54 protein-coding genes (1 of these 54 only partly in view) are annotated in these 56,803 nt (G+C 60.3%); 37 read left to right on the forward strand and 17 right to left on the reverse strand.

What is annotated here, in order from left to right:
* The first annotated feature begins 57 nt into the window (after positions 1-57).
* Positions 58-984 carry a LysR family transcriptional regulator gene (locus tag PY649_RS14850; RefSeq protein WP_285869248.1) on the forward strand — a complete coding sequence of 309 codons (927 nt, stop codon included), beginning with the start codon at positions 58-60 and terminating at the stop codon, positions 982-984.
* 36 nt (positions 985-1,020) lie between these two features.
* Here the strand turns inward: PY649_RS14850 and PY649_RS14855 are convergent, their stop codons facing one another.
* Positions 1,021-1,398 (reverse strand): winged helix-turn-helix transcriptional regulator, encoded by a 378-nt coding sequence (locus PY649_RS14855; RefSeq protein ID WP_285869249.1) that lies wholly within the window; start codon positions 1,396-1,398, stop codon positions 1,021-1,023.
* 84 nt (positions 1,399-1,482) lie between these two features.
* Between PY649_RS14855 and PY649_RS14860 the strand changes: the two genes are divergently transcribed.
* Together PY649_RS14860 and PY649_RS14865 are read left to right on the forward strand one after the other, a co-directional pair.
* Complete coding sequence (locus PY649_RS14860; protein ID WP_285869251.1) at positions 1,483-2,640, forward strand: alkene reductase; 1,158 nt, start codon at positions 1,483-1,485, stop codon at positions 2,638-2,640.
* Between the two features lie 354 nt (positions 2,641-2,994).
* Complete coding sequence (locus PY649_RS14865; RefSeq protein ID WP_432761362.1) at positions 2,995-3,930, forward strand: NADP-dependent oxidoreductase; 936 nt, start codon at positions 2,995-2,997, stop codon at positions 3,928-3,930.
* A 49-nt stretch (positions 3,931-3,979) separates the two neighbouring features.
* Here the strand turns inward: PY649_RS14865 and pdxR are convergent, their stop codons facing one another.
* Positions 3,980-5,401 (reverse strand): MocR-like pyridoxine biosynthesis transcription factor PdxR, encoded by a 1,422-nt coding sequence (gene pdxR, locus PY649_RS14870; RefSeq protein WP_285869424.1) that lies wholly within the window; start codon positions 5,399-5,401, stop codon positions 3,980-3,982.
* An 89-nt stretch (positions 5,402-5,490) separates the two neighbouring features.
* On the opposite strand from pdxR, the gene PY649_RS14875 reads away from it, so the two are divergent.
* Genes PY649_RS14875 through PY649_RS14885 form a run of 3 tightly spaced genes read left to right on the forward strand, consistent with a single transcriptional unit; the run spans position 5,491 to position 7,081 of the window.
* Positions 5,491-5,910: a cupin domain-containing protein gene (locus PY649_RS14875; RefSeq protein ID WP_285869254.1), complete on the forward strand. Its 420-nt coding sequence runs from the start codon at positions 5,491-5,493 to the stop codon at positions 5,908-5,910.
* Between the two features lie 19 nt (positions 5,911-5,929).
* On the forward strand, positions 5,930-6,385 hold the full coding sequence (locus PY649_RS14880) for a carboxymuconolactone decarboxylase family protein (protein WP_285869255.1): 456 nt from the start codon (positions 5,930-5,932) through the stop codon (positions 6,383-6,385).
* Between the two features lie 51 nt (positions 6,386-6,436).
* Positions 6,437-7,081 carry an HD domain-containing protein gene (locus PY649_RS14885; RefSeq protein WP_285869257.1) on the forward strand — a complete coding sequence of 215 codons (645 nt, stop codon included), beginning with the start codon at positions 6,437-6,439 and terminating at the stop codon, positions 7,079-7,081.
* Positions 7,082-7,152: 71 nt separating this feature from the next.
* Here PY649_RS14885 and PY649_RS14890 read toward each other — a convergent pair whose 3' ends face one another.
* Together PY649_RS14890 and PY649_RS14895 are read right to left on the reverse strand one after the other, a co-directional pair.
* Complete coding sequence (locus PY649_RS14890; protein WP_285869258.1) at positions 7,153-7,503, reverse strand: ArsR/SmtB family transcription factor; 351 nt, start codon at positions 7,501-7,503, stop codon at positions 7,153-7,155.
* Between the two features lie 9 nt (positions 7,504-7,512).
* Positions 7,513-8,007, reverse strand: coding sequence for an SRPBCC family protein (locus tag PY649_RS14895; RefSeq protein ID WP_285869260.1), 495 nt, complete (start codon positions 8,005-8,007; stop codon positions 7,513-7,515).
* A gap of 450 nt (positions 8,008-8,457) precedes the next feature.
* Between PY649_RS14895 and PY649_RS14900 the strand changes: the two genes are divergently transcribed.
* From PY649_RS14900 to PY649_RS14915, 4 genes are all read left to right on the forward strand, one after another.
* The gene (locus PY649_RS14900; protein WP_285869261.1) at positions 8,458-10,293 is read left to right on the forward strand and encodes a hypothetical protein; all 1,836 of its coding nucleotides are present in this window, start codon (positions 8,458-8,460) and stop codon (positions 10,291-10,293) included.
* Positions 10,294-10,480: 187 nt separating this feature from the next.
* Complete coding sequence (locus PY649_RS14905; RefSeq protein WP_285869262.1) at positions 10,481-11,287, forward strand: alpha/beta fold hydrolase; 807 nt, start codon at positions 10,481-10,483, stop codon at positions 11,285-11,287.
* A gap of 234 nt (positions 11,288-11,521) precedes the next feature.
* On the forward strand, positions 11,522-12,643 hold the full coding sequence (locus PY649_RS14910) for an alkene reductase (protein WP_285869263.1): 1,122 nt from the start codon (positions 11,522-11,524) through the stop codon (positions 12,641-12,643).
* Positions 12,640-13,368, forward strand: a complete 729-nt coding sequence (locus PY649_RS14915) for an SDR family NAD(P)-dependent oxidoreductase (protein WP_285869264.1) — start codon at positions 12,640-12,642, stop codon at positions 13,366-13,368. The genes PY649_RS14910 and PY649_RS14915 overlap by 4 nt, the downstream gene beginning before the upstream one ends.
* A 36-nt stretch (positions 13,369-13,404) precedes the next feature.
* On the opposite strand, the gene PY649_RS14920 is transcribed toward PY649_RS14915, so the two are convergent.
* Positions 13,405-14,433 (reverse strand): aldo/keto reductase, encoded by a 1,029-nt coding sequence (locus tag PY649_RS14920; protein WP_285869266.1) that lies wholly within the window; start codon positions 14,431-14,433, stop codon positions 13,405-13,407.
* Between the two features lie 98 nt (positions 14,434-14,531).
* Positions 14,532-16,697, reverse strand: a complete 2,166-nt coding sequence (locus PY649_RS14925; RefSeq protein ID WP_285869268.1) for a mechanosensitive ion channel family protein — start codon at positions 16,695-16,697, stop codon at positions 14,532-14,534.
* Between the two features lie 183 nt (positions 16,698-16,880).
* Between PY649_RS14925 and PY649_RS14930 the strand changes: the two genes are divergently transcribed.
* Complete coding sequence (locus tag PY649_RS14930; protein ID WP_285869269.1) at positions 16,881-17,855, forward strand: DUF1444 domain-containing protein; 975 nt, start codon at positions 16,881-16,883, stop codon at positions 17,853-17,855.
* A gap of 33 nt (positions 17,856-17,888) precedes the next feature.
* Here the strand turns inward: PY649_RS14930 and PY649_RS14935 are convergent, their stop codons facing one another.
* The 9 genes from PY649_RS14935 to PY649_RS14975 all read right to left on the reverse strand — a co-directional run bounded on the left by PY649_RS14935 (position 17,889) and on the right by PY649_RS14975 (position 28,347).
* Positions 17,889-18,803, reverse strand: coding sequence for a tetratricopeptide repeat protein (locus tag PY649_RS14935; RefSeq protein WP_285869270.1), 915 nt, complete (start codon positions 18,801-18,803; stop codon positions 17,889-17,891).
* An 89-nt stretch (positions 18,804-18,892) separates the two neighbouring features.
* Positions 18,893-20,197: a nicotinate phosphoribosyltransferase gene (gene pncB, locus PY649_RS14940; protein WP_285869271.1), complete on the reverse strand. Its 1,305-nt coding sequence runs from the start codon at positions 20,195-20,197 to the stop codon at positions 18,893-18,895.
* A 192-nt stretch (positions 20,198-20,389) separates the two neighbouring features.
* Entirely contained in the window at positions 20,390-20,665 is a 276-nt protein-coding gene (locus tag PY649_RS14945) for a hypothetical protein (RefSeq protein ID WP_285869272.1), read from the reverse strand.
* Between the two features lie 74 nt (positions 20,666-20,739).
* Positions 20,740-21,699 (reverse strand): 2-hydroxyacid dehydrogenase, encoded by a 960-nt coding sequence (locus PY649_RS14950; protein ID WP_285869273.1) that lies wholly within the window; start codon positions 21,697-21,699, stop codon positions 20,740-20,742.
* Between the two features lie 12 nt (positions 21,700-21,711).
* Positions 21,712-23,349: an ABC transporter ATP-binding protein gene (locus tag PY649_RS14955; protein WP_285869274.1), complete on the reverse strand. Its 1,638-nt coding sequence runs from the start codon at positions 23,347-23,349 to the stop codon at positions 21,712-21,714.
* Positions 23,346-24,494 (reverse strand): ABC transporter permease, encoded by a 1,149-nt coding sequence (locus PY649_RS14960; RefSeq protein ID WP_285869276.1) that lies wholly within the window; start codon positions 24,492-24,494, stop codon positions 23,346-23,348. The genes PY649_RS14955 and PY649_RS14960 overlap by 4 nt, the downstream gene beginning before the upstream one ends.
* Positions 24,494-25,585 (reverse strand): microcin C ABC transporter permease YejB, encoded by a 1,092-nt coding sequence (locus PY649_RS14965; RefSeq protein WP_285869277.1) that lies wholly within the window; start codon positions 25,583-25,585, stop codon positions 24,494-24,496. Before PY649_RS14965 ends, PY649_RS14960 begins: the two co-directional genes overlap by 1 nt.
* 171 nt (positions 25,586-25,756) lie before the next feature.
* Complete coding sequence (locus PY649_RS14970; RefSeq protein WP_285869278.1) at positions 25,757-27,598, reverse strand: extracellular solute-binding protein; 1,842 nt, start codon at positions 27,596-27,598, stop codon at positions 25,757-25,759.
* 110 nt (positions 27,599-27,708) lie between these two features.
* Positions 27,709-28,347 (reverse strand): TetR/AcrR family transcriptional regulator, encoded by a 639-nt coding sequence (locus PY649_RS14975; protein WP_285869279.1) that lies wholly within the window; start codon positions 28,345-28,347, stop codon positions 27,709-27,711.
* Positions 28,348-28,384: 37 nt separating this feature from the next.
* On the opposite strand from PY649_RS14975, the gene PY649_RS14980 reads away from it, so the two are divergent.
* The 8 genes from PY649_RS14980 (at position 28,385) to PY649_RS15015 (ending at position 36,069) form a co-directional block, all read left to right on the forward strand.
* Positions 28,385-28,954 carry a hydrolase gene (locus tag PY649_RS14980; RefSeq protein WP_285869280.1) on the forward strand — a complete coding sequence of 190 codons (570 nt, stop codon included), beginning with the start codon at positions 28,385-28,387 and terminating at the stop codon, positions 28,952-28,954.
* Positions 28,955-29,098: 144 nt separating this feature from the next.
* On the forward strand, positions 29,099-30,145 hold the full coding sequence (mepA, locus tag PY649_RS14985) for a penicillin-insensitive murein endopeptidase (RefSeq protein ID WP_285869281.1): 1,047 nt from the start codon (positions 29,099-29,101) through the stop codon (positions 30,143-30,145).
* 123 nt (positions 30,146-30,268) lie between these two features.
* Positions 30,269-30,649 carry a methylglyoxal synthase gene (locus PY649_RS14990; protein WP_285869282.1) on the forward strand — a complete coding sequence of 127 codons (381 nt, stop codon included), beginning with the start codon at positions 30,269-30,271 and terminating at the stop codon, positions 30,647-30,649.
* A 34-nt stretch (positions 30,650-30,683) separates the two neighbouring features.
* A complete protein-coding gene (locus PY649_RS14995; protein ID WP_285869283.1) occupies positions 30,684-31,709 on the forward strand; it encodes a glucokinase in 1,026 nt (341 codons plus the stop codon).
* 47 nt (positions 31,710-31,756) lie between these two features.
* Positions 31,757-32,560 (forward strand): class D beta-lactamase, encoded by an 804-nt coding sequence (gene blaOXA, locus PY649_RS15000; RefSeq protein ID WP_285869284.1) that lies wholly within the window; start codon positions 31,757-31,759, stop codon positions 32,558-32,560.
* A 116-nt stretch (positions 32,561-32,676) separates the two neighbouring features.
* Positions 32,677-34,470 carry an ABC transporter ATP-binding protein gene (locus PY649_RS15005; protein ID WP_285869285.1) on the forward strand — a complete coding sequence of 598 codons (1,794 nt, stop codon included), beginning with the start codon at positions 32,677-32,679 and terminating at the stop codon, positions 34,468-34,470.
* Positions 34,471-34,485: 15 nt separating this feature from the next.
* A complete protein-coding gene (gene dapB / locus PY649_RS15010; RefSeq protein ID WP_285869286.1) occupies positions 34,486-35,310 on the forward strand; it encodes a 4-hydroxy-tetrahydrodipicolinate reductase in 825 nt (274 codons plus the stop codon).
* A 123-nt stretch (positions 35,311-35,433) separates the two neighbouring features.
* Positions 35,434-36,069: a 2,3-bisphosphoglycerate-dependent phosphoglycerate mutase gene (locus tag PY649_RS15015; RefSeq protein ID WP_285869287.1), complete on the forward strand. Its 636-nt coding sequence runs from the start codon at positions 35,434-35,436 to the stop codon at positions 36,067-36,069.
* A 194-nt stretch (positions 36,070-36,263) separates the two neighbouring features.
* Here the strand turns inward: PY649_RS15015 and phnF are convergent, their stop codons facing one another.
* Complete coding sequence (phnF, locus tag PY649_RS15020; RefSeq protein ID WP_285869427.1) at positions 36,264-36,998, reverse strand: phosphonate metabolism transcriptional regulator PhnF; 735 nt, start codon at positions 36,996-36,998, stop codon at positions 36,264-36,266.
* A gap of 101 nt (positions 36,999-37,099) precedes the next feature.
* Here phnF and phnG point away from each other — a divergent pair, with 101 nt between their 5' ends.
* The 14 genes from phnG to phnN all read left to right on the forward strand — a co-directional run bounded on the left by phnG (position 37,100) and on the right by phnN (position 49,489).
* Positions 37,100-37,576, forward strand: a complete 477-nt coding sequence (gene phnG / locus PY649_RS15025) for a phosphonate C-P lyase system protein PhnG (RefSeq protein WP_285869288.1) — start codon at positions 37,100-37,102, stop codon at positions 37,574-37,576.
* A complete protein-coding gene (phnH, locus tag PY649_RS15030; RefSeq protein ID WP_285869289.1) occupies positions 37,576-38,205 on the forward strand; it encodes a phosphonate C-P lyase system protein PhnH in 630 nt (209 codons plus the stop codon). Before phnG ends, phnH begins: the two co-directional genes overlap by 1 nt.
* 3 nt (positions 38,206-38,208) lie before the next feature.
* The gene (locus PY649_RS15035) at positions 38,209-39,318 is read left to right on the forward strand and encodes a carbon-phosphorus lyase complex subunit (protein WP_285869290.1); all 1,110 of its coding nucleotides are present in this window, start codon (positions 38,209-38,211) and stop codon (positions 39,316-39,318) included.
* On the forward strand, positions 39,315-40,196 hold the full coding sequence (locus tag PY649_RS15040) for an alpha-D-ribose 1-methylphosphonate 5-phosphate C-P-lyase PhnJ (RefSeq protein ID WP_285869291.1): 882 nt from the start codon (positions 39,315-39,317) through the stop codon (positions 40,194-40,196). The genes PY649_RS15035 and PY649_RS15040 overlap by 4 nt, the downstream gene beginning before the upstream one ends.
* Positions 40,193-40,969 (forward strand): phosphonate C-P lyase system protein PhnK, encoded by a 777-nt coding sequence (phnK, locus tag PY649_RS15045; RefSeq protein ID WP_133707952.1) that lies wholly within the window; start codon positions 40,193-40,195, stop codon positions 40,967-40,969. Before PY649_RS15040 ends, phnK begins: the two co-directional genes overlap by 4 nt.
* Positions 40,970-40,973: 4 nt before the next feature.
* Positions 40,974-41,681, forward strand: coding sequence for a phosphonate C-P lyase system protein PhnL (phnL, locus tag PY649_RS15050; protein ID WP_285869293.1), 708 nt, complete (start codon positions 40,974-40,976; stop codon positions 41,679-41,681).
* Positions 41,678-42,295, forward strand: a complete 618-nt coding sequence (locus PY649_RS15055) for a DapH/DapD/GlmU-related protein (protein WP_285869294.1) — start codon at positions 41,678-41,680, stop codon at positions 42,293-42,295. Before phnL ends, PY649_RS15055 begins: the two co-directional genes overlap by 4 nt.
* A gap of 303 nt (positions 42,296-42,598) precedes the next feature.
* A complete protein-coding gene (phnC, locus tag PY649_RS15060; protein ID WP_285869295.1) occupies positions 42,599-43,453 on the forward strand; it encodes a phosphonate ABC transporter ATP-binding protein in 855 nt (284 codons plus the stop codon).
* Between the two features lie 92 nt (positions 43,454-43,545).
* Positions 43,546-44,451, forward strand: a complete 906-nt coding sequence (gene phnD, locus PY649_RS15065; protein ID WP_285869296.1) for a phosphonate ABC transporter substrate-binding protein — start codon at positions 43,546-43,548, stop codon at positions 44,449-44,451.
* 68 nt (positions 44,452-44,519) lie between these two features.
* Entirely contained in the window at positions 44,520-45,500 is a 981-nt protein-coding gene (gene phnE, locus PY649_RS15070; protein WP_285869429.1) for a phosphonate ABC transporter, permease protein PhnE, read from the forward strand.
* Positions 45,501-45,508: 8 nt separating this feature from the next.
* Positions 45,509-46,855 carry a phosphonate ABC transporter, permease protein PhnE gene (phnE, locus tag PY649_RS15075; protein ID WP_285869297.1) on the forward strand — a complete coding sequence of 449 codons (1,347 nt, stop codon included), beginning with the start codon at positions 45,509-45,511 and terminating at the stop codon, positions 46,853-46,855.
* 192 nt (positions 46,856-47,047) lie between these two features.
* Positions 47,048-47,740, forward strand: coding sequence for a DUF1045 domain-containing protein (locus tag PY649_RS15080; protein ID WP_285869298.1), 693 nt, complete (start codon positions 47,048-47,050; stop codon positions 47,738-47,740).
* A gap of 10 nt (positions 47,741-47,750) precedes the next feature.
* Positions 47,751-48,890, forward strand: coding sequence for an alpha-D-ribose 1-methylphosphonate 5-triphosphate diphosphatase (locus PY649_RS15085; RefSeq protein WP_285869300.1), 1,140 nt, complete (start codon positions 47,751-47,753; stop codon positions 48,888-48,890).
* On the forward strand, positions 48,887-49,489 hold the full coding sequence (gene phnN, locus PY649_RS15090) for a phosphonate metabolism protein/1,5-bisphosphokinase (PRPP-forming) PhnN (protein ID WP_285869302.1): 603 nt from the start codon (positions 48,887-48,889) through the stop codon (positions 49,487-49,489). The genes PY649_RS15085 and phnN overlap by 4 nt, the downstream gene beginning before the upstream one ends.
* Before the next feature lie 305 nt (positions 49,490-49,794).
* On the opposite strand, the gene polA is transcribed toward phnN, so the two are convergent.
* Entirely contained in the window at positions 49,795-52,797 is a 3,003-nt protein-coding gene (gene polA / locus PY649_RS15095) for a DNA polymerase I (protein ID WP_285869431.1), read from the reverse strand.
* A 446-nt stretch (positions 52,798-53,243) separates the two neighbouring features.
* Between polA and PY649_RS15100 the strand changes: the two genes are divergently transcribed.
* From PY649_RS15100 to PY649_RS15115, 4 genes are all read left to right on the forward strand, one after another.
* Complete coding sequence (locus PY649_RS15100) at positions 53,244-53,660, forward strand: MarR family winged helix-turn-helix transcriptional regulator (protein ID WP_285869305.1); 417 nt, start codon at positions 53,244-53,246, stop codon at positions 53,658-53,660.
* A gap of 111 nt (positions 53,661-53,771) precedes the next feature.
* Positions 53,772-55,160: a M20/M25/M40 family metallo-hydrolase gene (locus tag PY649_RS15105; RefSeq protein ID WP_285869307.1), complete on the forward strand. Its 1,389-nt coding sequence runs from the start codon at positions 53,772-53,774 to the stop codon at positions 55,158-55,160.
* A gap of 193 nt (positions 55,161-55,353) precedes the next feature.
* Positions 55,354-56,439, forward strand: a complete 1,086-nt coding sequence (locus tag PY649_RS15110; RefSeq protein ID WP_285869308.1) for a LacI family DNA-binding transcriptional regulator — start codon at positions 55,354-55,356, stop codon at positions 56,437-56,439.
* A 1-nt stretch (position 56,440) separates the two neighbouring features.
* On the forward strand, positions 56,441-56,803 hold the beginning of the coding sequence (locus tag PY649_RS15115; protein WP_285869309.1) for a polyamine ABC transporter substrate-binding protein. The gene runs 660 nt beyond the window's last position; 363 of the gene's 1,023 nt are visible here — the first part of the coding sequence; its start codon is at positions 56,441-56,443; its stop codon lies off the right edge, out of view.

Genomic DNA, 56,803 nt, shown 5'->3' on the forward strand with positions numbered 1-56,803 from the left:
GACGTCGCACGCAGTAAAATAAGCGACCGATCCAAACGTCACAATTGGTAGTTTCCGATGGGAAAGTTCGGCAGAAACGAAGGAAAGGCATTGCGCTTCGATTTGACGGATTTGCGGTTGTTCCTGACCGTGGTGGAGCAAGGCAGCCTCACCAGGGGCGCCGAGATCATGAATCTAGCTCTCGCATCCGTGAGCGAGCGCATTTCCGGAATGGAAGCTTCGCTTGGCGCGCAACTTCTGGAGCGAAACAGGCGGGGGGTCACTACGACTGCAGCCGGTGATGCCCTGATGCGCCATGCCCGCTTGATCCTGGGCCAAGTGGAGCAGATGCGTGGAGAACTGCGCGGCTACGGCGCCGGCCTGAAAGGGCGCATCAGGCTCTTGTCCAACACGGCTGGGTTGGCTTCGTTTCTGCCGCATCAACTCGGCCGGTTCTTGCTAGCCTATCCCGATCTTTCTATCGACCTCCACGAACGTCCAAGCACTGAGATTGCGCTGGCCATCGCGGAAGGTCGTGCTGATTTGGGCGTTGTGGCTGACACCGCCGACTTGGCAGCCTTGCAAACTCGTTTTATCGCGCAAGATCAACTCGTCGTGGTGGCAAGCAAAACGCATCGCATCAGCGATCAACGATCGATCGCTTTTGCGGAAGTCGTGGGTGAGCCGTTCATCGGCTCTTCCGATGCGGCGCTGGAAGCTCATTTGGGAGAGCGCGCAGCCCGCCTCGGTCGTCAGATTTACTATCGCATTCAACTCAGGCGCATCGAGAACATTGCGATGATGGTTGAATCAGGTGTGGGCATCGCAATTTTATCGGAGGCACCAGCCAAAGATTTGCGGCATCCCGGCCTGGCTATCGTGCCGCTGCGAGATACCTGGGCGCTTAGGCAGCTTTATCTTTGCGCGCGCGATTTCTCTGCGCTCACGCCGCACGCTGGCTTGCTCGCGCAACAGCTTATGGAGCCGAAGGTGGCTATCCCTTAGGCGCTGGACGTCTCGTCCAGCAATAGCCAATGGGCGTCAGCTGGGGCGGTCTCGAACGACGGCATCGCATGGCAGAAGCCTATGGACCTCGTCCAATTCTTCAGCGTGATGGACTCCCCATTCGATTAGGGACTCCAAGATGGGCCGAACGCTTTCGCCGAGCGGGGTAAGCAAGTATTCGATCCCCTGACTATCCCCGGCGTAAGGCTGTCGGCTCACCATCCCATGTTCTTCGAGCGCCCGCAGTTGATCGATCAGCACCTTCTGGGTGATGCCTGAAATGCGCTTCTCCAGATCGCAGGTGCGTTGCGGGCCATCCAGCAGCGTATAAAGCAGAACCGCCTTCCATCGTCCGGAAAGGACACCCAGCGCACGCTCGGCCGGCAAGCCCGGCAGTCTCTTGATGAGCTTCATTTGCCACCACTGACCAAAGGGTGTGTAGATTGGGATAGCTGCCAAAAAGTAGACCTTCGATCGGCAACAACCGAAGGAGTATCTATGGTGGGCCTGTTCGAATCTCAATGGCTCGGCGGTACTGTTCCGCTGAAGAACCGCATCGTCATGCCGCCCATGACCCGGACGCGGACATCCGATGGCGACGTCCCCAATGCGTTGATGGCAACCTATTATGGGCAAAGAGCCGGTGCCGGCCTGATCGTCGCCGAGGTAGCCGACGTTGCTCCTTCCAGTAATGGCTATGCCATGACGCCCGGCATCTACACGGAGGCCCAACTGCGTGGCTGGCGTTTGGTGACTGATGAAGTTCATCGCAAAGGCGGCACGATGTTTTCGCAGATGTGGCATGTCGGTAGAATGGCGCATCCCTCGCTCATGCCGAATGGCGAGGCCCCTTGGGGCGTGACCGAGCAGCCGGCCGAGAACTCGGATGTATTTGCCCACGATGCGGACGGCAAGTTGGGCTATATGCGCGCAGGTACGCCAAGGCGCCTCGAAACAGAGGAAGTGTCGGCTCTGGTCGGCACCTTTGCCCAGGCCTTTGCCAATGCGCGTCAGGCCGGTTTCGATGGTGTCGAACTCCATGCCGCCAACGGCTATCTGCTTGAGCAGTTCATGAACTCAGTGCTCAATACGCGCACCGATCGCTACGGAGGCGGCAGCGTGGAAGATCGCACCCGGTTCCTGATGGAGGTGGTGGATGCGGCCGTGCGCGAGCTGGGTCCGGGGCGGGTCGGTGTTCGCCTGTCTCCCTTCGGATATTTCAACTCCATGCCGGTGGACACGCTTGCCGAGGAAACATTGCTTTATGTTTCACAGCAACTCGGACAGCGCGGCGTCGCCTATATCCATCTGGTCTATGAGCTCATGCCTGCAGGAAACATGGAGACCGCGGAGTTCAAGAAGCACCACATCGACCATGCCGTGCTTGCCAAGGTTCGGACCGCCTTTCCCGGCGCGATCATCTGGTGCGGCGGCTTCACCAGCCGCGAGGAAGCTGAGAGCGCACTCGACACCCGGTTGGTTGACCTGATCGCCTTCGGCAGACCCTATATCGCAAACCCGGACCTTGCCGAACGTCTCAAGCACGGCTGGCCGCTAGCCGTAGCGGACCGGTCGACCTATTACACCCGGCGCGGAGAAGTGGGTTACACGGACTTCCCTGCCTATTCGACCGGCAGCGCACGCGGCGCAGCCTGACCGCAACAAAACCAGCAGGTGTCGGTGCCTAGAGCGGGATGCCGAAAAGTGTGCGCGGTTTTCGGGCGACATCCCGCTCTAACTTTTTGATTTAGAGACGGATTCAGATTTCAGGTCGATTCGACCTTCTCTGCCTGTCAAAGGGACCTTTGCCGCATGACCGAGACTTGGGCTCAGTGGTTTGCTCGCCTGGCTGGTACACTCCTTATTCGAGTTTTTGGTGCTTTTTTCAGGCCCAGAATGAGCCATATTCGGCCCATGAGAGGACGTCGATCGACACCATCTCGCAAGGAGCCCAAGATGACCACTGAAAACATTGTCCACGACGCCGTTCGGGACCAAAACAATCTATCCATGATGGCGTGGCGCGTGCATGAGTTCGGCCCTCCGCCCGCAATGACATTCGAGTCCATTTCCCGACCCACTCCCGGCCCCGGTGAAGTCCTGATCAAAGTCCATGCCGCTGGGGTAGGCCCATGGGATGGATGGATCAGGGCAGGAAAAAGTGCCTTGCCGCAGCCACTCCCGCTTACGCTCGGCTCCGACCTGTCCGGGGAGATCGAGGCCCTCGGGCCAGATGTCGCAGACCTAGCCGTTGGAGATCAGGTCTATGGCGTCACGAACCCGCGGTTCATCGGGGCATATGCCGAGTATGCACTGGCATCTGCGGCAATGATCGCGCGCAAGCCAACCTCACTCAACTACATCGACGCGGCCTCCGTTCCTGTCATCGCTGTCACGGCTTGGCAGGGGCTGTTCGATGAGGCCCAGCTCAAGGCTGTCCAGACCGTGCTCATTCATGGGGCGGCCGGCAATGTCGGGGCCTACGCGGTGCAACTCGCCCGACGGGCAGGAATTCAAACCATTGTCACAGCCGCCAAGCAAGACTTTGCCTATCTGCGCGAACTCGGGGCAGACACGCTGGTTGATTATCACACCGAGCGTTTCGAGGACGCGGCCCGAGATGTGGATGCCGTTTTCGATCTCGTCGGCGGTGAAACGCAGCAGCGCTCGTTTCAGGTCCTGAGGCGTGGCGGCAAGCTGACCTCCGCTGTGTCCCAACCGGATCAGGAACTTGCGAAGAGGCATGGGGTCGACGCGGCCTTCTTTCTCGTAAACGTCACAACTCGGTACCTGACGGAGATCGCAGGCCTGATCGACAGCGGTGCGTTGAGAACACGGGTCGGTACTGTCCTCCCCCTTACGGATGCATACGAGGCGCATCTGATGCTTGAGGGCCTACGCCCTACGCCGAAAGGGAAAATCGTTCTCGAAGTCGGAACCAGGTAAAGGATTGGGGGGCCCACCCTCCCCCGCACCTAAACTGCGCGGTTCAGCTTTAAGTTGATCGGGTCAATCGCCGAATTACTTCGAAGAGCCGATCACAGGATCGAGCAAGGTTCTTCGTTGGCGCCGTCGCGACACCAAGCAGAAGCCCGGACTCGGCGCCGGCAGGCGACACATACCAAGCCGAAAGCGGTGACGGAGACATGCCGAACGCCGCGGCTTCGCGGGCGATGGCCAGATCCGATGTTCCGTTGGGCAGCTTCAGCAGCACGGCTAGGCCGGGTGCGGCAATACGATCGGCGCCGACAAATGGTTGAAGGCAATCCAACAGCGCCTGGCGTTTGGCGGCATAGGCGCGCTTTGTGCGCCGGAGATGGCGTATATAGTGACCCTCATGCATGAACCCGGCCGTTGCGAGTTGCACCGCCGGGCCCGGCGGCGGCGCTAGACACGCGGCCACCTCCCCGAACCGAGAGAGCAGCTCGACCGGCGCGATCAGAAAGCCAAGCCGAACAGTCGGGCTGATCGTCTTGCTGAACGAGCCGATGTGAATGACACGTCCGTCCCGGTCCAGCGATGCGAGCGCCGGCGCGGCCCGGCCTGTCAGTTGCAGCTCGCTCAGATAGTCGTCCTCGATCACCCAAACCTCGTTCGCGGCTGCCCATTCGAGCAGGCGAAGACGCCGCTCAAGCGACAAGGTGGGACCGAGCGGCGCCTGCTGACCGGGAGTCACGAGGACAAGCTTGGCATCGGGATGGTGGCGCAGCCCATGGTCGACACCGATACCGTCAACATCGACCGGGATCGGAGCAAGGGACAGGCGGGCTAGCTCAAGTCCCTTTCTGGACCAGGGGAATCCCGGATTCTCGACCCATGCGGCGTGCCCGCCCAGGCCAAGAACGCCGAGCGTCAGGCCCAGCCCTGCGTTGAACCCGCCGGTGATGATAACCTGCGACGGCGAACAATTAATGCCACGGGAGACGGCAAGATAGCCGGCGATTTCCCGCCTCAACTCGATCTCGCCGCGGGGATCGGGATAGAGAGGTGGAGCGCTCGCCTCGGCGCGTACCGCGTGCGCGTGAATGCGCGCGAACAATGTCGCCGGGAAGGTCTCGGTTGCAGGCACGCCCATCTGGAAGAACGCGGGCCCCTGTGTCATCTCCCGATAGATTTCCATGAACGAGCCTGCGTCCGACGGCTGCTCGCTCCTTGCGCTGCCGCGAGGACGTTGGGCGACCCGCGTGCCGGCCGCTCTCGAAGCCTCGATCAACTGTGCGGCCGCCAGCTTCTCATAGGCGGTCCGCACGGTACCGCGCGCGACACCGAGTTGAGCCGCGAGGTCTTGCCATGAGGGTAAGCGCGCACCCGGCTCCAGCACGCCACCCTCGATCGCCGTGGTCACTCCTCTTCGGATCTGCTCCGACAAAGATATCTTGGCCGTGCGATCGAGATTCAGGTTCAGCGGCTTGTTCATGCTGTCATGGTACACGACTTCTTCGCGTACTTGGTACTTTTTTCTGGCCCAATATGAGTCATCTTTGGGTAGACAGAAAGAGGAAGCCCATGAACATCCGTAGTATCGTCGCTGCCACCTGCGCAGCCTTCGCCTTCACGATTGCCGGGTCCGGCTTGGCACATGACAGCCGGGCCGAAACAGTCACGCCGAAGTTCAATCAAGCGATTCCGAACATCCCCGGCAAGTCGCTCGTCGCTCTCGAAGTCGACTATGCACCAGGCGCGGCTTCTCCGCCGCACAGACATGCGAAGTCGGCCTTCATCTACGCCTATGTGATCTCGGGTGAGATCGAGTCGAAGGTGAACAATGGCGAAACCCACATCTACAAGGCCGGCGAGAGCTGGTCCGAACCGCCGGATGCCAGCCACCCGATCAGCCGAAATGCAAGCAAGATCAAGCCGGCGAAGCTACTCGCGGTCTTCGTCGTCGACACCGACGAGAAGGCGCTGACCACTCCTGTCAAATGAAATTGAAGAAGCCAGAACAATGACGAAGAGGCTCAACTACAACCAGATCGCTCCCAACGGAGCCAAGGCGCTCGGCAGCGTCTATGGCTATGTCATGCAGAGCGGTCTGCCTGCCGAACTGGTGGAGCTCGTCTATCTGCGGGTCTCGCAGATCAACAACTGCGCCTATTGTCTCGACATGCACACCCGCGACCTCATCAAGAAGGGAGTGAAAATCGAGAAGCTTGCGTTGGTGCAGGCCTGGGAGGAAGTCGACAATCTCTTCAACGAGACCGAACGCGCCGCGCTTGCCTGGGCCGAGAGCGTGACGCGCGTCGCCGAGACCGGTGTGCCTGATAGCGCATACGAAGCCGCGCGAGCCGTTTTTGACGAGAAGCAACTCGTCGACCTCACGCTCGCGATCAGCCTGATGAACAGCTACAATCGCATGGCCATCAGCTTCCGAAACACGCCGCAGGCCGTCCTTGAAGATTAGGCCGGCGCAGTGCGAACTACGATCAAAAGAAGATGTGATGGAGTAAGGAAAATGGTCATCAATGAGATTGCCGGCGTAAAAATACCCGACAGCAACCTCGCGCGCGAAGTGACCGAGCTCATTCGCGACACCGAGAGCGATTTGCTCTTCCATCACTCGGCTCGCGTCTATTTCTGGGGCGCCTTGGCGGGGAATCGGAAATGCCTGAGCTTCGACCCGGAGCTGCTCTACACGGCCTCCATGTTCCACGACATCGGCCTCACATCGCATTATGAACACAGCCATCACCGCTTCGAAGTGGACGGCGCCAACGCTGCGCGCGATTTTCTGCGGCAGCGCGGGATTTCCGAAAGCGATGTTGAAACGGTCTGGAACGCCGTGGCTCTCCACACGACTCCGGGCATACCGGAATTCATGCGTCCGGAAATCGCGCTGGTGCAGGCGGGAGCCGGCATGGATGTGGCCGGCCGCGGCTACGACCAGTTTACCGAGGCGCAGCGCGAGGCCGTCATCGCCGCCTTTCCCCGAGAAGTCCAGTTCAAGCATGGGATCATCGATGCATTCTATGAGGGCATGAAGCACCGCCCCGACAGTACATTCGGGACATTCAACGACGATGTCCTGGCGTTCAAGGACCCACAGTTTCGGCGGATCGATATGTGCAGCATCATTCTCGCTTCAAGCTGGAAGTGCTGAACCTCACGGGAGCATCTCTGCGCAGACGATCAATGCCGACGATGCGTGAGGTTCGGGACAATACTCCTGCCTCAGGCGTCGTCTTCTACAAACGCCCTCAATAATTCCAACCGTTGGTCCCATTGAGCCGAAATCCAGCCGAGGTAGTCACGCACAGCGACGAGCTGTTGGGCCTGCAGTCGCCACTGCCGGTCCCGTCCTGTTCGGTCGCTCTCGACGAGGCCGACCTCTTCGAGCACCTGCAGATGCTTGGTGACGCCCTGACGGGAGACACCATCGGCACATTGCTTCAACTCAATGGTCGGAAGCGGCCCGTCCTTGCATAGTCGCGCGACTATTGCCAGTCGGACCGGATCACCCAAGGCAGAGAAGATCGGTGCGGCACCCGACAAGTTAACGGCGCTGTCGCCACAGTTCAGCATCGCGGCGCCTCAGGATTGCTCATCAAGAGCAAGATATTTTTCGATCAGTTTGGTCTGATGTGCCCAGCCAGCGTCGTTGCCTTCCCTGGCCTTCGCGCGCCGATCAAGCGGAAGCTGTTCGAAACCCGACTCGGTAATGGTGAGCAAGGTGCCGCCATCGACCATAGCAAGCTCAAATGTCACGAGCGTCATAGGCTCGCTGGAATAGTCCGCGTGGGGATCAGCGGCACCTGGATGCCAGCGGAACGAAAACAGCGTCATCGGCTCGATCCGCTCCACCACCACACGCCAGGGATATCCGACATAAGGTTCCTGTAGCCGGGCAACCTCCGGATCAACCTTTGTCGGCACAATGCGCCCAACCGCCTCCTTTCCGGCAACGAACGGGCCGTCGATCTCAGCCCCGAACCAACTGCCGAAGCACGCCGAATCGCTGATGGCGCGCCACACTCGTTCCTGAGTCGCTTTCAGGACGATCTTCTTTTCAATTCGATCGGAATTCATGAGCAACCTCCTAGTTGCTCGTTTTGTACTCCGCCTGGAATTGACGCGCAACCGTCTTGTTGCGTCTAAAGCTCCTTTTAGTAAAGAATGGCCCACGCCGGCCCGAAAGGACGATCTGATCCAGGCTCTCGGAGTTTCGACCATCGATTTTAAGCTGAAATCCCAGTCCACTTGAAACATTGAGGCTTCCCTCCCAGCGGCTAGCTCGGCTTACCGACGTGCATTTCATCGTTGGCACAAACTAAACATTGCAAAAAAGTATTTTAGTTGTATATTACATATTCCTAATGCAACCGACAACACGGTTCCAGAGTGGAAAAGGGAGGAGCAAATGACAAACAGGTTTCTTTTACATGCCGCTCTAATCGCAGCATTAGTCACCGCCGGCTTATTGGTTGCTCAACCAAATAGTGCCATTGCTCAGTGCAACCCACAGATAAGTAGATGCTGATGTGGGCCGAACTTGCACAAATCTATAGCAACCTCGTGCAATTGGCGAGGAATGGCGATAATTTTGTCATATCGTTCGTGGTCGGCGTAGTTATTATTGCGTTCCATGCGCGAAATAGGTTGCAAATGACTGCACCTCGCGCCGAGGAGTTTGATTTTGTCAGACTTTTAACTTTGCCGGCAATTGTCGGTAAAGATCTCTTCCGAAGATCATACTTAATTTACACCATACTCCTTGTAATCTTATTTTTGTTTCTTTGTCTTTCAAAACCTTTCGTACCCAATTTTATCGGAAACATCCCAGAGTATCAGGGCGGGGCATGGCCGCTGGGCTGTGCACTTTTGGTGGTTGGCCTTCTTCCATCCGTGAAAGGAGTTGACCAAATTGAGGAGATGTTGCGGCGGTTTGCTCTGAGCGCTTCAAACATCCCAGATGAGTTCTTTCGCCGGGCAAAGAGCTTATCTCAAAGTGAGCTGAAGGGTTTTTTGGAGAGAGAGCAAAAATATCAGCCGGAACTAAGCAAATACTGGAAAGTCTATAACCTCGTGACGGCTACGGGGGCGATGCATGAAGATGCCCACAATGCTGCTCGACGTACAGTCGGGAACGAGCTTTTCGGACGATGGACGATTGATGGCGGATCGATATGGTCTCCCGGAGAATATGAGAAGCTCAAAGATGTCTTCGATGTATTGCGTCCAAAAGTAAAAGGCTTAAAGCGGGAGGTTGACGAACTGATCGGCGTGACCTCTTCGTCCAAAACTATTATTTACCTTTTGACAAAGGGCGGCATCCGCTCTTCGCAACCAGTTACTCGCGAACAAGCACAAAGGCTGCTCGAGCTGTCGGCAGAAGTAAGCGTGGAAGGCGCCAATGGCGAACTCACGGCAACCGACCTTGAGGGGTATCTCACTCTTGGAGACCGCTGGCGTGAAAAAAGTGACGAGCTATCAATATCAAATAGACGACTTTGTGCGTTGTTCGCCATCCTTGCGCTGAACGACCGAGCTATGGTGAAGGAATATCTTCGATCGTCGTCCGAAGATAGAGATTCGATTCTTCGAGAGATGTTTGCCTTAGTCAACAAGGTGCGACAATACACTGTCCACCCGGTTTACAATGCTACTCTAGTTGCTGGCGCGGGAGCATTCGTCGTCAGCTTTGTGATCTTTTTCTTGTTCAGGATCACGGCTGACTACATATCCCCTCCCGATCCCGCACGTCTGAAAGCTTTTGAATACGCTTTGTACACAACCGTCGCAATAATGGCATGCTTTACAGCAGCCGGGCTCGCCGCTCTTTTCATTAGGGCATCACGTGTTGAGCAAGGCAAATGGATCTTTTTTGATAGCTTTCTACGATTTCCAATGCTGCAGTATCGAGGTATCGTTGTAGCGGCGACCGTATGCGCCTTTGTTCCATTCGTGATCTCGACCATGGCATACGCGTTCCGAGCGGGGGATATCCACGGGTTTGCGGATCTGACACGATACGGTTCAGCAAGCTTTATTATCTTTTGTATTGCTTGGTGCCTGATTCCAATGACTTTCGCCGTTGGTCTCTGCGTAGTCACCGACGTAATCGATCGACAACATAATTCTCGTTTCACTTTTGTGTCGATTGCGAGTGCCCTGCTTGTTCTTGCAACAGCAGCCATAGTTCACCAGACCTATGCATCCATGAACGAAAGTTATCGAGCAATATTTTGGAACGGTTTGGTTTCAACTGGGTCGTTTGCATCAACTGGACTTCTGATTTTTGGCTATGGTTTGTCCGAAGCTTTACATCAGAATAGCAGCGATAAGCCGTCTGAAACTAGCTTCGCATCATCCTAAACCGTTCACGAGGCCCACAAGGGGCTGGAGGCCGGTGCCGCAGTACGCGGGATCGCCATGCGTGAGACATGCCAGGGATGGCGAGCTTGCCCTGCGCTCATTCTTCCAGCCAAATTATGCCCCACATCCGGCCTTCGAGTCCGGAGGACGATGGGCTATAAGGGCGAAATTTGGAGCGGGGAGCAGCATGGAATTTCAGGACGACAATCTCGAAAAATTTGCCGCGAATGGCGCGGCGCCGCTGCCGGAAACAGATGTCAACGGTTATGTCGAGTATGACGGCGCCCGTATCTGGTATGCCGCCTATGGCTCCGGCATGCCTGTAATCCTGTTGCATGGCGGTCTCGGGAACAGCGGCAATTGGGGATATCAGGTTCCGGCCTTGATCGATGCCGGCTACATGGCTGTCGTCGTCGATAGCCGTGGCCATGGACGCAGCACGCGCGATTCGCGGCCTTACAAATATGAGCTGATGGCATCGGACGTGTTGGCCGTAATGGACAGGCTGCTTATTGAGAAAGCTGCCGTCGTGGGGTGGAGCGACGGGGCATGCACGGGTTTGATCCTGGCCAGGACGAATCCCGAGCGCATAGCGGGCGTTTTCTATTTCGCCTGCAACATGGACCCCAGCGGCGCCAAGGAATTCGCGCCCACGCCGATCATCGATCGCTGCTTTTCCCGGCATGTAAAGGACTACGCCGCCCTGTCGGCGACCCCGGATCAGTTTGATGCCTTCGTTCAGGCGGTCGGCCTGATGCAGCGGACGGAGCCGAACTATTCCACCGCCGATCTCGCCGAGATCAAGGAGCCGGTCGCGATCGTGCACAGCGAGCACGACGAGTTCATCAAACGCGATCATGCGGACCATCTCGCCCGCAGCATCCCCGGCGCTGAACTTGTTCTGCTATCCGGCGTCAGCCATTTCGCGCCCCTGCAGCGGCCGGTGCAATTTAACGATGCGATGCTGACTTTCCTTCGCGGGATTACGGTGTAGCGTCGCGAAGCCACGGGATGGTCGGCCTGAGCTACGAGAAACCCGAACTTCGTTGCTCTGGCACGCACAACGCGGAAATCCTCATCATCCATATGCCGGTTGCGCGGGATTTGGTTGCGCGCGTCCGATTGTTGGAATAAATGACGGACATCATATTATCACTCCCGAGACCGAACCGCCGCTGACCGGCCCTTCCGCCCAGGGAGCAAAATTCGCTCCCGGCAGGAGATTTTCATGACAGCTACTTTATTTTCGCCACTGGCCGTCGGTCCTTACGAGCTGGCACATCGCGTCGTCATGGCGCCGTTGACGCGCATGCGGGCAAGCCAGCCGGGCAACGTGCCTTCCGCGATGAACGTCGAATATTATGCGCAGCGCGCGTCGCGGGGTGGGCTGATTATTTCCGAGGGCGCGCAGATTTCGCCGGCCGGACAGGGCATGCCGGCAACACCGGGCATCCATACGCCGGAGCAGATCGCCGGCTGGAAAGCGGTCACCGACGCGGTTCACGCCAAGCGGGGCCGGATCTTCCTCCAGCTCTGGCATGTCGGTCGCATTTCCCATTCCTCCCATCAGCCTGGCGGCGTCCCACCTTTTGCCCCCTCGGCGATAGCGGCTGCCGGAAATGCTTTTACGGCGTCGTTCGAGCGCGTGCCCTTCGAGACGCCGCAGGCGATCGATACCGATCTGATGCCCCTGCTGATCGAAGTCTACGGACAGGCTGCGGCCAATGCGAAGGAGGCCGGTTTCGACGGCGTCGAAATCCACGGCGCCAACGGCTATCTGATCGAACAATTCCTGCAGGCCCGTTCGAACCGGCGCACCGACCAATATGGCGGATCGATCGAGAACCGGGCGCGCCTGTTGCTCGAAGTGGTCGAAGCGGTGTCTGCCGTGTGGGGTTCGAACCGAGTCGGCGTCCGCCTGTCTCCCTTCGGTATTGCCAACGACAGCGGCGAGGACGATCCGTTGCGCCTCTACGGCCACGTCGTCCGCGAGCTCGACCGGCTGCATCTTGCCTATCTGCACCTGATCGAGCCGCGCGCCAGCGGCGCGGGCCAGGCGGAGGTCGATCACAAGAACGTGCCGTCGGCGGTCGAACTCTTCCGCCCCGCCTGGTCGGGAACCTTGATCGCCGCTGGCAATTTCAGGCCCCAAACCGCCGAGGCCGCCCTCGCCGCCGGCCATGCCGATGCCATCGCGTTCGGGCGCCTGTTCATCGCCAATCCCGACCTGCCGGAACGCATTCGCCGCGGCGCAAGCCTCAATCCCTATCATCGCCCGACCTTTTACGGCGGCGGTACAGAGGGCTATACCGATTACCCGACATTGAATGCCAGGGAGGCAGCGGAATGAGCATGCCAAGCGCCATCATCGTTGGAGTGGGAGCAGAACAAGGTCTCGGCGCGGCGCTCTGCCGGCTGCTGGCCGACAAGGGCTACCACGTCTTCATCGCCAGCCGGACGCTGGAAAAGGTCACCAAGATCGCCGACGCCATCAACGCCTCCGGCGGCAGTGGCGAAGCCATTGAAACAGACGCAACCGACGAGGCCGCGGTGAAGCGGCTCTTCGAGCACGCCTTTGCGCCGCGGGACGAGATCGACCCGCCCGACTTCATCGTCTTCAACGCCGGCATCAACCGTCACGTCGGCTTTCGAGACGTCACCGCCGCCGAATTCGAGGAATTCTGGCGCATCTGCTGCTTCGGCGGCTTCCTTGTCGGGCGGGAGGCGGCCAAGCATCTCGTGCCCCTCGGGCGTGGCACGGTGATCTTTACCGGCGCTTCGGCGAGCCTGCGCGGCAAGGCTGGATTTGCGCAGTTCGCCGCCGCCAAGGCAGGCCTAAGAATGGTTAGCCAGAGCATGGCGCGGGAATTCGGGCCGCTCGGCCTGCATGTCGCCCACACCATCATCGATGGCGGCATCGACGGCGAAAGATTGCGGTCGAGGCGGCCGGACGTGCCGGCCGACGGCCTGCTCAATATCGATGCTATCGCCGAGACCTACTGGCATATCCACCGCCAGCATCCCTCCGCCTGGACCCAGGAGATCGATCTGCGTCCCTACAAGGAAACCTTCTGAGACCGGCGCTTCCCGGCGCCGACCCCAGAAAAATCCTTAGCCGGCGGGAAAAGGATTGCGTTCGGTGAAGCCGCGCTGATGCCAATAGGGATAGGCGGGCGTCTGAGCGCTGGCGGCGTCGAGGCGGGCGACCTGTTCCGCGGTCAGGTTCCAGCCGATGGCGCCGAGATTGTCGCGCAGCTGACCTTCGTCGCGGGCACCCACGATGACGCTCGACACCGTCGGCCGCTGCAGCAGCCAGTTCAATGCCACCTGCGGAATGGTCTTGCCGGTTTCCTTGGCAATCTCGTCAAGCGCATCAACCACGGTGTAGAGATATTCATCATCGACCTGCGGACCGAGGTCCCCCGTCTTGTGCAGGCGGCTAACTTCCGGCAACGGCTGGCCTCGGCGGATCTTGCCGGTCAGACGGCCCCAGCCAAGCGGGCTCCAGACGACGGTGCCGACCCTCTGATCGACGGCAAGCGGCATCAGCTCCCATTCGTAATCGCGGCCGACAAGCGAATAATAGGCTTGATGCGCCACGTAACGCGGCAGATTGTGGCGATCGGCCGCAGCCAGCGACTTCATCAAATGCCATCCGGAGAAATTCGAGCAGCCGACATAACGGATCTTGCCGGCTCGCACGAGATCGTCGAGCGACGACAGCGTTTCTTCGACCGGTGTCATGGCGTCGAAGGCATGCAGCTGGAAGAGATCGATATAGTCGGTCTGCAGCCGCTTCAATGAAGCTTCCACCGACTTTATCAAGTGGAAGCGCGAGGAGCCGACATCGTTCGGCCCATCGCCGAAGCGGAAGGTCGCTTTGGTGGAAATCAGCACCTTGTCGCGACGGCCCTTGATGGCCTCGCCTAATACCTGCTCTGCAACGCCGCCGGAATAGACGTCGGCGCTGTCGAAGAAGTTGAGACCGGCATCGAGGCATATGTCGATCAGGCGGCTTGCCTCACTGACGTCAGTAGCGCCCCAGGCGCCGAAAAACTCGCCTTTGCCGCCAAAGGTGCCGGTACCGAAGCTGAGGATCGGCACGCGAAAACCCGATCCGCCGAGATAGCGATAGTCCATAACATAACCCTCCAAATGAGATGGATGTATCAGAAAATTGCGCGCGGAACGAACCGCACTAGGCGGGGCCGCACTCGTACCTGCATGATGTGTGGCCGCTACCCCGTTTGTTCAACACCTTCGACGCTTGCCACCCGCATCTCGACCACCTGGCGGGCTGCCGCGGCGGCGGCGTCCTTGTCGCTTGCGACCTGCACCGTCGGGACAGCAAAATGGATGTCGTTTTCATCGAAAGCCTGCTTGATCATTGCCAAGGCGTTGCGCCGGATGACGGAGAGTTCGCCGGGCTTGGTGGTGATCGCCAGCCTGATTTCGATCGCAAAATCGCTGAACTGCTCGACACCCTTCATCTTCAGCGTCTGGATGATGTTGGGCGCCAATTCCGGATCGTCGAGCAGTCGTTGGCCGATCTCCTTGATGATCCGCTTGGTCTTCACCAGGTCGGTGTCGTAGGTGACCTTCAAGATGATCTTGTCGATCGCCCAGTCGCGGTTCATGTTGTTGACCGCGCCGAGCGAGCCGAAGGGCACGGTTGCAAGCGGACCGCGCTGATGGCGCAGTTTCACCGAGCGCAGGCTGAAGGATTCCACCACGCCCTTGTGGTTGCCGCTTTCGATATATTCGCCGATGCGGAAAGCATCGTCCCAGAGATAGAAGATGCCGCTCATGACATCCTTGACGATGGTCTGCGCGCCGAAACCAACGGCGACGCCAACCACGCCGGCACCGGCGATCAGCGGCCCGATCTGGATGCCGAGACCCGACAGCACCATCATGACGGCGATGAGGCCGATGACGACGGCAAGGATATTGCGGAAGATCGGCAGCAAGGTGTGCAGCCGGGCACGCTGGGACTTCAACTCCTCGCTGTCACTGTCAAGCGGCATCGACGCCGAGAGTTTGGCATTGATGTAGGTCTTCGAAAGATGCCAGAGCAGATCGGCGGCCAGCAGAATGACGATACCCTCGAGAATGCCGCGAGCGACGCGGTCGATCATGGATTCGGGCGGCCTCATCATCATTGCCGCCTCGACGCCAAGCATCCGGCCGAGCCAGAGGGCAGCCAGCGCGATGATGATCGCACGTACGCCGCGATCCAGAAGCACCCTGGCGACGTTGCCAGCGCCGAGAGCGCCACCGGCCGCATCATGCAGCACCTCCACCGCCCGGGACGATATCGAGAGAGCGCGCGGCAGAAGAACGGCAAAAATGCCGAGCCAGAGCAGACCGTTCAAGCCAATCACCCACAGACACCAAAGCGCGGCGAAATAGATCGTCAGCAGCCAGGAGACGACCTTTCTGCCATGCGCGCCGGGTTGGACAGGGCGTGACCAGACAGCCTCCACGGCGATCAGGAATAGGCCGATGCCGAGCGTATAGCCGATGAGATCGCTGGCGCCATCTGAAAAGCCAAGCGGTATCATGGCTTGCGTCACTGCCCAGCCGCAGGCGAAGTAAATGACGAGCAGGGTGCCGCGCTGATACCAATATTTCGCCACAAGCCGCCGCTCGGCAATGCGGGCAGCGCCGCCGTCCTCATCGAGAATGTCGTTCGCCCGACGCATTGCGGTCAGCTCCAACAGCAATCTGCCGAGCGAGATCGCCAATCGTATGGAGACGAGCGCGATGACGCAGGCGATCGCAAAACTCTCGATGATCGGCGGCCAATCGAAGACAAGAAGCGGAATCAGCGTCGCCACGCCATGAACGATGGCGGGCACGACGCCACCCATGAACTCGAACCGAGCAGCCTGAAGTTCCGTCTCGACGCCGGCCGCCCTCTCGGTATGCTGCATGTGTTTGATATTGATCAGGCGCGCGACCACCAATTCAGCCAGGAGGCCAAAGAAAAACAGCACCAGCGCCTGGATGCCGATGCGGAGCCGGCCTGCCGCCGCACCTTCTTGTCCAAGTTTCTGAGAAGCCGTCATCACCTCGGACGGCAAGGTCATCGCGGCGCCCGAGACTGTCTCCAAATGCCGTCGGGTGTGGCCAAGCGTGTCCGACAACTCCGACATCTCGCCGCCGCTCGTGCCGGGACTGCCTGCGGAAACGGGCGGAGTATTCACCTGCGACTGAAGCCATTGCTTGACGTCAGGCTCGTTCATCAGCCGAATGAGTTCCCGGACCTTTTCCGGCGGTGGCGCAGCAACGGCCGATGGTGGCGCAGCACTTTGCGCGAGAGCCGCAGTCGGTACGGCAAATGCAAAAAGACATAGAAGCAGCGCCTGGATCGACCGCCTGCCACCCTTAACGACACCCATATGTCCTGCCCTTCTCGAAATCGGCCGATCAGCCCGCTTTTGCAGACTAGCCCATCAGTCCGCCTTTGCAGATTATACGTCTGTTTAGTGGGAACAAGCAGGTACTTCTGCAACTAGCTCGTCAGCCGGCATCGGCATTGCGCGCAAGCCGGCGCCACGTTAGGCTCCGTAGAATACCGCTTGGTGCTTGGGGACGTTTGGGTGTTCAATTTCCTGAAGAAGCTCTTCGGACGAGCCAAACGGCCGAATGCGCAAATCGAGCTACCAGCCCCGCCGGCGCCACAGCCTCCCAACAGGCCGGCGATCAAGAGCCTCGATCTCAACATTCCCGACGAGGCGCTGGAAAACGAGGCGCGCTTTGCCGCGTACCTTCAAGAGCGCCTGCCCTTTTTCGGCGACGTGATCAAAGTCGACTATGATCCTGGCGCCGGCAGCCTGACGCTGCACAGCCGCAACGGCGACAGGATGACGAAATTCCTGGGCAACGCGCTGCTGGCGCTGCGCGAAAAGAAGGGGCAGGCGCGTGCTCAGGGCCTGCTCAACTATCTCAACCTAACCGAAGCCTTGGAAAGCGGCGGCGAGCTGCACGAGGTGCTACCGGTGCTGAAGTCGCGCAGCTTTCTCGACGTGGCGCGGCAGCAGATGCTGCAAGCGGTCAAGGGTAAATCCGATCCGCCGCAGTTCGTCTATCTCGATGAGGCCGAAAATCTGGTCAGGCTTTTTGTCGTCAACGGCGAAACCACGGTCAGCTATGTGATGACCACCACATTAGACGGCTGGGGCATCGATGTCGGAGAATTGGCGGAGACGGCGCAGAACAACCTCCATAAATTCTTGGCGAAGACCGGCGTGCAGATCGCCAAACGTAGCCAGTTCCAATATCTCGAGATCGACGGCCAATTCGAATCCAGTGTCGCCTTCCTGCCGAATTTCTGGGCGCAGGTGCAGGACCAATCCGGCGGCGCAGCACCAGTCGCGGCCTTCCTGTCACGCGACAAGGTATTCTTCACCCACGAAAACGACACCCAGGGACTGCATTTGCTCGAACTGATCAGCGCCGATCTCAGCGACGTGCCTTATGTGATCTCGCCAGATCAATATCGCTGGGAGGACGGCAAATGGTCGCTGTTCAAGCGGGTGACGCGGAGCGTGCAGTGACGGGTTATATGTATGGACGCCTTCTCGCAAAATTCAATTTTTGGAAGAGGGCGGGACATCCGCAGGCTTGGCCGATTCGGAGGAACTGTCTGTAACTGCGGATGAAGCGGTTGTATCGGCCTCCCTGCGAAGCCAATAAGCAGCCTTTGCCGCATCATTGGGGTGCGCACGTTCCGCATACACAGTACCGAGACGTCGTTGTGCGCCAGGATCACCTCGTTCCGCAGCTTTCGTAAGCCACTTGATCGCCAAGTCGCTATCCCTGCGATTGTATTGCTCATAAGTATAGATATCGCCAAGGGAGAGTTGCGCATCTAAATCGCCTTGTTCGCCGGCCTTTGAGAGCCAGCTTATCGCCTCATCCTCATCTCGGCTCACACCTTGGCCGCCCAGATACATCTCGCCGAGCCAATATTGCGCCGAGGCTGTTCCCCGTTCTGCCTCTTCGCGAAAACTACCCATCGCCTTCTGAAACCAGAAGTTCGCCTTCGCCGCATCTGGCACCATGCCTTCGCCTTGAGAATACATACTTCCAAGCGAGTATTGAGCCATGACATCGCCGCCTTCGGCCGCTTTGATGAAGCCAGTTATCGCCGTCTGATACCAGATATTCGCCTGTTCGAGGTCTGGCGCAACGTTGTCATGACCAAGGGAATAAGCGAGACCTAAACGACGTTCAGCATAAGGGTTGTTCTGATCGGCCGCTTTGCGAAACCAGAAAACGGCTTTCTCAAAGTCCGATTGTACACCTAGTCCAAAGAAATACAGACGCCCCAGACCGTACTGAGCTGTTGCGTCGCCCCGCTCCGCCTGCGGCTGCCAATTCAGCAGTGCAGCCCTATAATCGTGCTTTGAAAAGGCGACTTTTCCTTCGTCCGACTGCGCGTAAGCGGGTAGCGAAAGGGCAAAATACAACAGCAATCCATAGCCATACTGATTCAGAGCCATGCTGATCCTTCAATTGAAATGGTATGGTAGCATCCCGTCTCCGCAACAATAGGCAACGCGGCCAGGCGCTCATTCCAATACAAGATGGGTTAAACCAGCACCGCTTGATCGACGCGATCCTCGGCGCCGAAGAATTTCAGATAGCGCTCGACCTCGGCGGGCTCGCCCGTCGCCTTCTGCGGATTATCCGAAAGCTTGACGGCCGGGCGGCCGTTGGCTTCGATCACCTTGCAGACGATCGAGATCGGGTTGAGGCCATGGATTTCCGTGGGCGCGCAGCCGGCGAAATCATTGGTGAGATTGGTGCCCCAGCCGAAGCCCATGCGTACCCGGCCCTCGAAGTGCTTGTAGGTGGCGATGATGGCGTCGACATCCAGGCCGTCGGAGAAGATCAGAAGCTTCTGGCGCGGGTCGCGGCCCATCTTTTTCCACCAATCGATGATCTTCTCGCCGCCTTCGATCGGGGGCGCGCTGTCCGGCCGGAAGCCGGTCCAGTCGGCCACCCATTCCGGCGCATTGCGCAGGAAGGAGGCCGTGCCGAAGGCATCCGGCAGAACCACGAGCAGATTGCCGCCGTAGAGGCGGTTCCAGTCGCGCAGCACTTTGTAGGGCGCCTTGCCAAGCTCATCGTTCGTCTTGGCCAGTGCCGCCGCCACCATCGGCAGTTCGTGCGCGTTGGTGCCGACAGCCTCGAGATCGGAATCCATGGCGAGAAGGACGTTGCTCGTGCCGGTGAAGGCGTGGCTGACACCTTCCTTCAGCGCTTCCACGCACCAGCGTTGCCAGAGGAAACTATGGCGGCGGCGAGTACCGAAATCGGAAATGCGAAGGTTCGGCAATTCCCTTAGCCGCTCGACCTTTTCCCACATCTTCGCCTTGGCGCGTGCGTAGAGGACGTCGAGCGTAAAGGGACCCAGTGCCTTCAGCGCTGCACGCGAGCGGAGCTCATTGATGATGGCGAGTGCCGGAATCTCCCACATGGTCGTTTCCTTCCACGACCCATGGAAGTCGAGAATATACTGCCCATCGCGCTTCGACAGCTCATACTCCGGAAGCTGGAAATTCGACAACCAGGCCAGGAATTCCGGCTCGAAAATCTGGGCGCGACCGTAGAAACTGTTACCTGCCAGCCAGATCATCTCCTTCTTGGAGAGCCTGATCGTACGGGCATGATCGAGCTGCTCGCGCAATTCCTTCTCGTCGATCACTTCGGCGAGCCGGACGCTCTTCGTGCGGTTGATCAGGGAGAAGGTGGCGTCAACATCCGGATAAAGCTTCCAGATCATCTGCAGCATCAGGAGCTTATAGAAATCGGTATCGATCAGGCTGCGAATGATCGGATCGAGCTTCCAGGTATGGTTATAGACACGGGTGGCGATATCCGTCTTCGTCATGTCGTTCCTGCCCGTCTCCCTGCGCCCCGGACGTCAAGCTTCACACCTCCAGCTCACTGGCGGCGGGTATAATGCTCTTCTTATCAAAAAATGTTGAGCGAAAGTCCAGTCACTGAAAGAAAATTGATACTAAATCAATTCCACCGTCCTGGATACCGGGCGCGGGTGCCCAAGTTTTACTGGTGGCTGCATTCAGTATGACTGGGAATAGCCTTGCACCGGCGGGCTCGGTGCCGGGGTCTGGTCCAGGGCCGCGGTCAAGGGCGCTGTGTGCGCTGCTTCATAACTACTCCATAATTCGGCCAGCGCCCAGACGATCGCCGTCAGGGCAAGTGCGATGATGAGCACCGCCAATACACGGCGTCCCATGTGTCCCTGCTTTGCCTCGGTCGCGGGCAATTCCTTTTCCTCATGCAGACGTTGATCGGAATCCTCCCAATGGGTATGGGTTTCCAACTTCTGTGGCATGATTGCCTCCTTCCAGTGCCTTGTGGCGGCGTTCTGTGGAAACGGAGGCGGCAGTGGAAAGGTTCCGAGGGCGCTCAATAGCCCCGGCTGCGATCCACCAGATATTGAAGCGGCTCGCCGCGTTCGAAGCGGGCGATCTGCTCCTCGACATGGCGCATCAACGAATGCTCCTCGGAGACGGCTGCATCATGCGGGGTGATGACGACATTCTCCATGCCCCAGAGCGGATCCTCCATCGGCAACGGCTCGACATCGAAGACATCCAGCGACGCGCCACCAAGCACACCGGCTTCGATCGCCGAGACGATATCGGCCTGAACCTGGCTTTTGCCGCGTCCGGCATTGATGAACACCGGCTTGCCCAAGGCGCCGCCACGGCGAAGCCTGGAAAAAAGCGAGGCGTTGTAGAGCCCCGTGGTGTCCGGCGTCAACGGCAGCAGGCCAACGAGAATATCGGTCCGCGCCAGAAAGGCGTCGAGCTCGCCGGCGTCGAACGTTTCCATGCCGTCGATCTGCTTTTTTTGCCGCGACCAGCCGATGACATTGAAGCCCATGACCTTGAGCTTGGTGGCGGCATCGAGGCCGAGAATGCCGAGACCCATGACGCCGACCGTCACTTCGCGTGCTTCCGGTGCCGGAAGGTGGCCCCAGACGCGCTTGCGCTGGTGCCTGAAGTGGCCGAAGACGTCACGCAGATGCATGAGACATTGCAGCACGACCCATTCCGTCATGCGCACCGTCAGGCTGCGGTCGACGAACCGGACAATGGGAATGTCGGGCAGACCAGGGATGTTCAACATGGAATCGACGCCGGCGCCGCCGGAAAAGATCACCTTGAGGTTGGACGCGCGCTGAAAGAGATCGGCGTCCGGCTTCCAAAGAAGGGCATAGTCGACCTGGCTCAGATCCGCGCCTTTGCTTGCGGGATCGGCGAGATTGATGCTGCCGCGATCCGCAAAAGCGGTTTTAAGGACTTTGGCGATGGCCTCAGGCGAGAATTTGAGATCGACGAGAACGGGGCTTTTGACCGGCATGGCGATTATCTTTTATTGCTGGACGGCGGCGGTGGGCACCGCCTCGATGTTGAAGGCGGCGGCGAGAAGCGCCTTGGTGTAATCCTCTTTCGGCGCACGGAAAATCTCCGCCGACGAACCCTGCTCCACAACCTTGCCGAAGCGCATGACGATCAGATCGTTGGCAAGCGCCTTCACCACCTTCAGGTCGTGACTGATGAAGAGGTAGGCAAGATCATGGCGCTGCTGCAAGTCGCGCAGGAGATCGACTACCTGGGCCTGCACGCTCATGTCGAGCGCCGAGGTTGGCTCGTCCAGCATGACGAAACGCGGCTTCAGCACCATGGCGCGGGCAATGGCGATGCGCTGCCGTTGGCCGCCGGAGAATTCATGCGGGAAACGCCAGCGTGTCAATGGATCGAGACCCACCTCCTCCAGCGCCCAGCAGACACGCTGATCGCGCTCTTCCGCCGACAGGGATTGCTCATGCACTTTAAGCCCCTCTGCAATGATCTCGCCAACCGACATGCGCGGGCTCAGCGATCCATAGGGGTCCTGGAAAACGACCTGCAGCTGATTGCGCAGCGGCCGCATCTCCTTGAAGGAATAATCGGCAATATCCTTGCCGACAAAGCTTATGTGGCCTTTGGAAGAAATCAGACGGGCAAGCGCCAGGCCGAGCGTCGTCTTGCCGGAGCCGGATTCACCAACGACGCCGAGCGTCTGGCCAGCCCTGAGCCTCAGATCAATACCGTCAACCGCCTTCACATGGTCGACCACCTTGCGCATCAGGCCGGCCTTGATTGGGAACCAGACCTTGATATCGGAGCCTTCCATGACCACGGGCTTGCTGATGTCGCCCCTTGGCGGCTCGCCGCGCGGCTCGGCGGCCAGCAGATGGCGGGTATACTCATGCCGAGGATTGGCAAAGACCTCCTCGACGGTGCCGGTTTCAACGATGCGGCCCTTGGTCATGACACAGACGCGATCGGCGAATTTCCGGACAATACCGAGATCGTGGGTGATGAACAGCATCGACATGCCGTGCGCGCCCTTGAGGTCGCGCAGCAGTTGGAGGATCTGCGCCTGCACCGTCACATCGAGCGCCGTCGTCGGCTCGTCGGCGATCAACAGCTCCGGCCGGTTGGCCAGCGCCATGGCGATCATCACACGCTGGCGCTGACCGCCCGACAGCTCGTGCGGATAGGCCTTGAGGCGCTTCTCCGGTTCGCGAATGCCCACCTGGTTCAGAAGATCGAGCGTGCGGCTGCGGGCCGCCTGGCCGACCACGCCCTGGTGCAGCGCCAGGATTTCGCCGATCTGCTTTTCGATGGTGTGGAGCGGATTGAGCGAAGTCATCGGCTCCTGGAAGATCATGGTGATGTCGTTGCCACGGACGGCACGCAGCTCGCCATCGGACGCCTTCAGCAAGTCCTTGCCTTTGAACAGGATTTCGCCGGAGGGGTGGCTCGCGGACGGATAGGGCAGCAGCTTCAGGATCGAGTTGGCCGACACCGATTTGCCCGATCCGGATTCGCCGACCAGCGCCAGGACTTCGCCCCTGGCGATATCGAAGGAGATGCTATCGACGGCAGTCGACGTTTGGCCGCCCTGGTGAAAGGCAACGGACAGATTGCGGACAGACAGCAATGGGGTTGAGTTTCCGCTCATCGAAACGTCTTCCTCGGATCGAATGCGTCGCGTACGGCCTCACCGATGAAGATCAGCAGCGACAGCATGATCGACATCGTGAAGAAGGCGGAAAGGCCGAGCCAGGGGGCCTGCAGGTTGGATTTGCCCTGCGCGATCATCTCGCCGAGCGAGGGCGAGCCGGGAGGCATGCCGAAGCCCAGGAAATCCAGCGAGGTCAGCGTCGTGATCGAGCCGGAAAGAATGAAGGGCACGAAGGTCAGGGTCGCGACCATCGCGTTCGGCAGCAGGTGGCGATACATGATGGTGAGATTGTTGACGCCGAGCGCGCGGGCAGCGCGTACATATTCGAAATTGCGCGCTCGCAGGAATTCGGCACGCACGACACCCACCAGGCCCACCCAGGAAAACAGAAGCAGGATGCCGAGAAGGATGAAGAAGCCGGGCGGCAGAACCGAGGCGATGATCAGCAGGATGTAGAGCACCGGCATCGACGACCATATCTCGATGAAACGCTGCAGGAGAAGGTCGGTCCAGCCGCCGAAATAGCCTTGGATCGCGCCGGCGGCGACGCCGACGACCGCCGAGCAGATGGTCAGCGCCAGGCCGAACAGCACCGAGATGCGGAAGCCGTAGATCATGCGCGCCAGCACATCGCGCGCCTGGTCGTCCGTCCCAAGCCAGTTGAGATTGCTCAAGGTGCAATTCGGATCGGCGGCACCCTTTTCATAGCCGGAGCAGCGCTGTTCCTTGCTCATCAGCCAGAAAGGCGGGGTCGGGGCTGACATCCCCTTTGGAAGGTTCGAATTGGCGGTCTGATAGGAATAATGGATTGGCGGCCAGATCATCCAGCCATTGGCGTTGATCTCGTCCCTGATATCTTGTGCGCGATAGTCCGTCTGCGCGAGGAAGCCGCCGAACTTTTCCTCGGGGTAATCGATGAAGACCGGCATCAGGATCTCGCCCTTGTAGGAGACGAGAATCGGCCGGTCGTTGGCGATGAATTCCGCTCCGAGACTGAGAACGAACAGGATCAGGAACAGCCAAAGGGACCAATAACCGCGACTGTTCGCCCTGAAATTCTGCCAGCGGCGGACGTTGGTCGGGGAAAAGAGGCCTCGGCGCGGCTTTACGGCTGTCGGGGTCGACTTGGTTGCGGCGTCCATCAGACGTCCCTCCGCTCGAAATCGATGCGCGGGTCGATCCAGGTATAGATCAGGTCCGAAATCAGGCCGACGACAAGGCCGAGCAACGAGAAGATATAGAGGGTCGCAAAAACGATAGGATAATCGCGCTGGACGACGGAGAGGTAGCTGAGGCGACCGAGGCCGTCGAGCGAGAAGATGTTCTCGATCAACAGCGAGCCGGTGAAGAATGCGGAGATGAAAGCGCCGGGAAAACCGGCGATGACGATGAGCATGGCATTGCGGAAGACATGGCCGTAAAGCACCCGCCGCTCGCTCAGCCCCTTGGCGCGGGCGGTGATGACATATTGCTTCTTGATTTCCTCGATGAACGAATTCTTGGTCAGTAGCGTCGTGGTGGCGAACGCAGCGAGCGATAGCGAGATCAGCGGCAGGACGAGGTGCCAGAGATAATCGATGATCTTCTGCCACCAACTGAGATCGGCAAAATTGTCGGAGACAAGGCCGCGCAGCGGAAACCAGTCGAAGAACGAGCCGCCCGCGAAAAGCACGATCAGCATGATGCCGAAGAGGAAGCTTGGAACGGCATAGCCGATGATGATGACGCCTGACGTCCAGACATCGAAGGTCGATCCATCCTGTATCGCCTTGCGAATGCCGAGCGGGATGGAGATGGCGTAGGAGAATATCAGAATCCAGATGCCGAGCGAGATCGACACCGGCAGCTTCTGCCCGATGAGATCGATCACCGTCGTATTGCGGAAGAAGCTCTCACCGAAATCGAAGCGGATATAGTTCCACATCATCTGGCCGAAGCGCTCGAGCGGCGGCTTGTCGAAGCCGAACTGCTTGTCGAGCTTGGCGATCAATTCCGGATCGAGCCCCTGTGCGCCGCGATATTTCGAATTGCTGTCTTCGGCATTCTGCTGGCCGAGCAGATCGGTGCCGCCCGAAAGGCGACCGGTGGCGTTGTCGGCCTGGCCGGTCAACTGCGCGATGACCTGCTCGACGGGACCGCCAGGGGCAAATTGCACGATGGTAAAGGAGATCGCCATGATGCCGATGATGGTCGGGATCATCAGCAGTAGACGTCTGAGGATATAGGCGCCCATCAGCCCGTCACTCCCTCACTGAGGAATATGCCTGCTCCGGCCTCAACCCATCTGTCGTTCAAGTCGCTTGTTCCCTTCCGCCGAATAAAGCCGGCGCGGTCATTTCAGGCTGAACTGCCGAATCGGCATCGCGCATTTGGAGCCCAGCCTGTTCATCATTGCAAGAGCCGCTCACTTGCCGGCGTTCTTCGACCACCAGGTCTCGGGAAAGCCCATCGAATATTCCGGCAGGTTGGCGGGATGTTCGAACTTGTCCCAATAGGCGATGTGGAAGCTGGTGGCATAGAACAACGGAACGACGTAGTGGTGAGCGAGCAGCACGCGGTCGAGCGCCTTTGCCGAGGCATCCTTCTCGGCAACGTCCTTGGCAAGGATGACCTTGGTGATCAGCGCATCGATGCCGGGATCGGCTATGCCGGCATAGTTGCGCGAACCTTGGCGGTTGGCGGAAGACGAACCCCACATGTCGATCTGTTCGTTGCCCGGATTCAGTGTCTGGGCCCAAACGCTCCAAATCATGTCATAGTCGAAGCTGCGGACACGATTGATATATTGCGATGAATCGACCGTTCTCACGCGTGCGTCGATGCCAATTTTCTTCAGGTTCTGCACATAGGGCAGCACCCACTTTTCGACGAAGGGGCTGCCGAGAAGGATCTCGATGGAAAAGGGCTGTCCAGTCTGGGCGTTGACCATCTGGTTGCCCTTGATGACATAACCCGCATCCTTGAGAAGCGCGATTGCCTTACGAAGATTGTCGCGAGACTTCTGCGGATCGCCTCCGACGGGATTGCTGTAGGGGGTCGTAAAGACCTCGGGCGGCACTTTGTCCTTGATCTCGTTCAGAATATTCAGCTCTTCCCCTTGGGGCAGACCGGAGGACGCAAGCTTGGTGCCGAAGAAATAGCTGTCGTCACGCCGATACACACCATAGGCGACCGTGCGGTTGATCTCCTCGAAATCGAAGGCGTAGTTCAGCGCTTCGCGTACCCGCTGGTCCTTGAACTGATCGCGGCGCATGTTCGGAACCAGCGCCTGCATCACGCCGGTCGCGCGCAATGGATTGGGCAGGTCCTCACGCTTGATGCGGCCATCCTTGACGGCCGGGAAGTCATAGCCCGTTACCCAACGGCTCGCCATGTTGTCCTGCCAGAAATCGACGTTGCCGCCGCGAAAGCCTTCGAATTCCACATCGTCGTCGCCGTAATAGGCGTAGGAGATCGCTCCGAAATTGTTCTGGCCGACGTTCACGGGTAGGTTCTTGGCCCAATAGTCGTCGCGCAGCTCATAGCGGATGGTCGAGCCTGGAGAGAAGGCCGCGATCTTGTAGGGGCCAGAGCCCATGACCGGCTCCAGTGTGGTGCGGGAAATATCGCGCGGCTTGCCGTCCGGCCCGGTGCCTTCCCACCAATGTTTCGGCACAATGGGCAGAAGCTGCCCCAGGATGAACGGCAGTTCGCGATTGTTCTTCGCGTCGAACGTGAAGGTCACATCGCGGTCGCCGGTCTTTTCAGCCCGCATCACGTGCGCGTAGTAGCTCGTCATGAAGGGATTGAGTTCTTTACCCTTCTCGAAGCTGAAGATCACATCCTCCGGGGTCACCGGCGTTCCATCGGCCCATTTCGCCTCCGCCCGCAACCGGAACGTCGCCTTTGATATGTCGTCCGGATAGGATACGCCTTCCGCCAGAAGCCCATAGGACGAGGCGACCTCATCGTCGGCCGATTTCAGCAAGGTATCGAAAACCAGTCCTATACCGGTGACGGGATTGCCCTTCAGGAGAATGGGATTGAGCGTGTCGAACGTACCATTGCTCGAAAGCTTCAGCTCGCCACCCTTCGGTGCGTCCGGATTGACATAGTCGAAATGCTTGAAGCCGGGTTGGTATTTCAAGTCACCGAGAATGGCCGTGCCGATCCTGAACTGCGGCTCGTCGGCGTGGGACGGCGCCGGCAAGGCCAGCAGGCAGAAAAGAGACACAACCAAGCCTGCTTTCAAACGCGACAATGCCATCAATGATCCTCTGATGATGTAGTAGAATTCAAGCATAGGCCAAATGAGGGCGAAAAACAGGACGGAATTGCTCATCTCTTCGCAAACCGGCCGATTTCCGCTCCCTGAAATCAGGCTTTTGCCGCCGCCGCTTCTTCGAGGCGCTTGCGCAGCATCAGGCGCAATTCGCGGACAAGGCGCCGGTCTGAGGCGGCTTCCGGCTCGTTGGCGGCGACGACGGCGATGCGCAGCAGTTCCAGAACAATCGCCGACATTAAGACGACGTCGTCCGTAATCGGCGGCTCGGCTCGCCGCAGGATGGCGGAAATCAGCTCCTTGAGCTCCGCCCGCGAACGCATTTTGCGATCCTTCGGCACGTCGCGGCGGGTCGCAAGCACCGGATATTCCGGAAACTCCTTGATAAAGGCGCCAAGCTTGTCGAAGATCGCCTCGCCGCTATCGGCAGCCGAACGGCCGCCGCTCTTTTCCGCGACGTCCTGAAGCACCGCTTTCAGCCTCTCGAGCCGATCGATATGCAGCGCTTCGGCGAGCAACGCTTTGGTCGGAAAAAATTGATAGAGCGAGCCAATCGACGAGTGCGCTTCGGCGGCGATCTCCGTCATCGTCGCGGCGTCATAGCCCTTCTGAACGAAGATTTTCGCGGCCGCTTCCAAAAGCACGGCAACGCGATCGCGGCCGCGGCGACGCTTCGGAATGCGCGTCTGCGGTTCCTCACTTGATTTTTGCGAGGATTCTCTCATATTTGTCATTGTGAGGATACCCTCATATTTCCCCCGGAGCCCCCTGATGCCTCTTTACGATCCCCAAACCACCGCACTCATCTCCATCGATCTGCAGGGCCTTGTTCTCAGCCGCCCGCTCGCACCCCACTCTGCGCAGCAGATCGTCGAGAATACTGCCGCCATCGCCCGGAAACTGAAAGCCGACGGCGGAACCACAGTCTTTGTGACGGTTGGATTTTCCGCAGACTATGCCGACGCTGTCAACCAGCCCGTGGACGAAAGCTTCAGCTTTCCAGAGGGAGGTTTGCCGCCGGCTGCTCTCGCAGCACCCGCCGAGATCGCTGCGCTGACGCCCGACGTCGCCATCGTCAAGCGCCAATGGAGCGCCTTTTATGGCACCGACCTCGACCTGCAGCTGCGCCGTCGCGGCATCAAAACAGTGATCCTCACGGGTGTTGCGACCAATTTCGGTGTCGAATCGACCGTTCGCGACGCCTACGCCGCCAATTATGCTGTCATCGTAGCCGAGGACGCGGTGACAACCTTTTCGCAGGAAATGCAGGATTTCGCCTGCACAAAGGTGTTGCCGCGGCTGTCGCGCATCCGCAAGACGGCGGAAATTCTGGCTAACTGATCATGCGCTTAGCGGTCCGGGCGGGCAATGCGTGGCGGTTCATTAGCATCGAGCGATAAAACACGGATTCACCAAAATCGCTTTTCAAGGTAGATTGGCCCGCAAATCATTTCGGCCACCGCCGACAGCCATGCAAGGAACCACATGATTCCCCTCCTGGTTCGGACCCTCAACAGCCTCAGCAAATTTGCCCTCGCCGTGACGATTGGCGCGGGTCTCGTCAGCGGCGAGGCAGCGGCACAGCAAGCGACCCCGACGCCCGGCAGCGCCAAGGCGATTTTCGGGGCAGTGACACTACCTACCCAGGGACCGCCGAAATCGATCGGCTTTTACGCCAAGGGCTGCCTTTCCGGCGCCGTGGCGCTGCCGACCGATGGGCCGACCTGGCAGGCCATGCGCCTTTCGCGCAACCGCCGCTGGGGCCGGCCGGAGATGATCGCGCTTCTCGAACGCCTGTCGCGCGACGCCGCCAAATATGACGGGTGGCCGGGCATCCTGGTGGGCGACATCTCACAGCCGCGCGGCGGGCCGATGTTCAACGGCCATGCCTCGCATCAGATCGGCCTCGACGCGGATGTCTGGCTGACGCCGATGCCGGCGCGGACGCTGACCACGGCCGAGCGCGAAAGCCTGCCTTTCACCACCATGCTCGATAAGAACAAGTTCCTGACGGTCGACGACAAGGTGTGGACTGCATCGCGCGCCCGGCTTTTGATGCGCGCCGCCAGCTACCCCGAAGTCGAACGCATCTTCGTCAATCCGGCGATCAAAAAGAAAATGTGCGAGACATGGACCGGCGACCGCACCAATCTCGGCAAGCTGCGCCCGGAATACGGCCATGACTCACATTTCCATATCCGCATCCGTTGCCCCGCCGGTTCCATCGGCTGCAAGCCGCAGCCAGCTGTTGCCGCCGGCGACGGCTGCGGCAAGCCGCTCGCCTGGTGGTTTACGCCCGAACCATGGGCCAAGCCGAAGCCCGGCGCAAAACCGCCGGCAAAGCCGCGCGAAGTCATGGTTTCCGACCTGCCGAAGGCCTGCCAGACGGTGCTCGACGAACCTCCCGTCACCTCGGCCGCTGTGGCCACCTTCGGGGCCAAGGCTGCTGCGGGGACGGCCGCGACCAGCACAATGCCGGTTTCCAGCGCCGGCACAGGCAGCACGCCGCCCGGCGACATCCCGCAACAGTGACAGCGGCGGAGCCGGTTCCAACCGGCTCGACCCGTCTTTCAAAGGTGTGCCTCTTGGTATAGAAGGCGGATAAATCGATTAGAGGTCTTTGACTTTAAAGGCCTGGGACGGAGTGGGAGTTTCATGGCCGGCGGCAAATGCATCGCGCTGATCGCGCATGATCAGAAGAAGGATGCAATGGCGGAATTTGCACGCCGCAATCAGGATGCGCTTGCCGATTGGCATATCGTTGCCACGGGCACCACCGGCGGCCGCGTGCTCGATGTCTGCCCCGGCCTCAAGGTCACCCGCATGAAAAGCGGTCCGCTCGGCGGCGATCAGCAGATAGGCGCCATGATCGCGACCGGCGAGATCGATATGCTCGTTTTCTTCATCGACCCGCTTACCCCGATGCCGCACGATGTCGACGTGAAGGCATTGACGCGGCTGGCCGTTCTCTATGACATTCCGATGGCTCTCAATGAAGCCACCGCCGAACGACTGATCAAAACACTGAACCATTAATCCGCCTTACCGGCGGCTGACCACGGACCTCGCCATGCCCAAGCTCAATCACAGCGAAGCCCCCATGCCCTTTCCTATCCTGATCGGCGATATCGGAGGAACCAACGCGCGCTTTTCCGTCCTCGTCGATGCCTATGCCGAGCCAAAGCATTTCCCGAATGTGCATACCGCAGATTTCGAGACGATCGACGAGGCGATTCAACAGGGCGTCCTCGACAAGACCTCAATACAGCCGCGTTCGGCGATCCTTGCCATGGCGGGGCCGGTTCGGGGCGATGAAATTCCGCTGACCAATTGCGACTGGGTGATCCGCCCGAACACGATGATCGCCAATCTCGGCCTCGAGGATGTGCTGATCATCAATGATTTCGAAGCCCAGGCGCTGGCGGTCGCCGGTGTATCCGAGGAGCATCGCGAGACCATCGGCGAAACGTCGGAAGACATGCTCGCCTCTCGCGCCGTACTCGGGCCGGGCACCGGCCTCGGCGTCGCCGGCCTCATCCATGCCCAGCATACCTGGATCCCAGTGCCGGGCGAAGGCGGACATATCGATCTCGGACCGCGCAGCGCGCGTGATTTTCAGATTTGGCCGCACCTGGACCCCATCGAGGGCCGGATCTCCGCCGAGCAGACCCTTAGCGGCCGTGGCCTGCAGAACATCTATCACGCGATCTGCAAGACCGACGGCATAGAGCCTGTGCTCGCGCAACCAGCCGATATCACGACCCATGCGCTCGCCGGCACCAACGCTCAGGCCGAAGAGACCGTGACGCTGTTCGTGACCTATCTCGGCCGTGTCGCCGGCGACATCGCGTTGATCTTCATGGCGCGCGGCGGTGTCTATCTTTCCGGCGGCATCTCGCAGAAAATCCTGCCGGCGCTACAGAAGCCGGAATTCCGCGCCGCCTTCGAAGACAAGGCGCCGCATAGCGCGCTGCTGAAATCGATCCCGACACATGTGGTCACTCATCCGTTGGCCGCGCTCGCCGGCCTCTCGGCCTACGCCCGTATGCCGGCCAATTTCGGCCTGGCGACGGAGGGCCGCCGCTGGCGGCGTTGATCGAGAGTACAGCAACACGTCGCCAGATGCGGCCGCGGGAGAACCGGATGGACTATCGCTTCGTTCCCCTGGCATCGCTGGCGGCCACGCTTTCAATCTCCACCGCCGATGCCAGGATCCTCTGCACGGTGGTGGCAAATGCTGCGGACGGTAAGGTATTGATGCAGCAGGGTGATTGCGCAACCCGCGTCACGCCGGCGTCTACCTTCAAGATCGCGCTCAGCCTGATGGGTTTCGATTCAGGCTTCCTGAAGGACGAACATGCGCCGCTGCTCCCTTATCGCAAGGGCTATGTCGATTGGGGCGGTGCCGAATGGCGCCAGCCGACAGACCCTGCCCGATGGATAAAATATTCGGTGGTCTGGTTCTCGCAGCAGGTGACGCATGCCCTCGGCACGGATCGGCTGCACGACTATGCCGTCAAGTTCCGTTACGGCAATGCCGACGTCTCCGGCGATCCTGGAAAGAACAATGGGCTCGACCGCGCCTGGATCGGCTCCTCCTTGAAGATTTCCCCCCTCGAACAGGCGGCCTTTCTTGCAAAGCTCGTCACCCGGCAACTGCCGGCAAGCCCGCAGGCTTTCGACATGACGGAGCGGATCACCGAAGCTGCACCGCTGAGCGACGGCTGGGACATTCACGGCAAGACCGGCTCAGCGCGTCCAGGAGGAGCCACCGATAAAGCCTATCCCTATGGATGGTTCGTCGGATGGGCGGAAAAGGGCGATCGCCGGATTGTATTCGCGCGGCTTACCCAGGACGAAAAGAAGGAACAGGGACCCCCGGGCGTAAGGGCGCGCGACGCCTTTTTGAAAGAGCTGCCTTCCCTTATAATGCAGTTGGCTCCTTGACCTGCCTCTTAACCAGTGCGGCAAGCCATAACTAGCCAAAGCCGTCCTAACTCTTTATAGACCCGCGGGAGCACGTGCCACTTGCGGCCGCTTGGTCTGAGACAGGAAGCCGATTTTTGAAGTCGCCCGACACCAAAAACAATAGCGTCGACAGCGAAACCGTTACCGGTGTCCTGAAGCGCATCATTGCCGAAAATGGCCGTGACCATGTCTGGGGCTATTTGACCGCCATCGCCTGCCTGGTCTTGGTGGCATTGTCGACGGCCTTTATCGCCTACATCATGAAAACGATCATCAACCAGGCATTCGTCGAGCGCCGGGCCGATGTCGTCTGGATTATCTGCTCGGCAATCTTCGCCGCTTTCGTGGTGCGCGGTTTCGCCGGCTACTTTCAGTCTGTCATCCTCAACAAGATCGGTAACAACATCATCGCGCGTTACCAGCGGCGGCTGTACGGTCATCTGATGACCTTGTCGATCGGCTTCTTCAGCGAGGCGCGGTCTGCGCAGATCGCCGCGCGGGTCAGCCAGAACGTCTCCGGCATCCGCGACGTCATGAACCTGACGATCACCTCGACTGCCCGAGACCTTCTGACCTTCGTCGCCCTGCTTGGCGTCATGGTGGTTCAAGACCCGCTGCTGAGCCTGGCCGTCTTTATCGCGGCCCCGCCGCTGCTTTATGCGCTGCGTTATGTATCCAAGCGCCTGCGCGCTGCGACACGCGAGGCGGTCAACCTGAATAGCCACGTGCTGGGCGCGATGCAGGAGACGATCCAAGGCATTTCCATCGTCAAAGCTTTCACGATGGAAGAGCAGCTGGATCGCAAGATCAACAAGCTGATCACGGCGGCAGAGCATCGGCAAAACCGCATCGCTCGCCTGTCCGAGCGCAACGGGCCGCTGACCGAAAGCTTCGCCGGCTTCGCGGTCGCCAGCGTCCTTGCCTATGCCGCCTATCGTTCGATCTATCACGACGTTCCGCCCGGTGCCTTCTTCTCTTTCGTCACCTCGCTGCTTCTGGCCTACGATCCCGCCCGTCGCCTCGCCAAGCTGCAGGTGCAGATGGAGCGTGCCGTCGTCAATGCGCGCATGATCTACGAACTGCTCGATATGGAGCCACGGCAGCGCGATCTGCCGGACGCCAAGCCGCTCGCCATCAGCGAGGCCCGCATCGAGTTTCGCGACGTTCACTTCGCCTATGGCGACGAAACGGTTCTGTGCGGCGTGAGTTTCGTTGCCGAAGGCGGCGAGACGACGGCATTGGTCGGCCCTTCCGGCGCCGGCAAGTCCACCGTCATCAATCTTATTCCGCGTTTCTACGATCCCAAGGCCGGGAGCATCTTCATCGACGGGCAGGACATCGCCCATGTCACGAAGCAGTCGCTGCGCGAACAGCTCGCCTATGTCTCGCAGCAGCCCTACCTCTTCGAAGGCACGATCCGCGACAACATCCGTTACGGCCGTCCGGAGGCGACGAATGCCGAAGTGGAGGAGGCAGCCCGGCTTGCCTATGCCCATGATTTCATCCAGGCGCAGCCGCAGGGCTACGACACGCCGGTCGGCGAAAACGGCGTGACACTTTCCGGCGGCCAGCGCCAGCGCCTGTCGATCGCCCGTGCGCTGGTGCGCAACGCGCCGATCCTGCTTTTGGACGAAGCGACCTCAGCACTCGATACCGAGTCGGAAGCAGCCGTGCAGAAGGCGCTGGACGAAGCCATGAGCGGCCGTACCGTCGTCGTCATTGCCCATCGCCTGTCGACGGTCGTGAGGGCGGAAAAGATCATTGTGATGCAGAACGGGCGTATCGTCGAAGAGGGCAACCACGAGACGCTTGCGACGGCCGACAATGGCCTTTACGCTCGCCTCAACAACCTTCAGCGACCGGCCGTTTCCGGCACCTCCCGCAAATGAGACGATAGAGAAGACATGAGCGATGATGCGATGAAGCTTGTGGTGGTTGGCGCAGCGGGCCGCATGGGCCAGGCCCTGATCCGCCTCATCCACGCCACCGAGGGCACCACCCTGCATGCGGCCGTCGCACGTCCCGGCTCTGCTTTCATCGGCAAGGATGCCGGCGAGATTGCCGGCCTGGGGCCGATCGGCGTTCCGGTCACCGATGACCCGCTTTCAGCCTTCCTGCATGCCGAAGGCGTGATCGATTTCACCACGCCGGCAACCAGCGTCACCTTTGCGGGCCTCGCCGCGCAGGCGCGCATTGTCCACATCATAGGTACGACCGGCTGCTCGGCGGAAGACGAAACCAGGTTCAAGGCCGCCGCGCGCCACGCCCGCATCGTCAAGTCAGGCAATATGGGCCTCGGCATCAACCTCTTGAGCGTCCTGGTCGAGCAGGCGGCGCGGGCGCTTCAGTCGGCTGATTGGGACATCGAAGTCCTGGAGATGCACCACAAGCACAAAGTCGACGCCCCGTCCGGCACCGCGCTTCTGCTCGGCCAGGCGGCGGCAAAGGGGCGCGGCATCGATTTCGGCGAAAATTCCGTGCGCGTGCGCGATGGCCACACCGGTCCGCGCCCGGCGGGTACGATCGGCTTTGCGACACTGCGCGGCGGCGGGGTCATCGGCGACCACTCGGTCATCTTTGCCGGCGAAAGCGAGCGTCTGACCCTCTCCCACAGCGCCGGCGATCGTTCGCTGTTTGCCCGCGGCGCACTTCAGGCCGCCCTCTGGGCGCGCGACAAGAAACCCGGCCTTTATTCCATGCTCGACGTTCTCGGGCTTTCCACACGTTGATCCCATCATGGAGCGGTTCAGCACGGAATTGCTGAACCGCTCCAGCCTTTCGTTCTTATGCAATTCCGGACGGAAAACCGCTACGCACTTTTCCTGGAATTGCTCTATCAAGGAGGAATATTTATGAGCGGTACTCTCGTCCTCGTTCGCCACGGGCAGAGCGACTGGAATTTGAAGAATCTCTTTACCGGCTGGAAGGACCCCGACCTGACCGAGCTCGGGATTGAAGAAGCCAAGACCGGCGGCAAGGCGCTCGCCGAATACGGCATCAAGTTCGACATCGCCTTTACCTCCGTACTGGTCCGGGCCCAGCATACGCTTGACATCATCCTCGACAGCGTCGGCCAGACCGGCCTGAGGACCATCAAGGATCAGGCGCTGAACGAACGCGACTATGGTGATCTCTCGGGCCTGAACAAGGATGACGCCCGCGCCAAATGGGGCGAGGAACAGGTGCATATCTGGCGCCGCTCCTACGACGTTCCGCCGCCCGGCGGCGAAAGCCTGCGTGATACCGGCGCCCGCGTCTGGCCCTATTATTTGACCGAAATCCTGCCGCGAGTTCTTGCTGGCCAGAAGGTGCTGGTCGCCGCCCACGGCAACTCGCTGCGCTCGCTGGTCATGGTCCTCGACCGCCTCAGCAAGGAACAGATCCTGGCGCTCAACCTCGCGACCGGCGTGCCGATGGTCTACAAGCTCAACGCCGACTCCACCGTCGCTTCCAAGGAAGTACTCGGCGATATGTCGAACGCGCACTGAGCGCATCAAACTAACAATCTTCGGAATAGCCCCTCACCCTAGCCCTCTCCCCGTTTTTGCGGGGAGAGGGGACGACCTTCGTACCCTCATCTCAGCGGGTTAATGGAGGGAAGGCTGTGGGGGCGCCCATCCCCTTCTCCCCGTCAAAACGGAGAGAAGGTGGCCGACAGGCCGGATGAGGGGCTACCCACCCCTCAATTCTCGATGGTAAAGCGCACCCTGTCGGCAGCGAAGCGCGAGACCGAATATTGCACCGGAACATTATCCAGATCGGTGTTCAGCGCCTGCGTGATCAGGACGATAGCACCCGGAGATAATTGCAGATCCGCCAGATCGCCTTCGTCGGCATGCGTGGCGGTGATCTCGGTGACGACGCGCACATAGTCCGGCACGCCAAGCTCACGAAATGCTTTGGTGATCGATCCCGTTGTCCTGTAAACCTCGGCAATGGCGCCGAAGCGATCTGCCGGGAACCAGTTCGTAGCGCGCGAAACCGGACGATTGTCGGCCTGACCGAGCGTTTCCAGACGCACAAGCCGCGTGCCGGTCTTGATCTTGAGCTGCCGGGCCAATTCCGCGCTCGCGGCCTCCTCGGTAGCGGCCAGTAGGACACTGCGGGTCTCGCGGACCTGATCGCCAATGCCCTGCGAGAATCGCGTCCGCTTCGAAATCGGGAAGCTCAGGCGTTCTTTGCGCTCAATCAACGTTCCGCGCCCCTGCACGGCCCTGACGATCCCTTCCTGCGCCAGTGCCGCAAGCGCGCTTCGTATCGTATGCCTGTTGACCCCGAACTGTAGCGCCAGCACCGTTTCCGGTGGCACCATCCCCGTGTCGTCGAAATCGCCGTGATTGATCGATGTGCGAATCCGGTCGGCGATCTGCCGCCAGAGCGCGACGCCCGTCTGTCTTTGTACCTTCTGTCCCGCCATATTGCCCGCTTGCTGTGTCACACGCTTGTCATGTCCTGCCAATAAAGATAAAACTACCTTGTATGGTTGTCTATATCAATAGACATTTTGAGGATAACGCGATGAATTCAGCACAGAGGCAAGAGGCGGAGGCGCAGCAGCGCCGCGAACGCAAGCGCGCTGCCGATCTTTTGGCCCGGGCCGAACGCGACGAGCTCGACGCGGCCTGGGAAGCACTGGTCAACAAGCCGACGGTTCAGCCGGTGCGCGGGCCGGAAACCGGGCTCGTCATGGTGCGCGGGCGCATTGGCGGCGGCGGTTCGCCGTTCAATCTCGGCGAGGTTACTGTGACGCGCGCCACGGTCAAGCTTGCCTCAGGCGCCGTCGGCCACGCGCATGCGCTCGGCACCGACCGCGAAAAGGTGCGGCTCGCGGCGATTTTCGATGCACTCTGGCATCAGCCGGCCACCAAGGAATTCGTCGAGAAGACGATCCTGCTGCCGGTCACCGATCGGATTGCCGAACACGATCGCAAGCGAGCTGAAGAAACGGCGGCCACCCGCGTCGATTTCTTCACCATGGTCCGCGGAGAAGATTGATGAGCCTTCCCACCACCCCCACGATACCCGGTAATGATGCGCTGACCGGCGGTTTTGCCGATCCGGTATTCGACGCACAGAGCGTCTTCAAGATGATGATGGACGCGATGGCGCGGCCCGGAACCATCCAGACGGTCATCTCGGACATCGCCCCGCCCGCCCCGCTCGACATCGCCGCAGGCGCGATCGGCCTCACTCTTTGCGATCATGATACGCCGGTCTGGCTATCGGCTGGTCTCGCCAAGTCGGCCATGCCGGAATGGCTGAGCTTCCACACCGGCGCAACGGTGACATCGGAAAGGATCGAAGCTCGCTTCGCCTTCATCGAAGCCGGCGTGGCGCTCGCTTCGTTCAACCAGTTCGCGGTCGGCACGCAGGAATATCCCGACCGCTCGACGACACTGGTATTGGAAATCGAGGCCCTCAAGGGCGGCAAGGAACTGGCGCTCTCTGGCCCAGGTATTGCCGATATCCGCATGATCGCTCCGGTCGGCCTGCCGGATACATTCTTGCGCATCTGGAACGACAACCGCGCGCTTTTCCCGCGCGGTGTCGATCTCGTTCTGACGGCCGGACGGCAATTCCTTTGCCTGCCGCGCACCACCAAGATTATCGCGACGGAGATGTAACGCATGTATGTTGCCGTTAAAGGCGGCGAAGCCGCCATCGCCAATGCCCACCGGCTGCTCGCCGATCGTCGCCGCGGCGATCGTTCGCTGCCGGCGCTCGGCATCGACCAGATCGTCGCGCAGCTGGCGCTCGCCGTCGACCGCGTCATGGCCGAGGCCTCACTTTATGACCGCACGTTGGCCGCGCTTGCCGTTCGCCAGGCGCGCGGCGACATGATCGAAGCGATTTTCCTGCTGCGCGCCTATCGCACGACACTACCGCGCTTCGGCTATTCCCGGCCGCTGGATACGTCGGCGATGAAAATCGAACGCCGCATCTCCGCCACCTACAAAGACCTGCCGGGTGGCCAGCTTCTCGGCCCCACCTTCGATTATACCCACCGTCTGCTCGATCCAGACCTGCTCACCGATACGCCGGTGGATGAACCGATGCAGCGGCCGGCGGAAGAAGGTCGCGTAATGCGCGTCTCCGAAATTCTGAGCCAGGAAGGGCTGATCGAAGGCGACGGCGAGATGCCGATCGACCACGAGACCGGCGACCTGACGCGCGAGCCGATGGAATTCCCGATGACCCGCGATCTACGCCTGCAGGCACTGGCCCGCGGCGACGAAGGTTTCCTGCTGGCGCTCGGCTATTCGACCCAGCGCGGCTATGGTCGCACGCATCCTTTCACCGGTGAAATCCGCATCGGCGAAGTGGAGGTCGAACTCGATGTGCCCGAACTCGGCTTTGCCGTCTCGCTCGGCTCGATCCAAGTGACCGAATGCCAGATGGTCAACCAGTTCAAGGGCTCCGCCAAAGCGCCACCGCAGTTTACCCGCGGTTACGGCCTCGTCTTCGGCCAGAGCGAACGCAAGGCCATGGCGATGTCGCTGGTCGACCGAGCGCTACGCGCCGAGGAATTCGGCGAGGATGTCGTCGCGCCCGCCCAGGACGAGGAATTCGTCATCTCCCATTCCGACAATGTGCAGGCGACCGGCTTCGTCGAACATCTGAAGCTGCCGCACTATGTCGACTTCCAGGCCGAACTCGACCTGGTTCGCCGCATGCGCCGCGACTTCGAGGCCGCTCGCGACGGCGGCAAGGATCCCATGACGGAGGCAGCCGAATGACCGAACTCGCCACCTACAACTTCGCCTATCTCGACGAACAGACCAAGCGGATGATCCGCCGCGCTATTCTGAAGGCGATCGCCATCCCCGGCTATCAGGTTCCCTTCGCCTCGCGCGAAATGCCGATGCCCTATGGCTGGGGTACCGGCGGCGTGCAGCTGACGGCCGCGATCATCGGGCCTGACGATGTCCTGAAGGTCATCGACCAAGGCGCCGACGACACGACCAACGCCGTATCCATCCGCGCCTTCTTCCAGAAGGTGGCTAACGTCGCAGTCACCACCCGGACTGACGAAGCGACCATCATCCAGACGCGCCACCGCATTCCGGAAGCCAAGCTCGGCCCCAACCAGGTACTGGTCTACCAGGTGCCGATCCCGGAACCTCTGCGCTTCCTGGAGCCGCGCGAGACCGAAACCCGCAAGATGCATGCGCTCGAGGAATACGGCCTCATGCATGTGAAGCTCTACGAGGATATCGCCCGCAACGGTCGCATCGCCACTACGTACGCTTATCCGGTCAAGGTCTCCGGCCGTTACGTGATGGACCCATCGCCGACACCGAAATTCGACAATCCGAAAATGCATATGTCGGATGCACTGCAGCTTTTCGGCGCCGGCCGCGAGAAGCGCATTTATGCCGTGCCGCCGTACACCGAAGTGGTCAGCCTCGATTTCGAGGATCATCCCTTCGAAGTGCAGCGCTTCGACAAGCCCTGCGCGCTTTGCGGCGCCGAGCAGGTCTATCTGGACGAAGTGATCCTCGACGATAAGGGTGGCCGGATGTTCGTCTGCTCCGACACCGATTTCTGCGAAGATCGTCGCGCCCATGGCCATATGGGCACAATGTTGGCACCCAACCAGGAGGCCGCCGAATGAGCGACACGCCACTCCTCAAGGTCAAGGATATCTCGAAATTCTACGGCAGCCGCATCGGATGCCGCAACGTGTCCTTCGACCTCTGGCCCGGCGAAGTGCTGGCGATCGTCGGCGAATCCGGCTCCGGCAAGACGACGCTGCTCAACTGCATCTCGACCCGGCTGCTGCCGACCACCGGCAGCGTCGAATACCACATGCGCGACGAGACCTATCGCGAGCTCTTCCGCATGAACGAGGCCGAGCGCCGCTTCCTGATGCGCACCGACTGGGGCTTCGTCCATCAGAACCCCGCCGACGGCCTGCGCATGACCGTCTCAGCCGGCGCCAATGTCGGCGAGCGGCTGATGGCGATCGGCAACCGGCATTACGGCAATATCCGCGCCACGGCAGTCGACTGGCTGGAACGCGTCGAAATCGACGCCGATCGCATCGACGATCAGCCGCGCGCCTTCTCCGGCGGCATGCGCCAGCGCCTGCAGATCGCCCGCAATCTGGTGACCGGCCCGCGCCTGGTGTTCATGGACGAGCCCACCGGCGGACTCGACGTTTCCGTTCAGGCCCGGCTGCTCGATCTCGTGCGCGGTCTCGTCAACGATCTCGGTCTGTCGGCGATCATCGTCACGCACGACCTCGCCGTCGCCCGCCTGCTGTCGCACCGCATGATGGTGATGAAGGACGGTGTGGTGATCGAACACGGCCTCACTGACCGCGTGCTCGACGATCCGCGCGAGCCCTATACGCAACTGCTCGTCTCCTCGATCCTGCAGGTTTAATGCCATGGCAACTCCCCTCGTCGTTTCGGAAGTCTTCAAGAGCTTCACCATGCACCTGCGCGACGGCATCCGCCTGCCGGTCGTCGCCGATGTCTCCTTCTCCGTCGCCGCCGGCGAATGCGTTGTTCTCGGCGGCCCTTCGGGCATCGGCAAGAGCTCGCTTCTGAAGATGATCTACGGCAATTATGCCGTCGACAGCGGCCAGATCCTGGTGACGCACAAAGACAGGATCGTCGATCTTGCCACCGCCGATCCGCGCACGGTGCTGGAAGTTCGCCGGCATACCATGGGCTATGTCAGCCAGTTCCTGCGCACGGTGCCGCGCGTTGCGGCCATCGATGTCGTCGCCGAACCGCTGCTGGCGCGCGGCGAAAGTGCCGATAGCGCCCGCGAAAGGGCGGCCGGCTTGCTGACGCAACTCAACCTGCCGGAAGAGCTCTGGCAATTGCCGCCCGCTACCTTCTCCGGCGGCGAGCAGCAGCGCGTCAATATCGCCCGCGGCTTCATCACCGATCATGCCATCCTGCTGCTCGACGAGCCGACCGCCTCTCTCGACGCCAAGAACCGCGCCGTCGTGGTCGACATGATCGAACGGAAGAAAAAGGCCGGCGTCGCCCTGCTCGGCATCTTCCATGACGAGGAAGTCCGTGAGGCTGTCGGCAGCCGTGTTCTCGATGTCTCGCAATTCTCACCCAGAAAGTCAGCCGCATGAGCCGTCAATTGGGCGAAACGCCCTTCATCAGCCCGACCGCGACCGTCAAGAACTCGACGCTCGGCCGCTATACCGAAGTCTCCGACCGCTGCCGCATCGATGAAACCGAGATCGGCGACTATTCCTACATCATGCAGGACGGCGCCGTCTGGTGCACGACGATCGGCAAGTTCGTCAACATTGCCGCGGCGGTGCGCATCAACGCCACCAACCATCCGACTTGGCGGGCAACGCTGCATCACTTCACCTATCGCGCCGCCGACTATTGGCCGGACGCCGATATGGAGAAGGATTTCTTCACCTGGCGGCGGGACCACCGCGTGACCATCGGCAACGATGTCTGGATCGGCCACGGCGCCACCATCCTGCCGGGCGTCACGGTCGGCAACGGTGCAGTCATCGGCGCCGGCGCTGTGGTCTCCAAGGACGTCGCCCCCTATACGATCGTCGGCGGCGTGCCGGCCAAGCTCATCCGCCAACGCTTCACCGAATCAGTCGGCGCGCGGATGGACAAGCTTGCCTGGTGGGATTGGGATCACGCCACGCTGCGCACCGCACTCGACGATTTCCGCGCCCTTTCGGCCGAGGATTTCCTGGTCCGCTACGGCGCGTGACGCCTTTGCGCGAACCAAGCGCAATCATCGCTGAAATCTGCCTTTAAGCCCGAAAATCCTCCGCGATTTTCGGGCTTTTTCGTTGCCGTTACGAAAGCCCCAAACGGCGGTGGATTGTAACAACAGTTACATAAATCTGACATCGGAGCTTCATGAACCGGGGCTAATGCGTTGCCTATGCTCAGCGTATGACCGCCTCGAACGCCTCTTCGAAGCGAAGGATCATGCGCCTGTCCAAATGGCTCCGCAGCGCCGATTTCAGTGTTTGCAGCGGAACCAGCCAGCCGTGAAAGGGAAGGCCTCATGTTCGAGCTGAAGAATGTCTCGCGCCGATTCGGAAACAAGCTCGCCGTCGATTCCGTGACGCTGGACATTCCGCAAGGACAGATGGTCGGTGTCATCGGCCGCTCGGGCGCCGGCAAGTCCACGCTGCTGCGTATGATCAACCGTCTCGCCGATCCGAGCTCCGGCTCGATCCATTTTTCAGGCACCGAAGTTTCCAAACTGCGCGGCCGGGCATTGCGCAGCTGGCAGCGCGATTGCGCCATGATCTTTCAGCAATTCAATCTGGTTCCGCGCCTCGACGTGCTGACAAACGTCATGCTTGGCCGCTTGAACCAGCGCTCGACCATGCTGAGCCTGCTTTCCATCTTCAGCCGTGAAGAGCGTATCGAAGCCATTGCCGCGCTCGAACGCCTTGGCATCGAGCAGACCGCATTGCAGATGGCCGGCACGCTGTCGGGCGGGCAGCAGCAGCGCGTGGCCATCGCCCGCGCCCTGATGCAGCAACCGAAGATGATGCTCGCCGACGAACCGATCGCCTCGCTCGATCCGCTGAACGCAAAGATCGTCATGGATGCGTTGCGCGACATCAACGAGCGCGAAGGCATCACCGTCATCACCAACCTGCACACGCTGGATACGGCACGCAACTATTGCGAACGCATCATCGGCATGGCCGCCGGCCGCGTCGTCTTCGACGGCAAGCCGGCGGAGCTCACGGCCGGGGCCGTCAAGGAAATCTACGGCACCGACAAGGACGGTGCCGGTATCGACGAGACGATGACGTCGACCGCCATCAATCTTGCCGATCAGTCCGCGCAAGCCGCGGCAAACCCATCTGCCGGCCTGCAACCGCTGGCACTGGCCGGTCTCTGAGGGAGCCGGCCGCGATCGAAGGCCCGCGTCAAGGGCGTATTTCTTTTAGACCGAAGACATCCGGGGACACCGGTTAATCAGGAGACGAACCCATGTTGAAGAAGACCCTTCTCGCAGCCACGGCGCTTCTCGCGCTCGCTGGCGGCGCTGCCGCTCAGGACATCAAGGAATTCCGCGTTGGTATTCTCGGTGGCGAAAACGAAGCTGACCGCCTGCGCAACTACGCTTGCCTCGCCGACCACCTGAAGGAAGCCTTCGGTTTCGAAAAGGTTTCGCTGTTCCCGGCTGCCGACTATGACGGCGTTATCCAGGGCCTGCTCGGCGGCACGCTCGACTTCGCCGAACTCGGCGCTTCCGGCTACGCCGGCACCGTCATCAAGGACCCGAAGGCCGTTACCCCGATCCTGACCACGCAGCAGACGGACGGCTCGACCGGCTACTACTCGATCGGTCTCGCTCTGAAGTCCTCCGGCATCAAGACGATCAACGACGCCAAGGGCAAGAAGCTCGGCTACGCCGATCCGGATTCCACGTCTGGCTACCTCGTTCCGCTGACGCAGATTCCGAAGACCACCGGCATGCCGAACGACAAGTTCTTCGCTTCGACCCAGTTCAACGGCGGTCACGAAAACAACCTGCTCGCCGCTTATGACGGCAAGGTCGACGTTGCTGTTGACGACTCTTCCGGCCTCGGCGATTTCAAGGACGGCTTCACCTCCGGTACCTTCCGCAAGGAAGTCGACAAGGGCGCCGTTGACCCGAACAAGCTCGTTGAAGTCTGGCGCTCGCCGCTGATCCCGAACGGCCCGCTCGTCGTTCGCAACGCTCTCGGCACCGAATGGCAGGCCAAGCTGACCGACTTCTTCCTGAAGCTCCCGACCACCGACGCCAAGTGCTTCTCGGCAATCGAAGGCGGCGACTTCAAGGGCTACGTCAAGGTTTCCCCGGACTTCTACAACGCCGTTATCGATGTTCGTAAGGCTGCCATCGGCGGCTGATGCCTATCCAGACTGAGGGGGCGGCCGGCGACGGCCGCCCCTTTTCCTATCACAAGGACAGGACTTTCATGACGATTGCCGATACTCAGCCACAGATGCAAAGCGCGCCCCAGAGCGCCAAGGATATCGGCGACGCATGGAGCAGGATGGTGGCCCGCCGCCGTCTCTATACCGGCATTGGCCTGCTGATACTGATCTTCGCCTTCGTCAGCTCTGTCCGCTTTGCCGACGAAAGCAATGCCGGCCACTTCTTCGACCGTTTGCCGCATCTTTTCGATTTCCTGAGCTGGCTCATCCCCAAGGATTGGGCCGACGTCTATCGTGCGCTCTTCGACCTGCCGAGCCCCAATGGCGCAGGCGGCATCGGCGGCGAGGAATTCAATTTCCCGAACGGCCGCGTCTATGTCTGGGGCGATTTCTACATCCCCGAATATTTCGAGCTGATGCTCATCACGATCAACGTGGCGTTGGTCTCCACCATCATCGGTTTCGTCTTCGCTCTGCCCCTCAGCTTCTTTGCCGCGCGCAACATGTCGCCGTCGCATCCGCTGCGCCTTGTGACGAAACGCTTCATGGAACTGCTGCGCGCCTTCCCTGAGATCGTCATTGCCGGCCTGTTTTCGGCGATCCTGTCGATCGGCCCGATCGCTGCCATTATTGCCGTCGGCCTGCACACGATCGGTGCGCTCGGCAAGCTCTTCTACGAAGTGGTCGAGAATATCGACATGAAGCCCGACGAAGGCATGAAGGCAGTTGGCGCAAGCTGGACGGAACGCGTTCGCTTCGCAGCCCTGCCGCAAGTGCTGCCGAACTTCATGTCCTATGCGCTGCTGCGCCTGGAAATCAATGTCCGCGCCTCGACCATCATCGGCGCGGTTGGTGGCGGAGGTATCGGCGAAGAACTGAAGCTTTCGATCTCGCGCGGCTTCGGCGCCAAGACAGTGGCGCTCGTGCTGCTGCTCTTCGTGACGATTATCGCCGTCGACCAATTTTCCGCATGGCTCCGTCGCCGTCTCGTCGGCGAACATGCCTTCCTACTGCAACATTGAGGTGGGCCATGTCCGTCATCGACGCAAGCCGCATGCAAGAACTCGAAGCACGCTACCCGGAAATCCTGCACCGCTCGTTCCACCAGCGTTTCGGCGCACTGCTGATCTTCATCGGTGTCATCCTCTACGGTATCTACGCCGTCTGGTTCTTCGACCTGCCGAAGGTCATCGCGGAAGCTCACTGGGAGCGCGTGGGCATCTATTTGAGCGAATGGATCAGCTACGACGTGCAGCCGGAATTCCGAATTTCCGGTGACAAGATCAGCGTCAAATATCCGCGTTATTCGCCGCTTGGCGACGACCCGCATCCGGATTGGGTGACGAACAATCCTGACGGCAGCCTGACGGTCTCCGTCAGCGGCACCAGCCGCACCGTGACGATTACGAAGACGCAGGCGATCCTGACGGCACATGGCGTCACCATTCCGATCGATATCACGGGCGATTCGCCTAAGGTCCTCGGCTCGGAGCCGGTGCCGTCCTGGGTTACCGTCTATGACGATAACATCCTCGCCAATATGGGCTTTGCCGGCGACGTCAGCATTTCCACCGACCGCGTGAAGATCCGCAAGCGCTTCCTCGGTTGGGCCAACTTCATCTTCGACACGCAATCGCCCTTCTTCGACAAGCCGGCGAGCGAAGTCGTCAGCCTGATCGTTGCCGGCCCGCGGCTGAAGCCGAATGAATCCAACCTGTCGCTGGCCTTCGACAATTTCTGGAACAATACCGCCTGGCAGCACGGCGACGTCATCACCAAGCTGTTCCAGACCATCGTCATGGCCTTCCTCGGCACGCTGCTCGGTTCGCTCGCAGCCTTTCCGCTGGCCTTCATGGCAGCGCGCAACATCACACCGAACCGGCTGCTCAATCAGATATTGAAGCGTTTCTTCGACTTCCTGCGTTCGGTCGACATGCTGATCTGGGCGCTGTTCCTGACCCGCGCCTTTGGCCCCGGCCCGCTCGCCGGCAGCGGCGCGATCTTCCTGACGGAGACCGGCACGCTCGGCAAGCTCTATTCCGAAGGGCTGGAGAACATCGACAACAAGCCGCGCGAAGGCGTCAAGTCCACCGGTTCCTCGACGGTCCTCGTGCATCGCTACGGCATCATGCCGCAGATCGTTCCCGTCATCGTCAGCCAGACGCTCTACCAATGGGAATCGAATGTGCGCGGCGCCACCATCATCGGTGCGGTCGGCGCAGGCGGCATCGGCCTGAAGCTCTGGGAAGCCATGCGCACCAACGCCAATTGGGAAAACGTTGCCTATATGGTGCTGCTGATCCTGATCGTCGTCTTCCTGTTCGACATGGCATCCAACGCGCTGCGCCGGCGCCTGATGGGGACGCACGGCGGGTGAAAAAAGGCTGCTGAAAACCGCGTTGTATCATCATTTTGTCACGGGAATCCGTTAGCGCAGGCGCGGGCATGACAGGATCGGTCGTGCCGGCTTAGCCGGATTCGATTCGCACCTGTCTCGCTTCACTTGCGGTTTGCCGCCAAATCACCGAACAATGTTTCGCGCAGCCGATTTTTTCCAAGGAATACAGCCTTGCGCTACGCTCTCTATTTTACACCGCCCAAAGCCGATCCTTTGACGGCGCTTGCCGCCCGCTGGCTCGGCCGCGACGCTTTTTCAGGCGAGATTTTTTCCGACAAGGCCATCGGCTTTGTGCCGGAGGACCATGCAGAGATCATTGCCGAGCCGAGCCGTTACGGATTTCACGGCACGCTGAAAGCGCCCTTCGAGCTCGCAGCCTCGGTCACCGAGCGCGATCTTCTGGACGTGGCCACCGATTTTGCCGCGCGTACGCCGGCCTTTGCCATTCCTGAACTCGTGCTCGGCCAGCTTGGCCATTTCTTTGCGCTTGTTCCGGCAATGGTCTATCAGCCGCTGCAGGACTTCGCTGCGCAGGTGGTAAAGACTTTCGAGCCATTCCGCGCTGCTCTTTCCGATCATGACATTGTACGGCGCAAGCCGGAAGGATTGACCGAGCCGCAGCGTGCGAACCTGTTGCGCTGGGGCTATCCTTATGTGCTGGACGAGTTCCGCTTCCATATGACATTGACAGGCAGGGTCACGACAGAGCGGCAAGCCGGCATCCATGACCTGCTGCGCGACCGCTTCTCCGACCATATCGGCAAACCGCTCGCCATTTCGGGCCTTGCCGTTTTCGTCGAGGAAGAACGTGGTGCGCCCTTTACTGTCCGTTCCTGGCTGCCGCTTGCCGGCGCCCAAAGCTGAAAGACATGACATGACCAAAGAAACCGTCCTCTCCAACGCCCGCATTGTCCTCGAAGACAAGGTTCTTCAGGGGTCGGTCCTGATCCGCGACGGGCGGATTGCCGACATTTCCGAAGGCAAATCCGATATCGGCGAGGATTTCGAAGGCGACTATCTCATCCCCGGCCTGGTCGAACTGCATACGGATCATCTCGAAGCCCATTATTCGCCACGCCCCGGCGTACGCTGGAACAAGACGGCGGCTATCCAGGCGCATGACGCCCAGATCGTCACTTCGGGCATCACCACCGTGTTTGACTGCCTGCGCATGGGTTCGGATGAAGACGGCGGCTTCGAAAAAGGCGAAATGCGCGACATGGCCGACGCCATCCAGGCAGCACAACGCGAGGACCGTCTGCGCGCCGACCACCTGATCCACCTGCGCTGTGAAGTGTCCTCCGACAATGTTCTCGATCATTTCCACGACTTCGAAAAAGATCCTTACGTCCGCCTGGTTTCGCTGATGGACCACGCGCCGGGCCAGCGCCAGTTCCAGACCATGGATCAATATGTCTTCTACTATCAGAAGAAGCGCGGCTTGAGCGACGAGGCCTTCGCCCGTTTCGTCGCCAAGCGTCAAGAAGAATCGGCCAAATACGCGACGCCGCACCGTGACGCTATCTCGAAGGTCTGCACTGAGCGCGGCATCACCATCGCCAGCCATGATGACGCCACGCTCGCCCATGTCGACGAGGCCGTTGCCTACGGCGTTCGGCTCGCGGAATTCCCGACCAGCATCGATGCAGCCAAGGCTTCTCACGGCGCCGGCATGAGCGTGTTGATGGGCGCGCCGAACATCGTGCGCGGCAAGTCGCATTCCGGGAATATCGCTGCCCGCGATCTTGCCGACCTCGGCGTGCTGGACGTGCTGTCTTCGGACTATGTACCGCTCAGCCTGCTGCATGCGCCCTTCATCCTCGCCGACGAGGTCGAGGGCATTTCGCTGCCGCAGGCCATCGCCATGGTGACGGCAACGCCAGCGAAGACCGTCAGCCTGAACGACCGCGGCCGCATCGTCGAAGGCTTGCGCGCCGATCTCGTGCGTGTCCGCCGTGATCAGGGCGTGCCGGTAACACGCTCGGTCTGGCGGGAAGGGCGGCGAGTGGCATGACACTCGACGCCAACATCGAGCCGGCTAAGAACCTGGCCGCCGACACCGCCGGTACCCTGGCCGTCGTGGTTGGGCCCAGCGGTGCCGGCAAGGATACGCTGATGAATCTCGCCGCCCGGCATTTCGCCGGCCGGCCCGATGTTCACTTCGTCCGCCGCATCATCACGCGTGAGGGCGATGCCGGCAACGAAGATCACAAAGCCGTCTCGAACGCCGATTTCGACGCCATGGAACAGGCCGGCGCATTCGCCGTCTCCTGGGAAGCACATGGGCTGAAATACGGCATCCCGGCTGAAGTCGCCGGTGAGCTTAAGCGCGGCAATCTGGTCATTGCCAATGGCTCACGCTCGGCGTTGCATCACTTCCAAACCGCATTTCCGCGGCTCAAGGTCATCAACATCACGGCGCGGCGCGAGGTGTTGGCTGAACGGCTGATGGCGCGTGGGCGCGAGAGCCGCGAGGATGTGCTGAAGCGGCTGGAACGCAGCTCACTCACCGTCAACGGCAGCTATGACGTCGTCAATATCGACAATAGCGGCATGCTTGGGGACGCCGAGCGGGCGATCATTTCCGTGCTGGAAGCGCTGATTGGGAAGTAAGCGTTCGAAGCTGAAAAAGACGCGGCATACGCGAGGACATATCTCGCCCTTGGCGGGCGAGATAGCAATTTCACTGGTTTAGGGATTGCGCAATAATGGTAACCGCACATTCAAAAGCTTAGCGCAATTTCTAAGCAATTGAAATTGCAAGAGCGGGGGGCCGGCCTCGTCCAAATTAATTGAGGGGTTCCATGCGCCCCTGCCTACCCTCGCCCTTGCAATTTCTAACACTTAGCCTGCGGCTAAATGTAAGAATTTGCTTTCCCGCCCGCCAGGGGCGGGATAGACCGTTTCCGACCCGCCGCTCAGTGCGCCTCGTCCCAATTGTTGGCGGCGCGAGCGTCCACCTTTAGCGGCACAGACATATCGACGGCCGGCATGGCGGCATTTTCCATTACCGAGACGATGATCGGCGTAGAGCGCTCGACATCGGCGTCTTCGACTTCGAAGATCAATTCGTCGTGCACCTGCAACAGCATGCGCACGCGATCGCCGAGGCCGGCCGCCGCAAGCGCCGGCTCCATCTTGATCATGGCTCGGCGAATGACGTCGGCCGCGGACCCCTGGATCGGCGCATTGATCGAGGCGCGTTCGTTGAAGGCGCGCACCGACGGATTGGAAGAGCGGATTTCCGGAAAGTGCACACGGCGGCCGAAGATGGTCTCGACATAGCCCTTGTCGCGCGCTGCCGCCTTGGTGCTTTCCATATAGTCGCGAATGCCGGGGAAGCGCTCAAAATACCGCTTGATATAGTCGCCCGCTTCCGAGCGCTCGATCGAAAGCTGGTTGGCGAGGCCAAAGGCGGAAATGCCGTAGATAATGCCGAAATTGATCGCCTTGGCGCGGCGGCGAACTTCGCTCGGCATGCCCTCGATCGGCACGCTGAACATTTCCGAGGCCGTCATGGCGTGAATGTCGACGCCGTCGGCGAAGGCCTGCTCAAGCTGCGGAATGTTGGCGACATGCGCCAGCACGCGCAGTTCGATCTGGCTGTAGTCGGCCGAGATCAGCTTATGGCCCGGCGTCGAGATGAAAGCCGTGCGGATCTTGCGGCCTTCGGCCGTGCGAACCGGAATGTTCTGCAGGTTCGGCTCGGAAGAAGACAAGCGCCCCGTCGTGGTCGAAGCCAATGAATAGGAGGTATGGACGCGCTTGGTTTCGGGGTGGACGTAGCCCGGCAACGCGTCGGTGTAGGTGGATTTCAGCTTGGTGAGCTGGCGCCAGTCGACGATCTTGCGCGGCAGCTCGAAGCCGGCGGCCGCCAAATCTTCCAGGACTTGCGCCGAGGTCGACCATTGCCCGGTCTTGGTCTTGTTGCCGCCGGCAAGACCCATCTTGCCGAAAAGAATATCGCCGAGCTGCTTCGGCGAGCCGATGTTGAAGCGCTCGCCGGCCAGTGTATAAATCTCGTCTTCCAGGGCGGCTGCGCCTTGCGCCAGCTCGCCGGAGAGGCGCGACAGGATCTGCCGGTCGATGGTGATGCCGCGTTCTTCCATGTGAGCGAGAACCGGCACAAGCGGCCGCTCCAGGCGCTCATAAACACTGGTGAGCTTTTCCGCCGCCAGCCGCGGCTTCAACACCAGCCAGAGCCGCAGCGTCACATCCGCATCTTCGGCAGCATAGGTGGTGGCCCGGTCGATATCAACGAGATCGAAGGTGACGTTTGATTTGCCGCTGCCGGCGACATCCTTGTACGCGATGGGCTTGTGGCCGAGCCAGCGCTCCGACAGGCTGTCCATGCCGTGCGTGCCGTTGGCGCCGCCGTCCAGTACGTAGGAAAGCAGCATGGTGTCATCGAAGGCTTTGAGCTCGATGCCATAGCGCTTCATCAACAGATAGTCGTACTTCAGGTTCTGCGCGATCTTGAGGATAGAAGTGTCTTCCAGCAGGTCCTTCAGCCGCGGCAAGGCATCGCGCAGCGGGATCTGGTTATCCGCGAGCCCGCCGCCAAGCAGATCGCCGACGCCATTCTTGTGGCCGAGCGGCACATAGGCGGCGCGGATGACCGCACCGGAAGAATCGTTCCTGTTATCGGCGATCGCGAGCGAAAAGCCTACGATTTCAGCCTGCATCGCGTCGAGCGAGGTCGTCTCCGTATCGAAGGCGACAATGCCGGTTTCGCGCGCGTCCGCAATCCATTGGTCAAGAACGGACAGATCGCGGATGGTGACATAGGTCGAGTGATCGATGGGTGCGGTGGCGAAGCTTGCTGCTCGCGCCTTGGCAAGTTCGGCCGGCTCCGCGGCACTTTCCGAGGCCATGCGCGACTTGACCACCGGTGCAGGCACCGAGGCGCCCTCGGCCGCGACCTGGCTGCCGGCGACGAGATCGACATTTTCGCCGACATCGAGATCCGGACCATGGGCGGTGTCGCCCCACTCGACCTTGACCTCGGATGGTTCGATCGCCGCCGCATCGCAATTGCAGGCATCGGCGACGCGGCGGGTGAGCGAGGTGAATTCCATCGCCTTCAGGAAGCCGATGAGTTTCGGGCCGTTCTGCGGTTCGAGTACCAGGGCGTCGAGTGACAGCTCCAACGGCACATCGGTCCTCAGCGTCACCAATTGCCGGGAAATCCGGGCCAGCTCGGCATTGGCGACAATATTTTCACGGCGCTTCTGCTGCTTGATCTCGCCGGCGCGGGCAAGCAGCGTGTCGAGATCGCCAAACTCTTCCAGCAACTGCGCCGCCGTCTTCGGGCCGATCCCTGGAATGCCGGGCACGTTGTCGATCGAATCGCCGGTCATGGCCTGCAGATCGATCATCTTTTCCGGCGGCACGCCCCATTTCTCGATGACATCGGGTATGCCGATCTGCTTGTCCTTCATGCTGTCGTACATGTGGACCATGGGGGTGACGAGCTGCATCAGATCCTTGTCGGAGGAGATGATGGTGACATCGGCGCCGTTTGCCTCGGCCTGACGAGCATAGGTGGCGATGATGTCGTCTGCCTCGAAGCCGTCCGTCTCGATACAGGGCAGGTTGAAGGCACGCGTCGCCTCGCGGATCAGCCCGAATTGCGGGATCAGCTCCTCCGGCGGTGCGCTCCGGTTGGCCTTGTAGGCGTTGTAGATATCCTTGCGGAAAGTCTTCGAGGAATAGTCGAAGATGACGGCGAAATGCGTCGGCGTGTCGCCGACCGAAGTATCGCGCGCCGAGGTCAGCAACTTCCACAGCATGTTGCAGAAACCGGAGACGGCGCCGACCGGCAATCCATCGGATTTGCGCGTCAGCGGCGGCAGGGCATGGAAGGCCCGGAAAATGAAACCGGAGCCGTCGACGAGGAAGAGATGATCACCTTTTTTCATGGCAACATGGATAGCGTGGCCCATCTCCAACGTCCATATAAAGTTCCATCAGGCAATGTGCGAAACAACCTAAATCTCTCACTGAAACGTTACTAATTTTTAATCAATCTAATCTGCCGATTCCCTTGAAAAACCATATTCAGAGTATCATGTTTTACTCACCGGCGATTGATTACGCCGAGGGTCTGGCAACCGGCCTGTCCCCCGCCATGTCAGACTTGGACAAAGGCCTATCCCCCTCTCCGGGCCTTTGTCCCCCCTTCAAAGCCGTCATGGTCCCCCCTCCAGGCCATGGCGGCTTTTCTATTAGAATTCATTCACATAGCCAGCAAAACAAGGTGCGGAATATCACCAGAATTTAGCCGTTTTCAGACGCGCCCACCCAAGATTTGCTGATTGTGTTACTCCAAAATACGGGCATACTTGCAATCATGGGATTTAACCGGATGGACTCTGCGGCTTACCTTGCCAATCAAATGGCGAAGGGATTTGCCCGCTCGTTGCAACAACGGGCGGCAGGGCTCGGTTTTTCGCCCGGCCAGTTCCCAATCTTGCTCGAACTGTGGTCCGAGGACGGGCTGACGCAGAAGCAGTTGCTTGAGCGCGTCGACATCGAACAGGCGACGATGGCCAATACCTTGTCGCGCATGGAGCGCGACGGGCTGGTGGAGCGCCGGCCGCATCCGTCCGACAAACGCGCGCAACTGGTCTTCCTGACCGGCAGGGCCTCCGCCATGCAGACGGAAGCCGTCGAAGCGGCGATGGCAGCGGACAAGGACCTGTTCAGAGGCTTCCGCACCTTCGAGCGCGAGTTGCTGCTCGAATATGTCCGGCGCATCCTGGAAAACGCCAAGCTTCTATAGAGCGTCGCATGTCGCCTGTTGGCCGGCATTCGGAAATTTTCGGTTTTCCTGCCTCGAAACCGGATCGGCTTTGGTCTATCGTCCGGCCAATTTCCATGTAAGGAGTCGGATATGACCGATGTATCGCCCGTTCTCGACCGCGCCGATCAGAACCTTCCATCCAGCCTCGATAACCTCTTCGAACTGTTGCGCATCAAATCCATCTCGACCGATCCGGCCTTCAAGGCGGAGTGCCGCAAGGCAGCAGAATGGCTGGTCGCCTATCTGAGCTCGCTCGGCTTCACGGCCTCCGTGCGCGACACGCCCGGCCATCCGATGGTCGTCGCCCATCACGACGCGGCAAGCGCCGATGCGCCGCATGTTCTTTTCTATGGCCACTACGACGTGCAGCCGGTCGATCCGATCGAGCTTTGGGAGAGCGATCCTTTCGCGCCTGCCATCAAGGACATGGGCAACGGCCGCAAGATTCTGACCGGTCGGGGCACCTCCGACGACAAAGGCCAGTTGATGACCTTCGTCGAAGCCGTTCGCGCCTATAAGGAAATCAAAGGTGCGCTGCCGGTCCGCATCACCATCCTATTCGAAGGCGAAGAGGAATCCGGCTCACCGTCGCTGAAGCCTTTCCTCGAAGCCAATGCCGCCGAACTGAAGGCGGACTTTGCGCTGGTCTGCGACACCGGCATGTGGGACGGCGATACGCCGGCGATCTCGGCGGGCTTGCGCGGCCTCGTCGGTGAAGAAGTCACGATCAACGCCGCCGACCGTGACCTGCATTCCGGCATGTTCGGGGGCGCCGCCGCCAATCCGATCCATATCCTCACCGACATTCTCGCCGGCCTGCATGATGAGACCGGCCGCATTACGCTCGACGGCTTCTATGATGGCGTCGAAGAGACGCCGAGCAACATCAAGGCCTCATGGGAATCGCTCGGCATGACGACGGAGAAATTCCTGGGCGAAGTAGGCCTTTCCATTCCATCGGGCGAAAAGGGCCGCTCGGTGATGGAGCTCGTCTGGGCGCGGCCGACGGCTGAGGTCAACGGTATTTCGGGTGGCTACACGGGCGCAGGCTTCAAGACCGTGATCGCCGCCAAGGCGTCGGCGAAGGTATCGTTCCGTCTGGTCGGGCAGCAGAACCCGGCGGCAATCCGCGAGAGCTTTCGCGCCTATGTCCGCTCGAAGGTTCCCGCCGACTGCTCAGTGGAATTTCATGGGCACGGCGCCTCGCCCGCAATCCAATTGTCCTACGACTCGCCGGTGCTGACCAAGGCGAAGAACGCCCTTTCCAACGAGTGGCCGAAGCCGGCTATTGTTATCGGCATGGGCGGATCGATCCCGATTGTCGGCGACTTCCAGAAGATGCTCGGCATGGAATCCCTGCTCGTCGGTTTCGGCCTGGCCGACGACCGCATCCACTCACCGAATGAGAAATACGAACTGAGGTCCTATCATAAGGGCATCCGCTCCTGGATCCGCATCCTCGACGCGCTCGTCGCTTAAGCTGTCGAACGAGGACGCGCGAGCGAGATCGCGCGTCCTCTCATTGTTTTCCTCTTCATTGCCGTGTGCTACCATTCGATGTGGCCAGCAATGTTTGCACCCGTATCAATTTCGATTCGACAAACACCTACGATTCTTGTAGGCGTTGATTAAACGATTAATCAATCTTTTTATCAATTGGTGTAACGACCAGATGGCATCCACGCGCGCCGGACCCAATCTCAGCAGGATTGCAGCCTCGCTCGGCGTCTCCGTCGCAACCGTGTCCAATGCCCTTTCCGGCAAGGGACGTGTTTCGGCGGAGCTGGTCGAGCGCATACGCGCCACAGCCGCCGCGCTCGGCTATGTGCCGAGCCAGGCGGGCCGCGCGCTAAGGACCGGACGGAGCGGCGTTCTCGGCCTGGTTCTGCCCGATATTTCCAATCCGCTCTTCCCGCAAATCGCCCAGGCGGTCGAATATGCCGCCTCCGTCGCCGGCTACGGCATATTGATCGCCGATTCCCGCGGTGACATCGGCATGCAGACCGAAGCGATCAACCGGTTGGTGGAACGCGGCGTCGACGGCATGGTGATCGTGCCGCGGCGCGGCACGCGCATCGCCGATGCCGGCTGTCCCGTGGCTGTCATCGACACTCCCTCGACGCCAGGCAACACGGTCTCCGCCGACCACTGGCAGGGCGGCCGCGAGATCGCCACGCATCTCCGCGATCTCGGACATCGCAAGATTCTGCTGATCGGCGCGAGCAGCACCTCCAACGTGCAGAACGACCGCATCGGCGGCTTCAAATCCGCCCTCGACGCGACCATAAAGACCGAGGTTCTCTGGATCGAAAAACTGGAAGAGCAGAACGGCCCCGGCTGCCTGTTGGGACTGGCGGACAAGGCGCGGCAGGGTTTTACCGCCTTCGCAGCGCTCTCCGACCTGCATGCATTGCGCGCACTCACCGAATTGCAGCGGGCCGGCATCGCCGTGCCGGACAGTGCGACCGTCACCGGTTTCGACGATCTCATCTGGTCGGCGGTCGTTACTCCCGCGCTCACCACAATGCGCATGGACATGGAGACGATTGCCGAGATCGCCATCGCGGCGCTGGTCAATGCCATCGAGAATGGCGGACCGATCGAAAAAGGGGGGCCGGGCGAAGCGGCTGCGGACGAGCCGCTGCCCGGTAGCCGACTCGTCACTGCAGAGAAATCGCGCGTGCCGATGCAGCTTGTCGTCCGTCAATCCTCCGGCCCCGGGCCGGCAAGAACGAACCTCTCAGCGGAGAACTCCTGATATGAAACGACTGCTTCTGGCCTCAGTCACGTTGCTTGCGCTCTCGTCGCTTGGCGCGCAAGCAGAGGAACGGACCCTCACCATTTCCGTCTATGCCTTCGCTCAGGACGATTACAAAAAGCTCGTCTACGATCCCTTCGAAGCCAAATGCGGCTGCAAGCTGGTGGTCGAAACCGGCAACAGCGTCGAGCGTTTGGCAAAGATGCAGGAAAACAAGGCCAATCCGGTCGTCGATATGGCCGTCGTCTCCATGGCGGATGCGCTGCAGGCCTCCCGTGCCGGCCTGATCGACAAGATCGACACCTCGAAGCTCAGCAACTTCAACAAGCTCTACGACATCGCCAAGGACCCGAATGGCGACGGC

The sequence above is a fragment of the Rhizobium mayense genome, assembly GCF_030272705.1.
In the GTDB taxonomy this organism is placed as follows: Bacteria; Pseudomonadota; Alphaproteobacteria; order Rhizobiales; family Rhizobiaceae; genus Rhizobium; species Rhizobium mayense.

Excerpts from the sequence above, each read along its gene's own strand:
- PY649_RS14975 (WP_285869279.1), bottom strand. The coding sequence starts at position 28,347 with ATGACAAATATGAGAGAATCCTCGCAAAAATCAAGTGAGGAACCGCAG.
- phnE (WP_285869429.1), top strand. The coding sequence starts at position 44,520 with ATGACGATTGCCGATACTCAGCCACAGATGCAAAGCGCGCCCCAGAGC.
- pdxR (WP_285869424.1), bottom strand. The coding sequence starts at position 5,401 with ATGAACAAGCCGCTGAACCTGAATCTCGATCGCACGGCCAAGATATCT.
- PY649_RS14890 (WP_285869258.1), bottom strand. The coding sequence starts at position 7,503 with ATGCTGAACTGTGGCGACAGCGCCGTTAACTTGTCGGGTGCCGCACCG.
- PY649_RS14925 (WP_285869268.1), bottom strand. The coding sequence starts at position 16,697 with ATGGGTGTCGTTAAGGGTGGCAGGCGGTCGATCCAGGCGCTGCTTCTA.
- blaOXA (WP_285869284.1), top strand. The coding sequence starts at position 31,757 with ATGGACTATCGCTTCGTTCCCCTGGCATCGCTGGCGGCCACGCTTTCA.
- mepA (WP_285869281.1), top strand. The coding sequence starts at position 29,099 with ATGATTCCCCTCCTGGTTCGGACCCTCAACAGCCTCAGCAAATTTGCC.
- pncB (WP_285869271.1), bottom strand. The coding sequence starts at position 20,197 with ATGACGAAGACGGATATCGCCACCCGTGTCTATAACCATACCTGGAAG.
- PY649_RS14900 (WP_285869261.1), top strand. The coding sequence starts at position 8,458 with ATGTGGGCCGAACTTGCACAAATCTATAGCAACCTCGTGCAATTGGCG.
- PY649_RS15035 (WP_285869290.1), top strand. The coding sequence starts at position 38,209 with ATGTATGTTGCCGTTAAAGGCGGCGAAGCCGCCATCGCCAATGCCCAC.
- PY649_RS14865 (WP_432761362.1), top strand. The coding sequence starts at position 2,995 with ATGATGGCGTGGCGCGTGCATGAGTTCGGCCCTCCGCCCGCAATGACA.
- PY649_RS14905 (WP_285869262.1), top strand. The coding sequence starts at position 10,481 with ATGGAATTTCAGGACGACAATCTCGAAAAATTTGCCGCGAATGGCGCG.
- PY649_RS14915 (WP_285869264.1), top strand. The coding sequence starts at position 12,640 with ATGAGCATGCCAAGCGCCATCATCGTTGGAGTGGGAGCAGAACAAGGT.
- phnL (WP_285869293.1), top strand. The coding sequence starts at position 40,974 with ATGGCAACTCCCCTCGTCGTTTCGGAAGTCTTCAAGAGCTTCACCATG.
- PY649_RS15055 (WP_285869294.1), top strand. The coding sequence starts at position 41,678 with ATGAGCCGTCAATTGGGCGAAACGCCCTTCATCAGCCCGACCGCGACC.
- PY649_RS14920 (WP_285869266.1), bottom strand. The coding sequence starts at position 14,433 with ATGGACTATCGCTATCTCGGCGGATCGGGTTTTCGCGTGCCGATCCTC.
- phnN (WP_285869302.1), top strand. The coding sequence starts at position 48,887 with ATGACACTCGACGCCAACATCGAGCCGGCTAAGAACCTGGCCGCCGAC.
- polA (WP_285869431.1), bottom strand. The coding sequence starts at position 52,797 with ATGAAAAAAGGTGATCATCTCTTCCTCGTCGACGGCTCCGGTTTCATT.
- phnD (WP_285869296.1), top strand. The coding sequence starts at position 43,546 with ATGTTGAAGAAGACCCTTCTCGCAGCCACGGCGCTTCTCGCGCTCGCT.
- PY649_RS14910 (WP_285869263.1), top strand. The coding sequence starts at position 11,522 with ATGACAGCTACTTTATTTTCGCCACTGGCCGTCGGTCCTTACGAGCTG.
- phnF (WP_285869427.1), bottom strand. The coding sequence starts at position 36,998 with ATGGCGGGACAGAAGGTACAAAGACAGACGGGCGTCGCGCTCTGGCGG.
- PY649_RS15105 (WP_285869307.1), top strand. The coding sequence starts at position 53,772 with ATGACCGATGTATCGCCCGTTCTCGACCGCGCCGATCAGAACCTTCCA.
- PY649_RS14995 (WP_285869283.1), top strand. The coding sequence starts at position 30,684 with ATGCCCAAGCTCAATCACAGCGAAGCCCCCATGCCCTTTCCTATCCTG.
- phnH (WP_285869289.1), top strand. The coding sequence starts at position 37,576 with ATGAGCCTTCCCACCACCCCCACGATACCCGGTAATGATGCGCTGACC.
- PY649_RS14935 (WP_285869270.1), bottom strand. The coding sequence starts at position 18,803 with ATGGCTCTGAATCAGTATGGCTATGGATTGCTGTTGTATTTTGCCCTT.
- PY649_RS14895 (WP_285869260.1), bottom strand. The coding sequence starts at position 8,007 with ATGAATTCCGATCGAATTGAAAAGAAGATCGTCCTGAAAGCGACTCAG.
- PY649_RS15100 (WP_285869305.1), top strand. The coding sequence starts at position 53,244 with ATGGACTCTGCGGCTTACCTTGCCAATCAAATGGCGAAGGGATTTGCC.
- PY649_RS15085 (WP_285869300.1), top strand. The coding sequence starts at position 47,751 with ATGACCAAAGAAACCGTCCTCTCCAACGCCCGCATTGTCCTCGAAGAC.
- PY649_RS14990 (WP_285869282.1), top strand. The coding sequence starts at position 30,269 with ATGGCCGGCGGCAAATGCATCGCGCTGATCGCGCATGATCAGAAGAAG.
- phnC (WP_285869295.1), top strand. The coding sequence starts at position 42,599 with ATGTTCGAGCTGAAGAATGTCTCGCGCCGATTCGGAAACAAGCTCGCC.
- PY649_RS14945 (WP_285869272.1), bottom strand. The coding sequence starts at position 20,665 with ATGCCACAGAAGTTGGAAACCCATACCCATTGGGAGGATTCCGATCAA.
- PY649_RS14850 (WP_285869248.1), top strand. The coding sequence starts at position 58 with ATGGGAAAGTTCGGCAGAAACGAAGGAAAGGCATTGCGCTTCGATTTG.
- PY649_RS15015 (WP_285869287.1), top strand. The coding sequence starts at position 35,434 with ATGAGCGGTACTCTCGTCCTCGTTCGCCACGGGCAGAGCGACTGGAAT.
- PY649_RS14880 (WP_285869255.1), top strand. The coding sequence starts at position 5,930 with ATGACGAAGAGGCTCAACTACAACCAGATCGCTCCCAACGGAGCCAAG.
- phnK (WP_133707952.1), top strand. The coding sequence starts at position 40,193 with ATGAGCGACACGCCACTCCTCAAGGTCAAGGATATCTCGAAATTCTAC.
- PY649_RS14855 (WP_285869249.1), bottom strand. The coding sequence starts at position 1,398 with ATGAAGCTCATCAAGAGACTGCCGGGCTTGCCGGCCGAGCGTGCGCTG.
- phnG (WP_285869288.1), top strand. The coding sequence starts at position 37,100 with ATGAATTCAGCACAGAGGCAAGAGGCGGAGGCGCAGCAGCGCCGCGAA.
- PY649_RS14965 (WP_285869277.1), bottom strand. The coding sequence starts at position 25,585 with ATGGGCGCCTATATCCTCAGACGTCTACTGCTGATGATCCCGACCATC.
- PY649_RS14875 (WP_285869254.1), top strand. The coding sequence starts at position 5,491 with ATGAACATCCGTAGTATCGTCGCTGCCACCTGCGCAGCCTTCGCCTTC.
- PY649_RS14980 (WP_285869280.1), top strand. The coding sequence starts at position 28,385 with ATGCCTCTTTACGATCCCCAAACCACCGCACTCATCTCCATCGATCTG.
- phnE (WP_285869297.1), top strand. The coding sequence starts at position 45,509 with ATGTCCGTCATCGACGCAAGCCGCATGCAAGAACTCGAAGCACGCTAC.
- PY649_RS14950 (WP_285869273.1), bottom strand. The coding sequence starts at position 21,699 with ATGCCGGTCAAAAGCCCCGTTCTCGTCGATCTCAAATTCTCGCCTGAG.
- PY649_RS15110 (WP_285869308.1), top strand. The coding sequence starts at position 55,354 with ATGGCATCCACGCGCGCCGGACCCAATCTCAGCAGGATTGCAGCCTCG.
- PY649_RS14860 (WP_285869251.1), top strand. The coding sequence starts at position 1,483 with ATGGTGGGCCTGTTCGAATCTCAATGGCTCGGCGGTACTGTTCCGCTG.
- dapB (WP_285869286.1), top strand. The coding sequence starts at position 34,486 with ATGAGCGATGATGCGATGAAGCTTGTGGTGGTTGGCGCAGCGGGCCGC.
- PY649_RS14885 (WP_285869257.1), top strand. The coding sequence starts at position 6,437 with ATGGTCATCAATGAGATTGCCGGCGTAAAAATACCCGACAGCAACCTC.
- PY649_RS14955 (WP_285869274.1), bottom strand. The coding sequence starts at position 23,349 with ATGAGCGGAAACTCAACCCCATTGCTGTCTGTCCGCAATCTGTCCGTT.
- PY649_RS14960 (WP_285869276.1), bottom strand. The coding sequence starts at position 24,494 with ATGGACGCCGCAACCAAGTCGACCCCGACAGCCGTAAAGCCGCGCCGA.
- PY649_RS14970 (WP_285869278.1), bottom strand. The coding sequence starts at position 27,598 with ATGGCATTGTCGCGTTTGAAAGCAGGCTTGGTTGTGTCTCTTTTCTGC.
- PY649_RS15040 (WP_285869291.1), top strand. The coding sequence starts at position 39,315 with ATGACCGAACTCGCCACCTACAACTTCGCCTATCTCGACGAACAGACC.